This window comes from Methanosarcina sp. UBA5 (assembly GCF_002505485.1).
Lineage (GTDB): Archaea > Halobacteriota > Methanosarcinia > Methanosarcinales > Methanosarcinaceae > Methanosarcina.
This window is the reverse complement of sequence record NZ_DAVG01000112.1, coordinates 63,658-121,328: the sequence shown is the minus strand read 5'-3', so window position 1 is coordinate 121,328 and position 57,671 is coordinate 63,658. Positions and strand designations below refer to the sequence as shown.

Here is a 57,671-nt window from a genome sequence, read left to right as displayed (position 1 = left end):
TTAATAGGCACAGCTGTGGTTGGCGCCACAACGATGATCTTCTCCTTGATTCTTGTTATTAAAAATGTTCTTGGAGTACAACCTGAAGAAATCCTGACCCTGCTCAATCCCTATACTATCTTCGGATTATTAGCAGGCGGCTGTGTAATTTACTGGTTTACCGGGGCATCAATCCAGGCCGTAACTACCGGAGCCTACAGGGCGGTTGAATACATCAAGGAAAACATCCAGCTGGATGAAAACGCCAGCCAGAAGGCATCCACGGAGAAATCAAAAGAAGTGGTAAAGATATGCACCCAGTATGCACAACAGGGCATGTTCAATATATTTATCGCCATATTTTCCTTTACCCTGGCATTTTCCTGTCTCTCTGCTCCAATAGCTGGGAAAGACTCAGTAGCGCTTTTTGTCTCCTATCTGATTTCCATTGCAGTATTCGGACTGTTCCAGGCCGTATTTATGGCAAATGCCGGTGGGTGCTGGGACAATTCCAAAAAAGTAGTGGAAGTAGACCTTCAGGAGAAAGGCACCGATTTACATGAAGCCACTGTGGTAGGCGATACTGTAGGCGATCCTTTTAAAGATACCTCTTCAGTTGCCCTGAACCCAATCATCAAGTTCACCACGCTGTTTGGCCTGTTAGCCATGGAAATCGCGATTTCCGAATCATTCCGAAACATGGCTCCCTATGCAGGTGCAATATTTCTTTTGATTGGTTTGGTCTTTGTCTGGCGTTCATTCTACAAAATGAGAATTCCGACAAAAGAGTAAAAAGGAACCATTAGCTGCTAACCAGGAATGTCGGATCAAGCCTTACAACATCAGATGTTGTGAGGCTTCTCCTGCATAGTGATTTCATGAAATAGTAATCTTATTTTCAAACTTTTTTTGCAATACGATAAATTCAATTTCCGGGAGAGTACTTTTAGTTACTCCTTATGATGTTTACAGTTTAATCCTGAAATAAAATTTCATTGAGTCCTTATTTTGATTTCGTTTTCCTAAAATCTTAGTCGTCCTCTATTGATTGGTTGATGTTATTTCCAAAAAGCCCTTAATACCGTCTCCATCTTTTCCTCCGTGCTTCCGTGGAGGTTATAGAAAACCTGCTCCGATGCATGAAAACGCAAGCATTCGCAGCGCTGGGAACTGAATCCTCAGAACGTCAACCATGTAATGATGGACGACCAAAATCTTATACCTCCGATAAATCTAATTCATTCAGAACATTTTATTTTCCGGAGATCAGGAAGATGATATAAAGCTCATAAAGCAAAGCTCATAAAGCCTCAACAGTTGGATAAATGCGTTTCAATGAAAATACGTTTCAGTAAAGATAGGTTTCTAGAGAAGTTTTTCTTATTTTTCTTTCATATCAACAGTGAGGCAAAAAAGAACTGGGAGGGTTGAAAGGCTAAAGAAATTAAATTGAAATTCCAAACACAGAATTGAAATTCTAAGGAAATATAACTGAAATTCTAAGGAAATATAACTGAAATTCTAAAGAAGCAGTGTGCTGAAAAGCTAAAAAATTACAAAAAAAATTCGATTGATATCTACCAGATTGATAAGTAGAAGTAGTGTGAGCGGGTTGGGGAGTGGGGGGTCATATGGGGAGTGGGGGGTATGGTATGTGAAAAAAGTTTCCCGCTCACATTACTCACATTACCCCTATTCAAACTAATTATATAAATAGCTATGCATTTTATCTCTTTTATTATAATATATATGTCATGTTCTATTGTCCACTAGGGCTTAGCATCCATATTTGATCTTTTTCTACGTGTTACAACTGTACAATGGATATAAATCCTGCGAAGGGCTGAAGGAACCTTGATAAATTGGCTCCAGGCATTTTGGCTTCTTGAAGGCGGATTTCAAAAGCTGCTGCTGACAGGAAACTACGGACAAGAAACTATATACTTGGTTAAGGGTTTTTAGTGCTATGAACCTTCACAGGCTTTTGATTTACATAGCAGCTTTTACTATAATGGGGCTCTCTAATGCTGTTATCCCTATCCTTCCGGAGCTTGCGAACCTGAGTACTAATTCCTCTGGAGGATTCGCCTTAAGCCTGCTGTTTTCCGCCTACTTCCTCGGAGCCCTGGGAACAATGCTCCCATTTGGGATTCTTGCGGACAGGTTCGGCAATTTTAAGTTCATAGCACTGGGTATCATTCTTACAGTGATTTCAGGGTTAATAATTCTATTTTCCGAAAACCTCTGGATTCTTTTGATTGCAAGGTTTATAGAAGGTTCTGCCTGTGGAGCCTTTTTCCCGGCTGCCTTTGCCATATTATCCAAGCTCAGCAATCCAGGGCGCTATCTAGGAGAACTTACTTTTCTTTTCAATGCTGGCCTGGCGACCGGAGCTCTTCTCTCAGGGTTGCTGGCAGACACCTACCTGAAAGGAGCAATCCTGGTCTTTACGGTCCTTACTTTCCTTTTGACCACGTATCTGTTTTCCAGGTGTGGAGGACTGGCTTATCCTGAGAGCTCAGAAAAAACAGGTGTATTGAAAGGCTCCTACTTTTTTAGAAAGCCTTACAGAGAAATTAAGGAGCTCCTGAGCCGTAGCAATTTTGGGCTCTGGCTCAGCTCTTTCCTGCTTAACGGAGCCATCGGGGTGCTTGTAGCCTACTATCCTGACTACAGTCTGGGTACTATTACAAAAGCTCAGCTTGGGATCTCGATTTCTAGCCTTTATGTCTGTGCAATGATTACCTCTCTGCTTGGAGGGCATTTCAAAGTAAAGGAAAAAAACTTAATTCGAATTGGACTGGGGTTTTCGGCCCTGGGTGTTCTTTCTGCAATAAAATATCCCTTGCTGGGATTCTCAAGCCTTGGTGGAGGGTCCGGAGTCGCAACTGTAGGTTTTGCCCTCGCTGTTGCCAAAATGAATGCTGACAGAGGTCTTGCAATGGGGCTTTTCAACACGACTATCTATGCAGGGCTTTCTCTTGCCCCGATTATTGCAGGGCTTTTTGCAGAATTTATGAGTTTTGAAAAACTGTTTATAGTAAACGGGTGTATCCTTGCAGTTGCTCTTATATTGAAAAATTAAAGATTCTTATAGGGGTTTTTAACCCGGTATTTCAATAAGTTTCCTTTGATAGAATAGCAGAGGATATTGCGCAAGATATTTATTCCACTGAATTTCCTGATATTCAGGAAGAATTTTTAGAAATAAGAGTACTTTTAGAAATAGTAGCAGTCCTTGAAATAAAAGCAGTTTTTAGAAATAGTAGTCCTTGAAATAAAAGTAGGTTTATAAATGGTAGCAGTCCTTGAAATAAAAAGTAGTTTTTAGAAGTTTAAATGGTTCTAGAAACCAGGGAAAAATAAGCACTGAATAGAAAGTCAGCATAGGGTTGAGCACATAATATCGAAAAGCCTATGAACCTCAAAAAACTAACACTTTATTCTTCAGTTTTTGCTCTACAGGGGCTCTCAAACGCAGTAATACCTGTTCTTCCAGAACTTGCTGGAGGAAATAGCGGAGGTGTTGCAGTTTCCAGCCTTCTGTTTTCCGGATATTTTATGGGAGCCCTGTTTGCTCTTGTGCCCCTCGGTATTCTCGCAGACAGAGTCGGGAATCTGAAGGTGATTAGATTTGGAATGCTTCTTACTGCTTTATCGGGTTTTGTTATTACATTTTCGGACATCCCATTGATTCTTGGAATTTTCAGGTTCTTAGAAGGAGTAGGCTGCGGGGCTTTTTTTCCTGCAGCTTTTTCCATACTTGCAGAATGGGAAGACAGCCAGCAAAGCCTTGGGGAATTTAACTTCTTGCTAAACGGCGGGCTGGCGGCAGGCGTTTTCTTCTCAGGGGTGCTTGCAGGATTTGGAATTAAAACCGCAATAGCCAGCTTTACTTTCCTTGCAGGGCTTTCCTGCCTTCTCCTTCTCTCAAAAGCCGGAAAACTGCTTTCTCCGAACAGAAACGGGAAAAAGTTTAAGCATTCAGAAAGTAAAAATCTTATAACAAGTCAGCAGAATACCTATTTACTTCCCGAATTAAAAAATTACCTGGAACAGGCCAGGAAAATTTTGTTTCAAACCAATTTCGGAAAGATCTGGGGAATTTCGGTACTTCTTTATGGGACCACAGGCCTACTAAATGCGAACTATGCGGATTACAGTGCTGGCTTTCTGACAAAACCCGAACTTGGGCTGGCAATTTCAGCGTCTTATCTGGCTGCAATGCTGAGTTCCCTGATTGCAGGCAGGGCAGATGTCAATTATAAAAATATAGTAAGGACAGGAATAATCCTTGCAGCCGCAGGTGTCTTTCTTTCGGTGAAACTGCCTTTACTGGCTTTTTTCCTGATAGGAGCAGGAGGAGGAATCGCAGTCGTAGGACTGATTACGGCCGTTTCTAGAATCAGCTCAAGCGGCTTTGCAATGGGGCTTTTTAATACCGGAATTTACGCAGGGCTCGGGATGGGTCCGGTGCTTGGGAGCTTTTTCTTGGGGCCCCTGGGTTACGAGACCGTATTTTTCGGAAGTGCCATTGCGCTGCTTTCAGGGTTCTTTGTAAAACTTGAGTAAAAATACCTGAGGAAGTTCCTGAGCAAACTATCTGGGTATAAATGCGAAAATATGGCAGTAATCTGATTTAGGGAACCCAAGAGATCCACATAAGTTTTAAAAGGCACAAAAACCCTATGCTATAAATAAATATAACATTTAAAATCCGGTGATTGATTGAAAGTAAAGTCAAGAGTTCAGCTAAGGAAGAATGCCAAGAACAAAATGTTGAAAGAACTTGTATCCACTTTCGGCGAAGAGATGTCAGAGCTGGAAGACAAAACCCTGGAAAAAATTACCCTTGAGGAATACTCCATTATTCTGGTGGACGGCAAGCCTTTGCTTTTTGAAATAGAAGGACATCTTTTTCCTACCGTTCGCGGAGCTCTTGAGATGAAACTTCAAAAGCGTGTTGTAACCGTGGATAAAGGAGCTATCCGTTTTGTTTCAAACGGTGCGGATATAATGGCTCCTGGAGTTGTGGCGGTTGATCCCGAAATAAAAGAAGGAGACCTCGTAATCATAGCGGAAGAGACTCATCAAAAACCTCTTGCAATTGGAAAAGCTCTTATGGAAGGTTCGGAAATGGTCGAAGCTACTTCAGGTAAAGCCATAAAGTCTATAACTCATGTAGGAGACAAACTCTGGAACACGGAATTCTGAAAATCCCTATAAAATATATTTCCATTAAACAAAACATGCGGGCAGGGAACGTAAACTCCCTGAAATCGAACGAAAATCAGGATCAGCTTTATAATAGCAAAATTAATTAATATAGATTTCAATATAGGACAGTGCGATTCTAATTTTTAAAAAATATAATAGGTGCGCATAAATGGCAAAACTCATCGACAAGCTCCTTGGCAGTAATGTAAAAAGTTCAACCAGTCCTGAAGATTACACTGAAATTGATCTCAGCAAATATGAAGAAGTTCTCGAGGACGAGCCTGCAGAAACTTATGTAAAGATCGCAGAAGTCTCGAGTATTAACCAGGTATCCCAGCTTAAGCAGGAAATTTATAACGGAAATATCCTGATGGTAGATATTTCAAACATCAGGGGCGATGACCTGCTCAGAGATAGGGTCTTAAAAGAGTTAAAAGACGTTATTATCGATGTCCATGGGGATATCGCAGGAGTCAAAGGGAATACTGTAATTGTAACCCCTACAGGCATTAAAATCGACAGATCCAAGATTACTGGTGGAAAATATTGAATCCGGATTTCTTAAAACAGGAAAGGTTTGAAACAAAAATCTGCTGCCCTCTGTGCCAGGCAGATCTGGTGATGAACTGGCAGAGAGATAACATTCCCTATTTCGGGGAGATCATGCATATCAGTGCAAGATGCCAGTGCAGTTTCCGTTTTGCAGATACCATGATTCTCTCGAGTAAGGAGCCCATGCGCTATGAGATGCCAGTTGAAACCAGTGAAGATCTGGATGCAAGGGTCATCCGTTCAACCTCAGGAACAATCCGCATCCCGGAAATGGGAGTTACAATCGAGCCTGGATCGGTTTCGGAGTCATATGTAACAAATATCGAAGGTGTACTGCACCGGGTCCGGGATGTCCTTGCGACCGCGAGCAGGTGGGTGCAGGGAGACGAAGAGAAATCCTCTCGCAGTGAAGAACTCCTGTGCATGATCGAAGAAGTTATCCAGGGAAAGAGAAAAATCACAGTCATAGTCGAAGATCCGCTTGGAAATAGCGCGATCATTTCAAAGAAGGCAAAAGCTACCAGACTCTCCGAAGAAGAAGCCGAAAAGCTAAATACTGGCATGATCGTTTTCGATGTTGACAAATCCAAGCTCGTACACGATGTCTCAGACAATGTTCAGCCCCTCGGAGATTAATTCTTTTTTCCGGTTTTTCACAGCCTGACAAGTTCCGGGGGCATACTTCCAATATAGTTATTAACTTCTATTCCATAAAGGCAGGCATATTGCGGGCTATGAAGGCAATTTCACGTCAGGATGCTGCATTCTCAATGTTCCATCTCTCAAAATGTCGCCTCCTCAAAATGTGACTGCTCGGAAGATATTTATATAGAATTTCCGGAAAAAAAGCATGCTGCAAGGATTATTATGTCTCTGCTGAAGCAAGCCCTTTAAATTGCCCAAAAGAACTGTATATTTAACTCAAGAAATCCTGATCGGAGCTGAGGCATAAGGATAGAATTCACTTGTGTTTCTCAATATTAGGTCAACTTATTAATTTATTTAGTAAATTCAAAAATTTATTGATTAATTTGACCTTTATTTGATCAATTTAACTATTTATTTAGTTAGCTTATGAATCCATTTGATAACTTTGAAAGTTTATTTAATTGATTTCAGAATTTAAAAGTTATTTCAGATTGCTATAATACGGTGAAGGTATGGCAGAAAGCGAAAAAGAAGCAGCACTCCCCCCAAAAGAGGAATTCAGCGAATGGTATAACGAACTCCTGTGGATGGCCGAAATAATGGACGTCCGCTATCCTGTAAAAGGATTATACGTCTGGTACCCCTTCGGCTTTGCAATCCGGAGAAATACCTATACTATTATAAGAGAGATCCTTGACAACAGCGGGCACCAAGAAGCTCTCTTCCCTCTTCTTATTCCCGAAAACGAGTTCATGAAAGAAGCCGAGCATATTAAAGGCTTTGAAGACGAGGTGTACTGGGTAACCCATGGCGGAAGAGATCCGCTTGATATCCCTCTGGCCCTTCGTCCAACAAGTGAGACTGCCATTTACCCGATGTACAAAATGTGGGTTAGGTCCCATGCTGATTTACCTGTTAAAATTTATCAAATAGTCAATACTTTCCGCTATGAAACAAAACATACCCGTCCCTTGATAAGGCTTAGAGAGATTACTTCCTTTAAAGAGGCCCATACAGTCCATGCTACCTGGGAAGATGCAGAAGCTCAGGTTAAGGAAGCTATCAGGCTCTATATTGAAATATACCGCAGGCTTGCAGTCCCTGTGCTCCGCTCAAGGAGACCTGATTGGGATAAATTCCCGGGCGCAGATTATACCGATGCTCTTGATGCAATTATGCCTGACGGAAAGACCCTTCAGATTGGTACAGTTCATCATTTGGGGGATAACTTTGCAAAGACCTTTGACATTAAATACGAAGCTCCTGATGGAGAGCAGCGTTATGCCTATCAGACCTGTTACGGGATTTCCGAGAGGTCGATCGCAGCTACGATTTCCATCCACGGAGACGACAAAGGGCTGGTTTTGCCCCCAGAGATCGCGCCTGTACAGGTTGTAATTATCCCGATTATCTTCAAGAAAGGAGCTGAAGAGGTACTTGCAGCCTGCCAGGATGTCAAGGAACGCCTGACTAAAGCTGGGGTCAGAGTTGAAATCGATGCAAGTGATCTTCGTCCCGGAGCAAAGTATTACAAATGGGAAATGAAAGGCGTACCCCTTAGGCTTGAAATCGGGCCCAGAGACCTTCTGAATAATGTCGCTGTAGCTGTCAGGAGAGATACCGGAGAAAAAGAACAGGTTTCGCTCCCTGAGATAGAAGCTGGCGTGAGCTCAAAGTTTGAGGCGATCCATGAGAGCCTGTATCAAAAAGCAAAAAGCGAACTTGAAAACCGCATATTTGACTGTAGTGAACTTGAAGAAGTAAAAGAAAAAATCCAGGACGGAGTTGCAACAATCCCCTGGTGCGGAAAGAGAGAATGCGGACTTGCTATGGAAGATGTAATAGGCGCAGGAATCCTTGGAATTCCTCTGGAACAAGAAAGAGATCGAAAAGAAAAATGCCCTATATGCGGGGAAGAAGCCGAAACCCGTGTGTATGTGGCAAGAACATATTAAAACAAGAAAGCTACTCTGGCACAAACTGGAAAGCCGATTATTACTTGTTCAGGCTTTCGTTTTTTTATTTTTGTTCTATGCAGTTTATATGCAGTCTTTAAAGCCTGAGTCTGAACCTGAAAACAAAGCTATCAGGAATTAGTTATATACAAAAACTTACTCAATTGATTTTTAATAAAAACTCTATCCTGATCAAGTGTCTGAGTCTGAAAATAACGAAAAATAAAGTAAACTTAATTTGAGCAATATTAAATTATATTTGCTTATGGATAAATATTAAATAGTAAGTTGAAGAATTCTCATTGGATTTCAGAAAGAATCAACATTTTTCAAAAATGCTTGCCCGCAAACCTTTTGAGAAAAGGTTTGATCGAAAACCTCAGCAACGGCGTGGCCGGCGTGATAAACCGGCACAACGGTTTCCGCGAACCTTTTCAAAAAAGGCTTAAGTGAAAAAGCGTGGTCAAGCAACGCTTGAATGAAGGAGATACGATATGGTCTGGATCGAACCGGAAGTAACCAGAAAACCCAGAAGACCGATGTTTTTATGCGTGCTTTCCAATACCAAAACTGCACATATTCCCAAGCTTTCAGCTGCAGGAAAAACGGCTGAACTTACGGACTATACACCTGCAGGAGATGCGGAACTTATGGAAACAGGAAATATTATCAGCGTACCCGTTCTTCCCATGACTCCTCCTTATGATACTCCTACTCCTGCAATTATGACCCGTTCGGCGTTGAAACTTACGGACGCTCCCTATAATTTTATTAATTCCGGTCTTATTGTAACTCCGGAAGTTCCGTGCATCGACCTCAAGGCAAAGCCCGGAGAAGATATCCGGGAACCGATTGCAGTCAGTGACGTACAGGGGGTCTGCATGCGAGCAAAGTTCCTGGCCAAGAGGCTCAGAAACCAGGTAGATCATGTAGTAATCGGAGAAAGCATTCCAGGTGGCACAACAACCGCAATGGGAGTTTTAATGGCGCTGGGATACAACGGAAATGTCAGTAGCAGTGCCGATGAAAATCCTCTTGAACTGAAGAAAAAGGTTATTGAAGAAGGCTTGAAAGCTTCAGGCTTGACCTTTGGCTGCCTGAAAGATGATCCCATGAAAGCTATTGCCTGTATGGGAGATCCGATGATGCCTGCTGTTGTAGGTCTCGTTGAAGGTTTTCAGGGCACTGATGTTAGTGTTGTACTTGCTGGAGGGACTCAGATGTTGGCAGTGTATGCCCTGATAAAACACCTGGGTTTCAATACAGAAAAGCTGGCAATTGCCACTACCCGGTATGTTGTGGAAGATAAATCCGCAAACTTTAACGAACTTACCAGAATCCTTGGTGTACCTGTAGTCTACGTTGCAGACCCTGGGTTTGGAAAGTCTGAACTCAAAGGGCTTCACAGGTATGAGACTGGTACGATCAAGGAGGGCGCAGGGGCTGGTGGTGCAATGTATCTTGCAGGCCTTTACGGAATCTCTCAGGACGATTTCAGGTTCGAAGTGGAAAACGTTTGCAAACTGCTCAAAGCAGGGCATTGAGAAAGCTGCTTTCGGATTGGTTTTACCGAAATTAATTTCCTTAAATAATTTTCTTAACCCAAATTTCTTCCTATTTTGTAATTGTTTCTTCTAGTAAGAAATGCTGAAAAAGGATATGGAATTTTCAATCAAGGAAGATCGATAATCCCTCTTCTGAAAATAAAAGGTATAAAAACTCTTCGAAAAACAATAAGTGTAATCATATAATATTAAACAAAAATAATTAAAAATTACTAAAAATTAAAAACGAGAATTCGAGAGCCTTTAAGGCTCTTAAGAAGCTAATTTTTCCAGCTTTTCTAAAACTAGACTCCTTTTTTCGGTTCAGGTCTCTATTACAGCGGTTCAGACGTCTTCATAAGGTTTGAAGGAGAATATGTCATGCCTACGGATGTCGGTTTCTGGTTGTGTGAGACGTTTGCCCCCCCTGATAAATATGCTTCCGAACTCACACTTCCACAGTTCCGGCAGTAGTAGAAGACATTAGAACCCAGGACTTGGCGTTTCAATGTTGTCTGGCATACGCTGCAAAACATAGAAACACTTGCATTTCTCATGCAGGATCCTCATCCGTAAATCATAATCGAATCAAGCCTTGCAGTACCTACTTGTGTCCAGTACTTGCAATTACTACAGTACTCCATCTTTCCATCTGAGCTCACTTTTAGTCTAGCATGACATTTTGGACATATTTTTAGCCGTTTCGTAACAAATCCCCCTTGGATTTCCATTTTTAAACTGCAAGATCAGGCGGTCAAAAGCCCGAAGACCGAAAAGATATCCTGACAGAGTACACAAGGGACCTGAAAGAATTATCCATCAGTACGGAAAAACTACTGACCCTAACCTTGAAGTTACATTTAAAAAACGTTTTTGACCTTTAACTGACACACATAATTCCCCCGGACAGGACCTCAGATAAAGGCATTTTAAGCTAAATAGATGTATTGCTTAAAAATCAGACCTATCCGATCTCGCTGCAAAATACTACAACAAGCTATCAAATATATTATTCCTGATAGGATATAAGTTTTGGCTCAAAATGAATCATTTTTTATATGATCAAGGGGCAAAAGGCTGCCTTCTGGTTAGATCGTACTCCCCTAAAGGGATATTTTACTATGGAGATAAAATTAAATCCGAAAGCAGCGGCAGGCCTTATCTCAGTCGAATACCCCGCTAGCTTGCTGCGGGAATGGAAAACTTCCCCGATAACCGTTGATGATAATATAATTTATCAATTCCATTTTTCGGTTACTAACTTCTGCTCAAACTTAATTGTTTAGGGTTAGTATTTCCTTTAAAGGAATTTAGAGCGGTGGCGCGAACATACCCCGCTGCAAGCAACGGGGTACGCCAGCGCAACTTTGATAGGTACTCAGGCAGGTATTAGACAGGTATTAGCCAGGCGTTTCAGTCTTATTCTATCGGTTAACTTATGCCATATGTCAATTAACGGACATCAATTTTACAGGCGTCGGTTATTAAATAGCACTTTGAATAATATTAATCAAATAATATATTGAACAGGAATTAAATAAAGATATTTGTTTATGGTTGTAAGTTAAAAGAATAGATTAAAAGGGTAAAAACATAAAACCAAAAAGTGAAAATAATGCAAATAAATAAACTGAAAGATAATAGGTTCTGATCATGCCTATACTATTCTGAGTTAGCGGATACCCAGGTCATCAGATTTCTCAGTGCATAAATAATTGTGAAACGCCCAAAGCGAAATATATAAATAATATCATCGCTTTAGGAATGTTCGTGACAGGGTGAGCAAAACGTGCACACCCGATAACGTAAGCCGCTTTAACTCAGTTGGTAGAGTGTCTGGCTGTTAACCAGAATGTCGTAGGTTCGAGCCCTGCAAGCGGCGTAAGATTTTTGCATTTCTTATTTCTTACACTATTCTTCCCAGAATAGATGGAACATATGCAAAAACTTTATTATTAAAGTCATACTATAAGCTACTAATAACATCATAAAATCAATAGGGGCCTGTAGCTCAGTCAGGTTAGAGCGCTCGGCTCATAACCGAGCGGTCACCGGTTCAAATCCGGTCAGGCCCATAAACTTTATATCCAAAGGATCTCTTGTATAAGAAGGTTCGAGGGTAAAATATAATACTCTCCTATCAGAAAGCCGCTTTAACTCAGTTGGTAGAGTGTCTGGCTGTTAACCAGAATGTCGTAGGTTCGAGCCCTGCAAGCGGCGTAAAATTCTTACATTTTTAATTCTCTTCACTATTTTATTTTCTGGTTATTTTTACTTTTTATCTTTTGAATATGGAGTTCTTAGAATTTATTTTGCCTGGCCCTGCTTTTGGTTCTACTGCTTTTGGTTCTACTTAGCCTACTCCCTTTTGTCTATATCATCTAACTCGCTTTAGAGTTCATCTTATCTTAACCTGCCTATTAATTAAATTTTTAAATTTTCTGAATATACAGTTTATTGTCAAATTCACTTTTATAAATCACCTAGCGAGTCAGATGTTTCAGGAAAATGTTAACAAATTTGACTCCTTAATAGATCTGCCAACACTCAGTGGAAAAAATTATAAATTTCCAGAAAGGGATAAGGTAGTAAGAAGAATTATAGATAATACATAAATACACTTTAACAGTATTACTACCATCCAACTAATTACGATTCAATAAAACTGAGGTTTATACATATGGTTTCTATTAATAAAGAGGATGTAATCGTACCTCTGGATGTCCCAAAAGCAATGCGTGAAACGTACGTGAACAATTATATGGAAATGACCCGGGGAACCGGCAGGCTAATGCTTTTTGCAGGCGACCAGAAGGTAGAGCATCTAAATGATGATTTTTACGGAGAAGGAGTTCCTGAGGACGATGCGGATCCTGAGCACCTTTTCAGAATAGCATCCCAGGCGAAAATCGGAATTTTTGCAACCCAGCTTGGGCTTATTTCCCGTTACGGCATGGATTACAGAGATGTGCCATATCTTGTAAAGGTAAACTCCAAAACCAACCTTGTTGAGACCGCACAGGCTGATCCTTTTAGCAACCTCTGGTATGACGTTGACCAGGTCGTTGAGTTTAAGGAAAACAGCGGGCTCAATGTCCTTGGCGTAGGGTATACAATCTATCTTGGCAGCGAATTCGAAGCTGAAATGCTTGTTCAGGCCGCTCAAGTAATTTACGATGCTCACCAGCATGGCATGTTGTCCGTGCTCTGGATTTACCCACGCGGTGAAGCTGTAAAAGACGAAAAGGATCCGCATTTGATTGCAGGAGCAACAGGAGTCGGAGCTTGCCTTGGTACGGACTTTGTAAAGGTCAATTACCCGAAAAAAGAAGGGGCAAAGTCTGCAGAGATCTTTAAGGAAGCTATTAGAGCCGCAGGGCGTACGAGAGTAGTTTGCGCAGGTGGTTCGAGCGACGAAGCTGAAGCTTTCCTGAAAAAGCTCTATGACCAGATTCATGTTTCTGGAGCGCAGGGAAATGCAACCGGAAGAAATATTCACCAGAAGCCTCTTGATGAGGCTGTCCGCATGTGCAATGCTGTCTATGCAATAACGGTTGAAGACGCAAGCGTTGAAGATGCCCTTAAGATCTATAAGGGCAAATAACAAAGCTGCAGAAAAGCCTGCAAAAGTCCAATACAAATTAAAAGGCGGCATTGATAAAAGGTTGGGCATTAAAGGCAGTGTAAATATGCAAATTCCGGATCATAAAACAAAGATCGTCTGTACCATAGGCCCGGCTTCCTCTTCCGAGGAAGTGATCAGGGAACTTGTGCTTGCTGGCATGAACGTGGCAAGGATCAACTTTTCCCACGGGAGCTTCAAAAGCCATAGTGAAGTAATCCATAGAGTCCGCAAGGTTGCAGAAGAGCTTGACAGGACAGTTGCGATCCTTGCCGACCTGCCAGGCCCGAAGATCCGTATAGGCAAACTGGAAAAAGAGCCTATCATGCTCCAGAAAGGATACTCTGTGACACTTACGGTTGACGAGACTACAGGAAATGAGACACGCATTCCTGTAAGCTACAAGCAGCTTCCGGAAAGTGTGGTTCCAGGGAGTCTTATTTACCTGAGTGACGGATTTATCCAGCTTCGCTGCCTGGAAATCTCTGGAAAAGATGTAATTTGTGAGGTTCTTATTGGAGGACAGCTCTATTCTCACAAAGGGCTGAACCTGCCAGGGGCAAAGATTTTCCTTGACCCTGTAACGGAAAAGGACTTCAAGATTCTGGATTTTGCCTTGAGTGAGGAGATTGACACTTTCAGTATTTCCTTCATAGAAAGTGCAGAAGATATTCGTAAGGTCCGGAGTTTTGCTGCAGACAGAGGAAAATCTGTATATATTGTTGCTAAAATCGAACGCAGGCAGGCTGTAGAGAATATCCAGGAAATTCTAAAAGAAACCGATGCTCTCATGGTTGCCAGAGGAGACCTGGGGGTCGAAATTCCTATCCAGGAAGTTCCCTCAGTTCAGAAGGAACTTATCCAGAGTGCAAAACTTCTTGGAATTCCGGTAATTACAGCCACTCAAATGCTGGCTTCAATGACTGACAATATAAGGCCTACTCGCGCAGAGGCAACCGATGTTGCCAATGCAATCCTTGATGGTACGGATGCGGTCATGCTTTCGGAAGAAACCGCGGTTGGTAATTATCCTGTGGAAGCCGTTGAAATGATGGCGAAAATTGCAAAAACTACAGAAGACTGGCGTTCCAAGACAAAATGGGGCCTTGATACTATAATTAAAGGCATCACGGCAAGAGAGATGTCAGTGGACGAGGTAATAACCCTCCAGGTACATGAAGCCCTGCAAAAATTGCCAGTTGCAGCCGTACTGACCCCCACCAGAAGCGGGGCAACTCCCCGCAGGATTTCACGCTTCAAGCCTGAGACCTGGATACTTGCTTTCAGCCGCGTCCCGAAAACCTGTAGCTTCCTCTCTTTATCCTATGGTGTTTATCCTGTTGTTGTAAATGACAAAATTGAAAGCTGGGAAAAAGAGACTACTGAAAAAGCCAAAGAACTGGGATTTGTAAAAAGCGGAGACATTGTTGTTTTCACTCAGGGTCCGTCTTCAGGAAAACCCGGAGGCACAAATATGCTTAAAATTCTCACCCTTGAGTGAAAATGGCTGTATATCCGTTTCAGGACAAACGATTCCAGTTTAAATCTCTACTACACGTCTGAGATCCAGTATTCAGTTTTATGAGGCAAATATTTGGATAAATTAGGAAAACTTCTTATCTCAATAAATTTCAAACCAGTATGTTTAAGCCGATATGTTTAGATATCAAGTGCATGATTTCTACTGTCAGAAAAATTAACTTTATATTATGAGGTTTCATTGATGAAACGAAAGGACCCAGCAACAAAAAACCAGAGGTACCTGGCTATTTTTTTGGCATTAACAATGCTTCTGTCAGCCGGCGCGATCTTCTTTTCAAATAACTCAAATAAAGAGAATAAGAGTGATGCTGTTTCCTCTTCTGGGAATGTGGAGGAAAATAATACGATCGCTTTTTCTCAAATTCCTGGCAGGCAGGTCCACCATGAATTCAACTCCATTGCCGACGGGTTAAATATGTCTCCTAAAGGAGTAGTAAGTGCCTCATATGTAGACCTACAGAAGACAACAGGAACTCCATTTGAACAGGTCTTTGGGAATAAAACAATGATGCACTCTCTATATGGGGCAGATGTATCCAAACGTTATGGGGCACGTTATGCTGATGGTAATGGGTTCGAACTCCACCAGATTCCGGAGCAGAAAATCTTAATGCCCTGGGGAGCAGTCGAGTACGATAACTACAGTCTTCTTGCAAGGACAAACAATACCTATGACATTTGGAATGTAGTCGGAAGCCCTGTGATCCTTGGCTCTCGCCAGAGCGTGCAAGGTGTAATTGACGTGCTGGAAGGAAATGCAACTGTTTCAACCGAATATAATAGCCTCCTGAGCCAGGCGACTCCTGAAGGAAGCCTTTACCAGGAATTGGCCACAAAGACGAATAACTCTACTCTTCCGGCCGATCAACTCTACATGGATCTTAAAAAACTGGATGACGGCAGTTACAGGCAGACGTCCCTTTACCTCGATCCCGAATCCAACTTCACTGAAAAGATTAAGGCTCTGCAGGCAAACTCCACTGAACGCGGAGTAACCTACAATGTAACTACCTCAGGAAACATTACCAAAATGGTGATTACATCCGACTTTGGAAGCTTACTTAATGAAACGCAGATGCTTTCACAGTAAGCTCCTAATTTTTTTCTTTTTTAAATGTTCTTAATTTAAATATTCTGCATTCTCAATGCTATTTCAGATGTCTGACCCCGTTTATATTTCGATTTTACATCCTTATTTCATTACTGCCATAATATTTTTATTCAAAATTTTGATTTCATTTCTTTTGCTATTCTGACTAAAAGGAGAATCATCTATTTCTACCTGCCAGACCAATCTTCTAAATGGGAGTGATACTATTGGGATTTCTAGATAGCTTATTCAAAAAGAAAATTGAGGGCAAGACCGCAGAGGAGTGGTATAGGCTTGCTACCAGCGAAATCGATCCCGAGAAAAAGATTGAGTATTTCGATAAGGTTCTGAAGCTGAAACCTGATTTTGCAGGAGTCTGGAATCTAAGAGGGCTTGAATATGTAATTCTCAGACGGTACGAAGAAGCTATTGCCTCGTTTGATAAAGCCCTTGAGATCCGGCCTGTCTACCCAGAAGCAAGGTACAATAAAGAGGATGCAGAAACCGAACTAAGAAAAATGAAGGCATCCGAATCAAAAGCCGGAGAGAAAGGAGGAGAAACAATTATGGAAAAGGAAGAAACGTAAAGGACGGGACTTAAATTTTAGGTATTTCTTTTCCTCACTTGCCATTTATTAAATAAATCTAATTTTTAAGTTTTTTCCTCCTAAAGATTAATTTTTTCCTTTATTTATTTAAAAGGTATTCATTTCTACTTATTTTGCGCACCTATTCTTCCTTTCCCTTTATTTTGTGCACCCATTCTTCTTTTCTCTGTTTTTCGTACAGCTATTTCTTTTCTCCATATTTCCATACCAGTTACTTCTTTCCCCGGTTCAGAGCCTGGAGTCCAAGTTTTACGGGGCCTGGGAGTTTCCCGCATTGCATGACTTTCATCTGTTCAGGGGAGATAAGTTTGAAAGCTGCATTCATGAGAGTATCGGATTTCATAATCCCATCCATGAGCTGCCTTGCCTGCACTGAAGTTTCAAGTGCAGATCCGAATTGAGCTCGCCAGCGGCGATCGTATTCTTCAAGTTTGCATTTCCCGGCTGCAAATTCAGCTGCAGTTTCTCCTGCTACTTTTCCGGCAATCATTGCAGGAGGAATTCCACCTCCATTTGTTGCGAAAATCTGACCGGCTGCGTCCCCTATAATCATCGTGTTTTCAGTTGTGGTTCTTTCCGGAGCACCATTTACAGGGATAATACCTGCAATTACGTTCATGATTATGCCGTTTTTCAGTTTTGGTCCTGCAAGCGGGTGATCCCGCATAAAACGGTGCAGGTATTCTTTTGCTGAGATCCCTTTTTCAGCCATACCGCTTCGGATTCCGATTCCGACATTTGCTCGGTCCTGGCCTTCGGGAAAAACCCAGGCATAGCCACCGGGCACAAAATTCTTTCCGAAATACATTTCCAAGGAAGAGGGATCAATATCAACATTTCTTACTTGATATTCGAGAGCAACCGAAGTTTCCCTTGATTCGGGCTTATGGGCAAACTCTTTTAATTTTGCTACTAGGGAATTAGGGCCATCAGCTCCGATAATCGCTTTTGCTTTAATTCTGTTTTTCCCAAAGACTCCTGACGTTTCAACAGTCGTTCCCTCAATTTTCGTCACGCGGGTTTTGATCATCAGTTCAGCTCCTGCCCTTGCTGCCTGCTCGGCAAGAAACTGGTCATACCTGCGCCGGTCAAGGACTGCTCCCCTGACAGCAAATTCTTTTATACTGCAGTTTGGAGTGATAATGCGCTGAGTGTCAATTCGCTGCAGCACACAGGAATCAGGGTAGTTTTTCAGCGTATCCGGAAGCCTGGCCTCACGCAGCAGAGCCTGAACTTCCGGAGCATCGGGAAGAAAGCCAGCACACTGAATAGGGCTCCCGATTTCTCTCTTTTTGTCAAGAAGAAGTACCGAGGCGCCGTTCTCTGCGGCATATAGAGCGGCTGTAGAACCTGCAGGGCCTGCGCCCACAACGATTACATCATAAGAGGCTCCAGGGATCATGAAAGGATCTTCCTGTTATTCATTTTAGCTTTGAAATTTATAGGGGACTATTTATTAAATCCTTTCCCGAAGTTCGCAAATAAAAGCAATTAATGGTAACAGACTTTTTAATGATTCAAAAGTTATATATACTATTAAATAGTACAACGGTTACCGGCTTCCTAATGCCGACAGAGAGCAAACAAGAACCAAGGTAAAAAGATGAGACAGATAGCAATCTATGGAAAAGGTGGAATTGGAAAATCCACTACTACGCAGAATCTGACCGCGGCACTTTCGACCATGGGCAACAAAATTTTGCTTGTAGGATGTGACCCGAAAGCAGACTCTACCAGAATGTTGCTTGGCGGCCTGAACCAGAAGACTGTGCTTGATACTCTGAGAAGCGAAGGAGATGAAGGAGTTGATCTTGAGATTGTCTTGCAGCCAGGCTTTGGCAATATAAAATGTGTGGAATCCGGAGGGCCTGAACCAGGTGTAGGATGTGCAGGCCGAGGAATTATCACTTCAATCGGGCTGCTCGAAAACCTTGGAGCATATACCGAGGATCTTGACTATGTATTCTACGACGTACTTGGTGACGTTGTATGCGGCGGATTTGCAATGCCTATCCGCGAAGGAAAAGCCAAAGAGATTTACATAGTGGCCAGTGGAGAACTGATGGCTATCTATGCTGCAAATAACATCTGTAAAGGACTTGCTAAGTTTGCCAAAGGTGGAGCCCGTCTGGGAGGCATCATCTGCAACAGCAGGAAGGTGGACGGAGAGCGTGAACTCCTCGAAGCTTTCGCAAAGAAACTTGGGAGCCAGTTGATTCACTTCGTACCCAGAGATAACATTGTCCAGAGAGCAGAAATCAACAGGAAGACTGTAATTGACTTTGATCCCGAATCCAACCAGGCAAAAGAGTACCTGACCCTTGCCGAAAACGTCCAGAAAAACACCAAACTTGTTGTCCCAACTCCGCTTCCAATGGAAGAGTTAGAAGCAATGATGGTCGAATTCGGAATTGTAGAGCTATAATTCTTGAGATGCAGAGGAGCCAAAAAATTATGCAGATGATACGTGCAATCATCAGGCCAGGCATGGAAACTAAAGTTATCGAGAGCCTCGAAAAAGAGGGCTGTATTTCCCTTACAAAAATGGAAGTCTTTGGAAGAGGAAAGCAGAAAGGGATCCATATCGCAGACATTAATTATGACGAACTGCAGAAGACCATGCTCATGCTTGTGGTAGAAGACGAACATAAGGATAAGGCTATAGAAACAATAATGAAGTCTGCCAGGACCGGAAAATACGGAGATGGTAGGATCTTCGTAACCCCTGTGGAAGAAGCCTATACCATAAGGACTGGAAAACCAGGACTTTAAAGCCGGATTTTCGGAGGAAAATCCCATGAAAGAGATTACTGCGATAATCAGGATGAATAAAGTCCAGAAAACTAAAGATGTCCTGCTTGAGTGCGGCTTTCCTTCGTTTACTGTAAGAAGGGTTATGGGCCGCGGGAAACAAAGAGGGCTCTGCTTTGAATTTAACCCACCCCTGCCTGATCCAGGAAATAAGGAAGCTGAGACCTGTATTCGCTTCATTCCAAAACGCATGTTCACAATCGTTGTGGATGACGAAAACGTAAACGAAGTGGTCCAGAAAATAATAGAAGTTAACCAGACCGGAAATGCAGGAGATGGAAAGATTTTCGTGTCAAATGTTACTGAAGCAATCCGTATCCGGACTGGAGAAAGTGGAGAGGCGACCGTAAATAAGGAGTTGATGTAATGGGAGCAGAAATAGATTCGGGAATTGAAGACAAACAAAAGCTTGTCGATGAAATGTTAAAAGTGCTCCCGGAAAAGGCTGCAAGGAACAGGAGAAAACACATAGTCGTCAGGGACTGCTCCACTGAGCAGCATATCGATGCCAATGAAAAGGTAATTCCAGGCATCCTTACAAACCGAGGATGTGCTTTTGCGGGTTCGAAAGGTGTGGTCTTCGGGCCGATCAAGGATATGGTACACATCGTCCACGGTCCTATAGGCTGTGCATACTTTACCTGGGGAACCAGGCGAAACCTTGCAAAGGCAGAGGAAGGCGAAGATAACTTCAGCAACTACTGCGTATGCACGGACATGAAGGAAACTGACATCGTTTTTGGCGGTGAGAAAAAACTAAAGAAAGCCATTGACGAGGTTGTAAAGATCTTTAAACCTGAAGCAATAAGCATCTCTGCAACTTGTCCTGTAGGGCTTATCGGGGATGATATCGAAGCCGTTGCAAGGGAAGCTGAAAAACAATATGGAATCAAAATCATTCCCTCCCGCTGTGAGGGATACAAGGGAGTCAGTCAGTCAGCAGGCCATCACATTGCGAGCAATGTTCTAATGGAACACCTTATCGGAACCGAGGAACTTGAAAATCCAACTCCCTTTGACATCAACGTATTTGGAGAGTACAATATAGGAGGAGACTTCTGGGAAATAAAGCCAATCCTTGAAAAAATAGGGTACAGAATTGTCTCGACCTTCACCGGAGATGGTTCATTTCATAAAATTGCCCAGGCTCACAGGGCAAAGCTCAGTATCCTACTGTGCCATCGTTCTATCAACTACACGAACCGCATGATGGAAGAAAAATACGGACTTCCCTGGCTAAAGGTCAACTACATAGGCACGAAAGGTACTGAAAAATCCCTTCGGAAAATGGCAGAATTCTTTGACGATCCGGAAATTACCAGGAAAACTGAAGAAACCATTGCCGAGGAAAAAGCAAAGTATAAGGACGAAATCGAGACGTACAGAAAGAAACTCCAGGGCAAAACCGCCTTTATCTATTCCGGAGGCTCCAGGAGTCACCACTATGAGAACCTCTTCGAAGAACTCGGCATGAAAGTGGTTGTTGCAGGTTATCAATTCGCCCACAGGGACGACTACGAAGGCAGGAAGATCATACCCCATATCAAGGAAAATGCTCTTGGCTCCATGCTGGAGGATGTGCACTACGAAAGGGATGAAAACATCAAACCCGCAGTTAGCCCGGAAAGGATTGAAGAGCTGAAAAAGAAAATCGGGCTTATGGACTATGAGGGACTTTTCCCTGAGATGAAAGATGGGACCATTGTTATCGATGATCTTAACCATCACGAGACTGAGGTCCTTGTAAAGACCATTAAACCCGATATCTTCTGCTCCGGGATCAAGGATAAGTACTGGGCTCAGAAGCTTGGAGTTCCATCAAGGCAGATCCATTCGTATGATTACAGCGGAAGGTATACAGGCTTTTCCGGAGTTTTGAACTTCGCACGGGACATTGATATGGCTTTGCACAGCCCAACCTGGAGGTTTATACACCCACCCTGGAAAGCTACGGGAGTAGACTGAGAGGCAAAAAGTAAGAGGTGATAAAAATGTTAGACTATACTCCATGTGAAGAAGTAACCAGAGAAGCAGTAACCATCAACCCTGCAAAAATCTGTCAGCCAATAGGCGCAGTCTATGCAGCTCTTGGCGTACACAACTGCATGCCGCACAGCCACGGATCCCAGGGGTGCCTCTCCTACCTGCGTATGTGCTTAAGCAGGCACTATCGGGAAGCTGCACTGGCAACTACCAGCAGTTTTTCGGAAGGAACTGCAGTCTTCGGAGGTGCTGCAAACCTTAAGGAAGCCCTTGGAAACCTGACTGAAATCTACAAACCCGAAGTAATCGCAATCCATACCACCTGCGTAGCTGAAACAATAGGTGACGACGTAGGGGTCATCTTAGAAGACGTAAGGGATCAAGAACTTATAGACCCTTCTATTAAGGTTTGTGCAGCTTCTACCCCTAGTTACGTGGGCACCCATATTACGGGTTATGACAACATGGTAAAAGCCTTTGTAACTACCTTTGCCAAAAAGAGCAAACCAAACGGGAAACTAAACCTCATCCCCGGTTTTGTGGAACCTGCGGATATCCGGGAAATGAAACGCATACTCTCAATAATGGGAATTTCCAGCATTGTGTTTCCAGATACCACTGATGTCTTTGATGCTCCCCTAACCGGAGAACCCACGATGTATCCAAAAGGTGGGACTCCGATAGGAGACATAGAAGATTCCGCAAACTCCCTTGGGACAATCGCTCTTTGTAGGATGGCAGGAGGCTCATCTGCAAAGATCCTTGAAAAAAGGTACAAAGTCCCAGCAAAAATAGGGCCCACTCCCATAGGGATCAGGAATACCGACCGTTTCATAATGAATGCGGCAAAGCTTGCCAATGTAGCAATTCCTCCCGAACTTGAAGATGAAAGGGGAAGGCTTGTGGATATGATGACTGATGCTCACCCCCACTACCACGGGAAAAGGGTAGCTATTTACGGGGATCCGGATATCCTTGCAGGCCTGACTAGTCTTGTGATGGAGATGGGTATGGAACCTGCTGTAGTACTTACAGGAACCCAGAGTTCGGAGTTTGAAAAAGAAATAGAAGGACTCATAGGCTCGGAGTACCCTGAGGCTGATATAATTTCCGGAGGAGACTTGTTCACTCTTCACCAAATAATCAAGAGAAAGCCAGTAGATCTCCTTATCGGCAACACCTACGGGAAATTCATAGCAAGGGCAGAGGATGTGCCTCTGATCAGGGTAGGCTTCCCGATCATGGACAGGGCAAACCTGCATTACTTCCCGATCATGGGATACGCAGGGGCTGCAAGACTGGTAGAGCGTATAGGAAATACCCTGCTTGACAGGAAAGATAGGGATGCTCCAGACTGGCTGCTTGAAACCATCCAGTAAAGCACCTTTTCAAAAGATTAATCGGATAACTGGAAAACTGCCGCTGCAAACCTGAAAACTGACGCAGAGGGGAGTGAAGGAAATGAAAGAGAAAATTGGAATAGTGGATACTCTCGAAGAAAGAAAACCATATATTGCCAGAAAACAGGAAAAGGGGCAGGGAATTCCTCTGACTTGTGATAATAATTCTCTTGCTGGAGCTATCAGCCAGCGAGCCTGCGTTTATTCGGGAGCTAGGGTTGTCTTAAACCCTGTAACCGATGCAGTTCATCTGGTCCACGGCCCAATCGGCTGTGCAGGCTATACCTGGGATATAAGAGGTGCAAAATCCAGTGGGGTTGAAACAAACCGCACCAGCTTCAGCACGGATATGAAAGAGCTTGATATAGTCTTTGGAGGAGAGAAAAAACTCTCAAAAGCAATAGACGAACTGGTCGGGCTCTATCATCCTCCTGTTATTTTTGTGTATTCTACATGTATAGTTGGAATTATAGGGGACGACCTGGAGTCCGTGTGCAAAACCGCAAGCCAGAAACACAATATTTCTGTAATTCCTGTAAAATCCGAAGGCTTCAAAGGCAACAAGTCCGACGGATACAAGGCTGCCTGCGATGCCTTAAAAAAGCTGATTAAAAAACCTCCGGAAAATCCAACTGCAAAAAAAGTCCCCAGGCCCTCTGAAACCATAAAGCCGAAGATTAACATTTTAGGGGATTTCAACGTGGCTGGAGATGTCTGGCTCGTAAAGCCTCTCTTTGAACAGATGGGAATCGAGGTCATAGTCTCAATGACAGGAGACTCAACTGCAAAAGCTATATCAAGAGCAGCAGAAGCTGACCTTAACCTTGTTCAATGCAGCGGATCCATGACCTATCTTGCAAAATGGATGCAGAAAGAATATGGAATCCCGTATTTAAATGCAAGTTTCTTCGGAATTGAAGATATCTCCTTGGCTCTGAGGAGAACTGCGGATTACTTTGGCTCCGAGAAGATGAAAAAGCAGGCAGAAAAAATCTTGGAAACTGAAATAAACCGTATAATGCCTGAAATTTCCCGAGTTAGAGAGAGGGTCAAAGGAAAGAAGGCCGCCATTTACATGGGAGGACCTGCAAAAGCTCTCACGCTTATCAAAGGTTTTGCTGAACTTGGCATGGAAGTCGTTATTATCGGGACCCAGACCGGGAAAAAAGAGGATTACGAGCAGATCAGTTATTCGGTAAGGGATGGGACGGTTATTGTTGACGATGCAAACCCCCTTGAACTTGCAGAATTGCTCGTGAAACAGAAAGCCGACCTGATGGTTGCAGGCGTAAAGGAGAGATTTATTGCATACAAGCTTGGCATTGCTTTCTGCGACTTCAACCACGACAGGGTGGTGGAGTTCGAAGGTTTTGACGGCTTTGTAAACTTTGCGCGGGAAGTGGATGCTTCCATCAGCAGCCCTGTCTGGAACGCTGTCAGGCAGAGGACTCTGATACCCGAAGCAGTGGAATCAGATAAGAAATCAGGCAGAATAGAAAAAGCGGCAGTAAAGGAAAGAATTTCCGGAGAAAATTACGCAAATAAGTGTAAAAGTATACTCCTGAAACCTGAATTTTTACACCAGAAATCCGAGACTGCAGTTGAGAGTCAGGTATGAGGAGGCATTGAGATGACGAAAAGAAACTATGCAACTGTGAACCCCTGTGTTATGTGCCAGCCTATGGGAAGTGCCCTTGCTTTCAAAGGAATTGAGAATACTATGGTTCTTTACCATGGTTCCCAGGGCTGCAGCACCTATATGCGCTTGCAGCTTGCCCACCATTTCAGGGAACCTGTAGACATTGCATCAAGCTCGCTCAGTGAAAAAGGAGCAGTATACGGAGGCAGGGAAAACCTGAAAAAAGGATTGAGAAATGTGATTAACAGGTACAACCCAAAAGTAATCGGAGTTGCTACGACCTGCCTTGCCGAAACAATTGGGGACGATGTGCCTGCAATTATCCGGGAATTCAAAGAAGAGGAAGGAATCGGAGATGACCCTGAGAAATATATTATAATTATTCCGGTTTCCACTCCTAGCTACGGGGAAAGCCACGTAAGCGGATATATAAAAGCTCTAGACGCAGTTGTCAGGAAATTTGCGGAAAAACCTGGAGAAGAGAGCGCCGTAAAAGTCCAGAATGAAAAACTTAACGTCATCCCTGTTGAAAGCCTTTCTCCTGCTGATGTGCGTGAACTCAAAGAGATCTTTGAGATTATGGCTGAAGATTATATTTTCCTGCCTGACATCTCCGAAACTTTCGATGCCCCGCTGAGAGAATATCTCCCTAAAATTGCGTCGGGCGGCACCCCACTTTCTGAAATTGCTGACATGCCAAACAGTCAAGCAAGCCTGGGCCTGGGTATAGTTAGCAAGAACTTGGCAGTTAAATATCTGGAAGAATCACACGACGTACCCGGATATAGTGTTCCAATCCCAATTGGGCTTTCAAATACTGACAGTTTCTTCACTGAGCTGGTCAAAATTCTCGGCTGTCCGATTCCTGAAAAATATCTAAAAGAAAGGGGCAGGCTCCTCGATGCTATGGTTGATGTGCACAAGTACCTGTATGGGGTAAAAGCAGCGGTTTATGGAGATCCTGATCTTGTATTTAGCCTTACAACTTTCATGCTGGAACTCGGGATGAACCCAGTACTGATAGCAACCGGAAGTAAAAGCCGGGATTTTGGAACGAGGATGAGGCAAATAATTGAAAAAATAAACCCGGAACTCGAACCTGTGGTTCTGGATGGGATTGATTTTGACACTCTTAACGATGCGGTAAGGGAATGCAGCCCTGAAATCCTTATAGGAAACTCCAATGGGAGATATATTGCAAAAGCCTGTGACATTCCGCTTGTAAGAGTTGGATTGCCGATTCACGATAGAGTAGGAGCACAGCGTATTCTTACTGTAGGATACAGGGGAGCCCTTGAACTGCTGGACAGGATAACAAATGCAATCCTTGAAGCTACTGACACTTTCACCGCACCTGTACAGCCGGAGCTGGCAGCATACACCGGCAAAGGAAGCGGAAGTGAATGCGTGGAAGAATCGCAGTGAGCGACAGTAAGGCAAAAAAATCAGAATATATAACTGAAGACCCTCGGAAAGGATAGATTCAGACTTTCAACAAAACCTGAAATTGGAAAGGATTTGATAGAAACGCTTCAAGTTGTCATGAGCCCGCTTCTGCTCACTCTCAAAATTGCCGCAGTTTCAACTTTCTTTGTGGCTTTTCTGGGGGTTCTAATTGCCTATGTGCTGGCAAAAAAAGAGTTTACCGGAAAATGGCTGGCTGACGTGCTCGTGACTCTTCCCCTTGTTCTGCCCCCAACAGTAACCGGGTATATCCTGGTTATTTTGCTTGGAAAAAATGGGATTCTTGGAAGTTTTTTTACTAAAATTACGGGAAGCGGGATCCTTTTTACCTGGCAGGCAGCAGCTATTGCAGCTTTTGTCGTATCCTTACCCATGATGGTAAAGACCGCTTCGTCTTCCATAGGGGCAGTGGACAGGAGCGTGGAAGAAGCTTCCTGTATCCTCGGCAGGAATGAGTTCGAAACCGCGCTCTTCATAACCCTTCCCCTTGCAAAAAAAGGCATCGTTGCAGGCTGTATCCTGAGTTTTGCAAGGGCAGTAGGAGAATTTGGAGCAACACTGATGGTTGCTGGAAACATTCCTGGAAAGACAAGTACAATGCCCCTCTCCATCTATGGGGCGTACCAGACAGGGAACGACGAACTTGCAAATCTACTGGTAGTTATCCTGGTTATAATTTCCCTTGGTACGATTGCAATTACGAGCAGGCTAGGCGAACGATAAAATAGAGAACGGAAATGATAGCAGAAGAAACTAGAATCAAAGAGAGTTAAGAAGTGAAATCAGGGCAAAAACAGGGTGAAATCAGGAATGACTGTTGAGGTTGATATTGAAAAGAAATTCTTTGGGAGAAAATATGGGAAAAAAGCAGAAAAACCCAGCTTTTCAATGCATTGTACCTTCGATGCAAGTTCCGATTTCATGGTCCTTTTCGGCTGTTCCGGCTCGGGAAAAACCACAGCTCTCCGCTGTATTGCAGGGCTCGAGAAGCCGGATGCAGGATCTATCAGGATAAATGATACCATCTATTTTGACAGTAAGAAAAAGATAAATTTGCCTCCTCAAAAAAGAAAAATAGGGTACATGTTCCAGGAAAATGCCCTCTTCCCGCACATGAATGTTCGACAGAATATTGAGTTTGGGTTAAAAGGCCTGAGCTCCATGGAAAAGAAGGAAAGAGTAAACGAGATGCTGAATCTAGTGGGAATTGAAGAACTTGAGTTTGCCTACCCTGATGAACTTTCTGGAGGCCAGAAACAGAAAGTTGCTCTTGCCCGAGCCCTTGCACCCGATCCAGAAATCCTGCTTCTGGACGAGCCTTTCTCATCCCTGGATATAGTTGTCCGCCTGAAACTGAAAAAAGAGTTGAAGACTATCCAGAAAAGGCTTGGAATTCCTGTGATCTTCATTACGCACGACCCTGTAGAAGCCTTTACCATGGCTGACAGGATGGTGGTTTTTGATAATGGCAGGGTGCAACTTGGCTCCCCTGAAGACGTATTCTATCATCCAGAAAGCCGCTACGTTGCAGAACTTGTGGGCTTTTCAAACCTCTTTGACGATGCAGTGGTTGAAGGCCATGGACAGGAAGCCGAGTGCACTTTCCTCTGGTCTCTTGGCACCGAGATAACCGCTCCCTATATAGAACGCATGGCAGGAGATAGGGTTAGCTGGGGTATCAGACCTGAAAATATTGAACTCGTGGACAGGAGAAATATTCATACCATCCAGAAGGAAGACAGGAAGAACCTGTTCAACGGGATAATAATGAATGTGGTAAACAAAGGCACCAGCCGGATAATGTCTCTCATACTCAAAGAAAGCGAGGATGTCCTGAAGGTAGAGGTTGCAAACCATGTCTTTAACTCATTAAAAATAGAGACAGGAGACGAATGCATGGCCAGGCTCAGGACTTCGGATATGATTGTCTTTTAACCCGAGTCCCGTCTCGGGAGGATAGTGTCCTTTTCGCCCCGAGTTTCGCTTCGGCACCCGAATTTCGCTTCGGGAGCACAAGGTCCTTTTTGCTGCGCTCAAGAGGACTAATTTATGGCAGAATGAATTAAAAAATAAATTTCCCGGACAACTGGCCCGGGGCAATTTTCTGCTGGTTAAGTCTGCTGGGTGGTCTGGTTCAGGTCTTCGATGTAGGTACCCGCTCCAAGCCACCAGGTATCGTCCACTTTCTGGACGTAGCTCATTTTTGGCTCAAGGGTCATGTTATGGGCAGGGTTGTAATAGTGGTAGAAGACAAACCCTCCTCCCTGCTGTGCTAGGAAGATCTGGACCCTGATATAATTAACTCCGTAGAGATCCTGGAGTCCGGAAAGGTCCTTTCCTATCAATTCGGGCTGATAGGGGAGTGCCAGGGCCGTTCCGTTATAATCTGAGGCATAGACATAGAGATTGTCGCGAACAAACGTTCCATTCTGGTTATTGAACTCCGCGATCACAGCATCCTTTCCGTTCGTATTGGCATACGAAATCGCCTCCCCGACAAAGGATTTCAGTCCCTCTCTTACCTTTGGATCTGTTCCCACATTCACGATTGGCGAATTCTCCGGTGGATTATAAATGCCAGACCCGAGGATCCAGCTCTGGTTCACCATCATTACATAGCTCAATTTTTGTTTGACAGTGAAGTTGTCTGCAGGGTCTGTATAGAGATACCGGACAAAACCTCCTCCTGACTGTGCTGTGGAGATCAGGTCCTGGGTAACTAAGGTTCCATTCGCATCCGTGAGATTCCAACGGTTTGTTCCGACAACCTCAGGCTGGAAAGGTAGAGCCAGAGCTGTGCCATTTATGTCATATGCGAAGATATACAGGTCGCCATCGACAAATTTACCTGTCTGGTTATTGAACTCACGAAGAGCAGCTTCCTGTCCGTTCTCATGTGCATATTCGAAGGCTTTCTCAACAAATGCAACGAGTTCCTCTGGAGATGCAGTTGTATTGTTAGTAAGAGTAACTTCAGATTGGTTCTGGCAGTTCTTGTAATTGCCGCTGCACACGATATAGGACTTACCATCGCTTCCATTGGTTAACCGATAGTAAGTGGTCTTATAGTACAGATTCGTCTGGACCGGATGCATATAGACATAGTCCACCCAGCCTGTCCCATTCTTCAGTGCTCCTTCTAAAATTTCATCTCGGAATGGTTTACCGGTAACATCGGTTTTGCCCTTGAAATTTTTGCCGACAAGCTGAACATTGTCTGCATGAGCAACGATGGTCATATTTTCATCGTACACGAAAGTATAAAGGGCCGGATCCTCTGCGTCTCGATACGGCGCTTCGCCTGCATTGATGCGCTGGAATGTATCCGATGCATTCTTCTCGACTGCTGCAGCGGTTGTATTTACGAGCTTCACTACCGCATCATTCGTAAATGTCTGCTGGGCGCATCCGACTCCTAAATTCCGGTAAATTATCCGTTCATAATCGCTGACACCCTGCTCGTCCTTCTGATTCCTCGCCGTCTCGATAGCCTGCTCAAAGGCACTGACAATAGCATCCGGGACATCTTTACTAAAGATATAGTAAAAGTCGTTCTCGCTCAGAGTATAAACGATCTTATAGGCGTTGGGGTTCTCTGAGGTCTTCAACATCTGATACCTCCCGGCAAGATCCCCGGTTGCCCACAGGTCAATCTTTCCCTCTTCCAGCATCCGGAGGAGATCTTCAGGTGTCTGGCCATTGACGATCTGTGATTTATTCACACCCTGGTTGGCCAGGAGATCGTTTTCGATGGAAGCGTTTACCACTCCGATCCGGTACTTATTGAGATCCTCTGAAGAGGATATCGTAATGTTACTTCTCACAGGTGCATAGAGAACGAAGCTGGCTTTGGTAAAAGGTCCTGCCCACTTGTAAAGAGGTTCACGTTCCGGTGTGCGAACAATGGAGAAAAGCACCGTACTGGTATTGTTTTGCGCTATCTGGAAACCTTCTGCCAGAGGGACAATGCGGACATCTGCCCGTGAGCGGTTCACGCCTACATTCTTGAAAATTGACTCAAGTAATTCAACAGAGATACCGGTGACATTTCCGTCCTCCTGGTAGTTGAAAGGAGCCCACTCTTCGGTCAGGTAATTTAGCTGGGCAAGGCCAATCGATGGAATATATCGCCCAAGAATTCGATAATACGTACTGATGCCTGCGCTATCTTTCTCCTCCTTAATGGCATCAAGTGCCTGCTGGAAAGACATAACCATTGAATCAGAAACATTCTTGTTGAAGGCGTAGTAGCCCTCCAGATCCTGTAATTTAAAAACAACTTTGAAGGAGTAAGAGTTACCAGTTACCTGTTCGGTGAGATACCTGCCAGCAGCCTCCGGGTAAGCCCATAGATCAATCTCGCCGTTATTAAGTTTTTCGATAATTGCGGACGCATTTGTTTCCTGCACGAGCTGGCTTTTATTCACGCCGGCATTGAGCAACTGCTGGACTGCAATATCATCAACAATTACTCCGATGCGGTATTTCTTCAGATCTTCAGGACTCTCAATTGTGATTCCGCTGTCCGGTCGGGCAAAGAGGACGTTGGTGTATGTATAGATGGGTCCCACCCATTTGAAAGATTGCTCACGCTCAGGAATCCTGACGGTCGTGAAGAGTATGGTATTATTATGGGAAAGAACATTCTGGTATCCCTCAGTCCATGGAACAAGGTTTATCTCCTCCCTGGTCACTTTCTTCCCCATTTTCTTGGAAACTGCCTCAAGGATATCAACGGAAATCCCTTTTAGCGTACCGTTTTCCATGTAATTATATGGCGGTAGCTGTTCTGTGTAGTATGTCAGGTTTACTGACATTGTGGTCTTATTCTGATCTACGGATGCAGCTTCACTTTCCGGAATACATCCAGCTATTGGAAGCAACGCTCCGAGCAATACTGCAATAAGGATAAGATACATGTATCGTAAAGATAGTGGCATGAAAGGGGTCTAGTATTGATATATAAATACCGATACTAAATACTGTTACTCATCATCGTTTGAAAATAACGCTTGTTTGGATGGATACACGGCTAACCCGGGAGTGTGCAATATCTAACAACAAGTTGGATCTTTAGTATCCATCCTATTATATACTTCCAATCCAATACATTTTTGCATATCAATCTATGTCATCCTCGGAAAATTGACATAAAAAGTGATTGAGCAGATAAAAAGCTTTGCCGAGAGGGATGCCAGGGGAGAGGAGATCTTCCGAAAAGTGGGCGGAAAACTGCTTGCTCATTATTACACTCGGAAAGTATTACTTTGTGATCATTGTCAAGGTTCCATAGGAGAAAGCAATGGTAAAGTTCCTGCTTGAAGTAGGAAAATGGGGGACAATAAGCACAGAGACCCTTACTGAGTGCCTCCCGAGATGGTATCTCAAGCAGCAACGAAGCTGTGACAGGAGGCTGGTAAGTGTCAGAATAGATTGAAAGATGACAAGGATCAGCAAGAGCCGGATTTGTGTGCTTGATAGTCTTCCGACTTATTGTTGAAATTATTTTCTTAAAGTACCTCTTTTTAGATTATTCTCTTTTTACAGCTTTTATAATCACAGCTCCTTCCGCACTCTCAACTTCTACTGCGAAGCCGACATCTTCAAAGAGTCCTTGCCATCCGGCTTTCGAGAGTTGAGGTCCATGGTGGTGTTGATCTGCAAGCGGCTCAACTGCGATCAACAGGCCGCCGTTTTTAAGCACTCTCTTAATCTCAAACAGGGCAAATTTGATGTCTTCGAGGTGGTGAAGCATGAAAAAGCAGGTAGCTACATCCGCAGAATCGGCTTCAAAAGGTAGGGCATAGGCGCTTCCGGTCCTGAACTCAACATTCGGAACACCAAGGATATAAGCATTCATCTGTGCCTGGCCTGTAAGTGAATCATGAAGCTCGATTCCGTAAACCTTTGAATCCGGATTGTTTTTTGCAAGCTCCATTGTAAGGTTTCCGAAACCGCTGCCAATATCGAGAATTGTTTCTTCTCCTTTTATATCAGGAAGCAAAGTAGGAAGCACCTGCGCACGCACACGGGCCATATGGTCTTCAGGAAATGTTGCTCTTTTTGCGTTTTCCGCATCTATCGTTGTAAAAGGAAGAATAGCATAGATTTTTGAACCATTAACTGCCATGAGCCCTCTTACGTAAATTCTGTCAGTTTCAGCTACGATACACTCCACAACCGAAACTCCGATATCCTTGCAAAAACGCATATTCCATTCTTCTTTTTTCTCAGGGAACCTTATATTCAGGGGGGTATGGATCACAATATAATGAGAATACTCCGGCTTGAAATAATCTGACACGGATTCAGGTACATTCAGACGAATTTCACTGATGCTATCCCTGAAAAGGGCAAGAATTTGCAGGGAAACTTCATCAGCTTCGTTTTTTACACTTCCAATTTCTCCGAACATACCTCTAAATTTGCTTTCACTAAATAAAAGCTCTCTTATAGCAACAATTAGAAGAGGAAAGTGAACTTACGCCAGGTACCCCGGATTTCTCCGGTTTCAAATTTATATTAACTATAAAAAGTACCGAAAACTTCTGTTAAACTCTATAATTGCGGAGAAAATCTACTACACTTTATCACTTTTTTTGGCTACTATATAAATATATAATGCCCTAATGCATATATTTAAATATTATTAAGTCGGATACAGATTACCTATTGGTGGTCATGATGAAATACATAATCGCAATGATAAGGCCGGAAAGACTCGATGCAGTCAAAAGAGAACTGCAGAAACTTGCAGTAAATAGATTAACAGTATCATCGGTCGCCGGTTACGGTGCGCAAAAAGGGCATCTAGAGATCTACAGGGCAACTGAACATGAAGCAAATCTTCTTGAGAAAGTAAAAATCGAAATCGCAGTAGAAGACCATTTTCTGAAATCAGTTACTGAAGCAATAAAGACCGGAGCAAAAGGCAATGACGGTTATTACATCGGAAGCGGCAAGATATTTGTTCTGCCACTAGAGGATGTAATAAGGATTCGCACTAATGAAACCGGACCTAGCGCTCTATGAAAAGCTAATAGCGCTCTATGAGGGAATAATATGGCTATAGAAGGAGCAGACACGGTATGGGTATTAATCTCAGCCGCACTTGTATTGTTAATGCTTCCTGGACTTGCGCTGTTCTATGGCGGGCTGGTCCAGCGTAAAAACGTTCTGAGCAGCATGATGCATTCATTTGTTGCGATGGGCATCATGGCTCTGGAATGGGTATTGATAGGTTACTCGCTTGCTTTTGCAGACGGTAACTCGTTTGTCGGTGGCCTCGGACATGCGTTCCTGAAAGGGATTGATGCATACTCAGTAACTGGCACAATTCCAACTTATGCATTTGTTGCATTTCAGGGAATGTTTGCAATAATTACGCCTGCTCTGATTTCAGGTGCAATTGTAGGACGTGTTAAGTTTAAATCTTATATTGCGTTCATCGCACTCTGGGGACTTATTGTATATGCACCTGTCTGCCACTGGGTCTGGGGTGGAGGATTTCTAACAGGAAAAGCTCTCGACTTTGCAGGCGGCACGGTTGTTCATATCACTTCAGGTATTTCCTCGCTTGCAATTCTGACCTACATTGGCAAGAGGCGTGGTTTTGGAGTAGATCCATTAAAGCCACACAACGTTACTCTGACGCTCCTTGGAGGTGGCCTTCTCTGGTTCGGATGGTTCGGGTTCAACGCAGGTTCAGCTCTTGCTGCAAATGAGATCGCATCACTTGCATTTATTACAACACTTATAGCTCCCGCAGCTGCAGGTTTTGTCTGGATGGCACTTGAATGGCGTCACTTTGGATATCCGACTGCTCTGGGATTTGCAACCGGGGTTCTAGCAGGACTTGTTGCAATAACTCCAGGTGCAGGTTTTGTCTCTCCAATGGCAGCAATTCCTATAGGTATGATCACAAGTTTCGTGTGCTACAAAGCTGTAGGACTCAAAGAAAGGTTTGGATATGATGATTCACTGGATGCCTTTGGAGTACACGGCGTAGGAGGAATAGTAGGTGCACTTCTAACAGGTGTATTTGCAAGTGTAGGAGGGACTGGACTCCTTTATGGAAATCCCGGGCAATTGCTAATCCAGTTCCAAGGCGTTGTTGTCACAATTGTTTATGCAGCTGTCGGTACCCTCCTTATCGGATTCATACTTAACAGGACTATAGGGCTTAAAGTCAGCGAAAGTGAAGAAAACATCGGACTTGACAAAACGCAGCATGGTGAATTTGCATACAACCTTTGAGTACAGGATTTGGGTACAGGCAAAACTTTACCTGTACTTTTCTAATTTTAGGTTTTCGTAGAATTTTCCTTATCGAGAAACCCCATCTTAACCATTTCTATCCTGAAAATCTCTCGAAATATATTTCGTGTAATACGAGGGGTAGAAATGGTTATGTATTATAACATAGGAAGAAGGTAAGACTTTTGAGATTTCCTAGTTATCATATAAAAATAGATGGGATGATAAGATGTTTGATACTGGCTCGACAGGCTTTATGCTGCTTGCGACAAGTCTTGTGATGCTAATGACTCCTGGTCTGGCATTCTTTTACGGAGGACTTTCCTGTAAGCGGAATATTTTAGGAATTATGATGCAAAGCTTTGTTTCGATGGGATTGACGACTGTTTTGTGGTTCATTATTGGGTATTCTCTGTGCTTCAGTGGAGGGCAGGGTGCAATAATAGGAAACCTGGATAAAATGTTTCTGCATGGAATTACCCCACTTACAATATTCAAAAATATGGGGTTCCCAGAAATTGTATTCGTGGCTTACCAGATGATGTTTGCAATTATCACTCCGGCTTTGATTACGGGAGCATTTGCAAACCGGGTTACTTTTAAGGCTTATCTTATTTTCCTTGTTCTCTGGCAGCTTTTTGTTTACTATCCTTTTGTTCATATGGTATGGGGAGGCGGTCTGCTTGCACAAATGGGAGTCCTTGATTTTGCAGGTGGGATTGTCGTCCATGCGACAGCTGGATTTGCAGCTCTAGCTTCGGTCTTCTACGTAGGCTCAAGAAAGTACAACAAAATAACAAAACCAAATAATATTCCGTTAATGGCTGTTGGAACTGCTCTTCTATGGTTTGGATGGTATGGCTTTAATGCTGGAAGTGAACTCAATGTAGATGGGATTACCTCACTTGCATTCCTGAACAGCGACATTGCAGCTTCTTTTGCAGCAGTAACCTGGATGGTAATAGAATGGTATAAGGAAGGAAAACCAAAGTTTGTTGGGTTTATGACAGGAGCAGTTGGAGGCCTTGCAACGATTACCCCTGCAGCAGGCCTTGTTTCTTTGCCTGTGGCTGCACTAATGGGAATCCTCGGATCAGTTGTCTGTTACTTTGCCGTACATCTTAAAAACAAGATGGAATGGGACGATGCTCTTGATGTATGGGGTGTCCATGGAATTGGGGGAGTTACCGGTACAATTTTACTTGGAGTCTTTGCTTCGACTGCTATAAATCCGGCAGGAGCTGACGGACTGCTTTACGGCGGCACAGCATTCTTTATTAAAGAAGTTGTGGTTGTTGCAGCTACTTCAATCTATGCATTTGTGTTTACTTACATTATGCTGATGTTGATAAACTCAGTAACTCCGGTCAAAGTTACGGACGAAGACCAGCTTGTAGGCCTGGATATTTCTATGCACGGCGAATGTGCCTACGACACAATTCACTGAGAAAAACAGGTTTATTCAGTTGATGAATAACAGTTATGGGACTCCCTGACTTTTTTTATTTTTTCCGTTTAAGCCTTTCAGGATCGTCTTCTTTTCACAGAAAGCTGCACTGGATTTTCAAGTAGGAAAGTAACAAATAAAGGCTCTGAAGGGAGGATCTCTCTTAAAATTCGGGCATTTAGGCGGGATTTATTTTAAAACTGATATTCTCAGCGGTTTTTTTCTCAGAACAATTGTCTTCTCAGAACAGTTGTTTTCTCAGAATAATTTTCCTCAGAACAGCTGTTTTTTTACCATTGTGAGCGCCAGGATCACCGAGAAAAACATTGTCATTACGAAAATAATTGCAAATGCGTGGGGATTATTCTCGAAAGGGACGTCAACATTCATTCCAAAAAAGCTTGCAACCATTGTTGGGATTGACAGAATAATTGTGACTGAAGTCAGGAATTTCATGACAATATTTAAGTTGTTGGAAATAACCGAGGCATAAGCATCCATCGTCCCTGTCAGGATATTGCTATAAATATTTGCCATTTCAATTGCCTGCTTATTTTCTATAATAACATCTTCGAGAAGCTCTGTATCGTCAGGATACATTTTTACAGGAGTAGACCTGAGGATTTTCTCAAGGACTATTTCATTGCTTTTTAAAGATGTAGAAAAATATACAAGGCTCTTTTCCAGTTCAAGAAGCTGGATTAATTCTTCGTTTTTCAGAGATTTATGCAGTTTGGATTCGATTTTATCACTTGCTTTATCAATGCGCCTGAGATATTGAAGATATAACTTTGAGTTTTTATACAGGATTTGTAAAAGAAACCGTGTTTTTTTGAATGTATAAAAGGATTTTATTCTTCTTTCAATAAAGCTACTAATAACGTAATTTTCCTGAAGAGAGACCGTAACAATGTTTTTGCCGTTAATTATAATCCCGAGGGGGATTGTAAAATAAATTCCCCCGTCCTGCAGGTTGGCGTTCGGTACAGGTATATCTATTAATACAACAGTACAGCCTTCATCAACCTCAATTCTGGAGCGCTCCTCTTCATCAAGTGCAGCTTTAAGATGTTCAGGGGGAATATTCAGGTCTTTTGAAATTGAAAGAATTTCCTGCTCGTTAGGATTTACAAGATTAATCCATGCGCCGTCTTCAACTTGATCAAGAGTTACCAGTCCGGAATCTGTTGATTTAAATATCTGAAGCATGGATGTTTCTCTCCCTATCGGCAGTGTAAAAGTTATACTCACTTAAAATGAGGATAGGATTTACAGGTTTCAAGCAGAGCACAGATCTATAAATATATTTTCATAATAAACATTTCTGGCAGGTTTAATTACTTTACTAAACTTCTACCAATCCGTCAACGAGGTATGTAGAACATTATCATCACACCTACAAGTGCAATCAATGCCCCTATTATTTCATATTTATCGGGGTTTTTCTTATCGATGAGAGCTCCCCAGATCAGGGATGAAACAATAAAGATTCCTCCGTAAGCAGCATAAACTCTGCCGAAATGTGCATGCTGAAATGTTGGAATTATCCCGTAGACTGCCAATGTCAGTCCTCCGAGCAGCCCTAATACAGCTCCTTTATTTTCCCTTAACCACAGCCAGACTAGATAACCTCCTCCAATTTCAAAAAGAGCAGCCAGAAAAAACAGAGCAAGAGAGACGACTGAATCAATCATGTGTTATCATTTTCCCTTGGCCAGTAGTAAATGATTGACACTCCAATGAGAATAATTAGGGAGCCTATAAGATCATAAGTATCGGGAGGAATTTTGTCAAAGATCCAGCCCCATAAAAGGGACATAACGACAAAAATGCCTCCGTAAGTTGCATATATCCTGTGGAAATAAGAGCGTTGAAAGGTAGGCACGACTCCGTATAAAAACAGGATAATTGCTCCCAAAAATGCAAAAATAATTGCCTTGCCTTCACGAAGCCACAACCACATAAAATATCCTCCTCCTATTTCGAAAATACCTGCAAGGATAAACAGGAGAATAGTATGTATAAAGCACTTTTTTCTGGAGATGCATTCGGATTCTGTTTTTTCCATGTTCTCCAAACATTGTCAAAAATATATATAAATATACTGATTTTGAATTGCTCCAAATTTAATTTGAGAGCCTATCAGCCTGGATTAATGGCTGATTTATTTTTCTTTACAAGGAACAGAGCCAGAAGGGATCCGGAGGGAAAAATAGAGTGAAGAAAAGTGAAAGTAAAGTACGAGATATCTGAAGACTTATTTGCAGCAGTCGCATCCACCACACGAAGGAAGAAGATTTTTGTTGCTACTTTCCACCTCCCAGCATTCAAAACAGAGTTTTACTGTGCCAAGTTTCCTGTGCTTTACTCTAAGTAGCGAATTTTCATCCTTCCCACAAATAGAACATTTGACCATACTTGAAACTCTCAATTAGTTGTATTTACAGTTCAACTTTAATCAGATTTGAACTTTCAATCAATGTTTTTCATAAAGTAGTATTTAAGCACACTTGAATTCTCAATCAACGTTTTCGTGCCAGTATGCTCATAAAGGTTCCTTGCTGGTTTAGTAGATGTATATTAGACCTTAAATTACACTGGCTTTGAATCACCATATGATAGTATCTCACTCTAATTCAGGTATTATAAAATATTTACTTAGTGTGACAAACTTATATCGGCGACAAATTTATATTTATTAATAGGGGTGCCCCTATACTCAAACGTTATGGGTATGATCCCAATCGTGGAAAACCTTATTGGAAAAGGACTTCCAGTAGGCACTGCTCTAGCCTTCCTTATGGCAGTTACTGCGCTTTCCCTTCCCAAAATGATTATCCTGAAAAAAGTGCTTAATAATAAGCTGATAGGGGCTTTTGCCGAAAGAAATACTTATAAGTTGTAAACAGCCAATAATTCCAGGAAACTCAGTAATTAAGGAGAAAAGCGCAAATCCGGCTTTGCACCTAAAGTACCTTTTCTTTGTCCTGTCTTTCCTTGTCCACAGGAAGTAAAAAAGCATTTGTTATCAAATAGTATGCACAACTTTGAATTCTATATGCTAATTATTCAACAAATTCGCCTAATAATTATATAAAAAATAACATTTTTAACTCTAAAACACTTAATAAGCTCATCCCAAAACTCAAAATTGGTTCCTTGAATCTCAAGTTTTGAACGATCAATTGAGATTCTTGTAATGGAATATAGTTCTGAAACTTTGATTGATTTAAGAAGAAACTTGGTTTTGGGATGAGCTCAATTATTATATAAGTGGTGTATAAATAGGAATCTTTAATAACTATCTTGTCAAATTAATATTCCCACATTATAATACAGTACAATATAATAGGAAGTAAATGTAATAGAGTTCCAAAGGAGTGATATTTTATCTTATGTTATGGCTAAGATTGCCAATAATTGTGATTCTTAAAATCTTATCTGCCGTGTTCTTTATCCTGTTTATAATGGGGCTGGTTCTTTTCCTTCGTTCATTTCTATCTATAGCAACCGATGACAATGAGTTACCCTTTGGCATAGCGTTACTAATTATTGGTGGAGGTATTAGTTATGGTTTTTTTAGGATTTCAATATACTATGATCAAATTTTGGCATCACTTAACCCAACCGATGATCCATTAATACTTCTCTAAATTTTTTCAATTGCCTAAACCAGCTCGACAATAGTTCAATATACATGGCGCCATAAACATATTAAATGTTACTTGTGAATCTTCCTTGGTAGACCAACTGCAAAACACCATAAAATCATATCAAGTTGACGTTTAAAAATTTTCCTTATTGGTTTTCTGGAATAGAGAGCATAGATTATTTAGCTTTAATCTAGGTATGAGTCTAAATCTATCCCTAAGATTACATGGTGAGCTTTTCTCTAAACCTTGTCTAGGATTGGCTCAGGACTTTAGTGTAAAGTCTCAATATTCACAAGATAAGTTAAAATCACTTTCTTTAAATATCACTTTGTTATATTAATTATTGTAATAATTTAACATTATCATTTATCTTTTATTTTTACATTTTTATTTAAAGCTGTGATTTTCGCAGAAGTTGAATAAATGAATCTCAGGAGCAATACAAAATTAAATTAAAATCAGTATGTTTAAATATAGCTTTGTACATGCTAATTTATGATATTTAAGTAGTACCAGAATTCTTTGGTAGCATCTATTGGCATTCAGTAGTATTTATAGCGAGAAATGTAAACGAGAAGAAAACAATATTTGGGGGCTATTTTGTCCATTATTCTCGTTAGTAATATAAAAGTGAAAAGAAAATCACTATCTTTAAATATGCCTTTGTTATATTAAGAATTGGCAACGTGTCGAATTTATATCGACGCTATTCGCATATTATTGTTTCTTGTGATTTTGATATAAGAATACTATAATATTTGTGGAATATTAATTTATATTCTTATATACTCAGGAATTGCGCAGTTGGACTGGGAAATCAATATAATAAGCTATTTGGGAATATAAAAAATAGTTGTAAAAACGTCCTAGTATTGGATTCTATTTTTCAGTTGCGTAAATTCCAGCATTATAAGTCAGAGAATAAACAGATCGGAGGATTAATAGATCGGAGGATACGCTGTATGATAGAAAACACCGTTATGCTATTAATTATAGTACCCTTACTGTTTTCGTTATTATTTGTGGCCCTTCCCAAATCTCTATATAAGATTCTTGCTTGGGCTTTATTCATACTTGGAGCAGCTTTATCAGTTAATTTAGTATTAGATGGTACTGGAGTAGTTCAGATTGGTGAACCAAATTTCGCAATGTTAGAAAACGTTGTCCTTATACTCGAAGTACTAGTAATACTATTTATTCTTGCTGTGTCAGCAAAATATAAAAACTGGCCTACACTTGGACTAGGAATAATTTCAGCAGCTATATTTGCTTACACTTTTTCCAATGTTCCAAAGGTCGAAGGTGCTTCTTTTAATATTGATCAATTTTCTCAAGTCATGATATTAATTGTGAATATAATCGGTACTGCGATTATATTATTCGCAACAGGATACATGGACCAGTATGAGGAGCACAGACATCTGAATAGGCAAAAGACATTTTACTTTACAATGAGCTTCTTCTTGGCAGCCATGAATGGACTAGTAATGGCTGACACACTAGGATGGCTGTTTCTTTTCTGGGAACTAACAACTCTGTGTTCATTCGTGTTGATCTCATACAACATGGATGAAGAGGGAATAAATAATGGTTTCAGGGCTTTGGCTTTAAACCTTGTTGGTGGAATTGCTTTATCTATAGGCATAATTCTGCTCGCAACTAATAATGTAAGTACTCTTTCTGGAATTGGAACTTACGCTGGAACTAATGCAGCAGCGCTGGCCGCTGTAGCTCTTCCTGTTGCCCTACTCTGTGTCGGAGGTTTTGCGAAATCTGCCCAGATGCCTTTCCAGAGCTGGCTCTTAGGCGCAATGGTAGCTCCAACCCCAGTTTCTGCTTTACTGCACTCAAGCACGATGGTAAATGCCGGTGTGTTTTTAGTTGTTAAGCTTGTACCAGCCTATGCTGGCACCTCTCTTGGAACAGCCATTGCAGTTTATGGTAGCTTTACCTTCGTTATGTGTTCAGCTTTAGCCTTATCTCAAAGAAATGCTAAAAGAGTGCTTGCATATTCAACCATTGCAAACCTGGGATTAATTATCGCAAGTGCTGGAATAGGCACACCTCTTGCTGTAGCTGCTGCGATTATGCTCATCCTGTTCCACGCAATATCAAAAGCTCTTCTCTTCCTGTGCACAGGTGAAATTGAGCACACTATAGGAAGCAGAGATATCGAGGACATGTCAGGATTAATAAAGAAGGCTCCTCTTCTCACCACTCTTGCAGCTCTGGGAATGGTCTCCATGCTGTTACCTCCTTTCGGAGTACTGCTCACAAAGTGGGTGTCAATGGAAGCTGCTTCAAGCAACCCTGTTGTTATAGTCTTCCTTATCCTTGGAAGTGCACTCACTACAGTTTATTATGCTAAGTGGCTTGGAACAATCTTGTCATCCAGCATGGATAAAAATGCAGTTCCCCACAAGAAACTGGAAACATATTTCCCACTGTCGTTACTTGGATTAGCCATTGTAGTTACAAGTATTTTTGTATTCCCAATATACGATTATTTCGTCAAACCTCAGGTAGATATTTTGCTCAAAGCTGCTCCTGCGATCTCAGGATTAGCGGGAGAATTTACCACTGAAATAGGGGCATTTACTTATATAGTGATATTTGTAGTGCTTGCTCTGGCTATTCTGATCTATCTCGCTACCAAGAACATGTTTACTCCTCGTATGTCTAGCTATTACATGTGTGGGGAAAACAACCTTGAAAGGGATAGATTAATGTTCAGAAATGGACTTTGCAGTTACGAAAAAAGCAGCGTCTCCAACATCTATCTCCAGAATACTTTTGGAGAAAGTAAACTTACAACACTCGGATACGCAATCTCCATAATTCTTATTGCAATTGCATTGTTAGGAGGAATAGGATTATGAATATGAACGATATTTTAACAATTGTTCTTGTTTTAATTGGTGCTCCTATCCTCGGCTGTTTAGCTTCAGGAATTGACCGGAGAATCACTGCAAGATTGCAGGGTAGGGTCGGTCCTCCTATCTTGCAGCCATACTATGATGTTAAGAAGCTCCTCAGCAAAGACAACATGATTGTAAATCCATCTCAAAACTTTTACGTAATCGTGTACCTGGTCTTTATAATTCTGAGCCTCTTGATGTTGGTTTTCAAACAAGACTTCTTGATGATAATATTCGTCTACACAGTAGCTTCGTTAGCTTTAATTGTAGGAGGAATGAGCACTGGTTCTCCATACGCTAGAGTAGGAAGTTCAAGGGAAATAATGGCTATACTATCCTATGAACCAGTTTTGATTTTATATGCTCTTGCAATCTACCTGCTTACCGGCACTTTCAAATTAACTGCGGTGTTAGACGCATCATCCCCTCTGCTGATATATACGCCTCTTATATTCATAGCAATGATAGTTGTTCTGAATATAAAATTCAAAAAATCACCCTTTGACTATTCAACCTCTCACCATGGTCACCAGGAGCTGGTTAAAGGTATGACAACCGAATATGGAGGGCCAGGGTTTGCTACCATTGAGATTGCACACTTTTATGAATACGTGTTTTTAACAGGACTCATATTCTTATTCTGGGCATCAACCCCAATAATAGGTGTGCTTATAGGTATCCTTGTTTACTTGCTTATAATTGTTATAGACAACATTACTGCAAGAGTATACTGGCAGTGGATGCTCAAACTGAGTTGGTCAGTCCTGCTAATAATTTCGATTGTGAACATAGCATACCTATACTATAGTCAAGCCAAATTAGTTTAAAAAGAGGGACACTTATGAGTTTGGCAAAATCCCCATGGATTATACATGTAAACGTGAACAGTTGTAATGGCTGTGATATTGAAGTAGTAGCTTGTCTTACTCCTCTATATGATGCTGAAAGATTCGGTGTTTTAAACATCGGTACTCCCAAGCAAGCTGATATAATGGTAGTTACAGGCTCAGTGAATTATAAGAGTGTAAATGTGCTTAAAAACATTTACAACCAGATTCCTGATCCAAAAGTTGTTTTAGCTGTAGGCGCCTGTGCATCTACAGGTGGGATATTCCATGATTGCTATAATGTGATAGGTGGAGTAGACCAGGTTATACCCGTAGATGCATATGTTCCCGGATGCTGCCCAAGGCCTGAAGCCATACTTGACGGCGTAGTAGCAGCACTTTCAATACTTGAAGAGAAGAAGAAAGGGAATATCAAGGGAAAGGAAGTAAAATTGAAAGGAAACGAGGTGCCATCGAATGCTTGATAATGTGATCCAAAATGTGACAGATATTAAAAGCATGCCAGAAGTGCTAAAAACGGTTGAGGGTTTGAAAAATGATGGCTATCGATACGTTACTATGATATGCCTGAAAGCTAACGAAGGCCACGAGTTAATATACATCTTCGAGAAAGATGACAAACTAAAGCACCTAAGGTACTTTGTAAAACCAGGTGAGAAACCAAAGAGTGTGTCAGGTATTTACCTATGTGCACTTTTAATCGAGAATGAGTACCAGGATCTTTTCGGATTGACTTTCGAAGGTTTAGCAATTGATTACAAGGGCCACCTTTACTTAACGCCAAACAGTCCAAAAACTCCCTTGGCTTAAAGCATTTTGAGAGGAGAATCACATGACAACTGTAATACCTTTTGGTCCTCAGCATCCCGTTTTACCCGAACCAGTTTCGTTAAAACTCGAGATTGACAACGATGTTGTTGTTGGAGTACTTCCCTCACTGGGCTACGTGCACAGAGGACTTGAGAAATTTATAGACACGAAAGACTATAATCAAACGATGTACATTTGCGAAAGAATCTGTGGAATCTGCAGTGGTATCCATGGTATAACTTATTCAAGGGCAGTCGAAAAACTCTTCGATGTTGAAGTCCCTGAAAGAGCTCAGTATTTAAGAGTGATAAATAGTGAACTCTGCAGAATTCACAGTCACCTTCTCTGGCTTGGCCTGTTCGCAGATGGATTCGGATTTGAAAGTCTCTTTTATGAATGCTGGAAGTACAGAGAAGACGTACTGGATTTATTAGAGAGATTCACTGGAAACAGAGTTATACACTCAATGTCCAAAGTAGGAGGAGCTTCCAGAGATTTGACTAAAGAACAAATTGATCAGATTCTGAAGACTCTTGATGACCTGGAACCCAAAGTCAAAAACATTGAAAAAGTATTCGTAAACAATTACACCGTAAAGAAAAGACTTGTGGGATTAGGTGTAATGTCAAAGCAACTCGCATATGAGGCTGGGACTGCTGGTCCTACACTTAGAGGAAGTGGAAATGCCATTGATGTGAGAAATACCGCAGATTGGGACATCTACAGGGATCTCGGTTTTAAGCCAGCCGTCGCAAAAGAAGGAGATTGTTACGGCAGAACTAAAGTAAGAATCGATGAAATATACGAGTCTATTAAGCTGGTAAGGAATGCGATCTCCAAGCTGCCGAATGGTGAAATTGAAACACGCGTAAAGGGTTTCCCTACTGGTGAAGCGGTTATGAGAGCAGAGCAGCCCAGAGGTGAAGTTGTATACTACGTGAAAGGTAAGGGTACTAAAAATCTGGAAAGACTTAAAGTAAGGACACCTACCTTTGCAAACATACCTTCACTGTTACTTATGCTGCCAGGCGTCAAACTCGCTGATGTGCCTATAGTTGTACTTACTATAGATCCCTGCATTAGCTGCACTGAAAGATAAAAAGAAGGGTGATATTAATGGGCATGTTAAACCTTGTACTAACAAATATTTCTCGTAAACCTGCTACCAGACTTTATCCCTTCGAGGTAAGGGCACCTTTTAAGGAGTTCAAAGGAAGAATCGTTTTCAATCCTGATAACTGTATTCTCTGCGGACTATGTCAAAAGAAATGTCCACCTGATGCAATAACAGTTACTAAGGCCGATAAAACATGGGAACTCAATGTATTTAGATGCATTATGTGCACTGAATGCGTTAATGGCTGCCCAAAAGATTGTATATCAATCTCTAATGAAAGAGCAAAGACTGGTGCTAAGGAATTTATTAAAATAGTGGTTCCAATAGTAGACAAGCCAAAAGCAGCACCATCAAAATAAGAAGTTAATTTTTAAATTAATTCTTTTTTGATACTGCTTTTCAATTTTTTTAAATTTTATGCCTGAAAAACAATACTGAATGTTCTCCGGTCTAAATTTGGCAGTTAAGGGAATCCTTTAGTGGGATTCCCTTAAAAGCCGTTCAGGTAAAAGGTATTTTTTACCGATTCTGTTTTCTACTGATTCTGTTTTCTACTGATTCTGTTTTCTACTGATTCTGTTTTCTACTGATTCCTTACTTCGTTTCTACTTTCGGCAGGTAGTTTATTTTTTTCGTAGTATTCCTAATGATAGTGGTTTTGCTGGAAAACACATCGTCCCCTGATACTAAAATTATTGCAAAAACGGATCATTGTTTATATATAGTGAGATTTGGGTCATATGTTCGCCAGTTTTCAATCAAATAGTATTCACACAATGTTTAAGAAACTTCATCATATAAAATACTCAAAATCTAATGTCGACCTGCCGATATATATTATAAAATTCGAAAGACAAAATAAAAGAAAATCAATATTCAAATTAATCTTAATATGAACAAAGCTGATATCCTGATTCTTTTTGAAATAGACAAAGCCGATATAAAAACTCTTAATTAGAAAGCTTAGCTTTGTTTGTTTTCCTCAAAACGGCGGTCCTTGTTCCTGCCGGACCCAAGCCATAGGAATGTCTGCTTCCAGTTCTCCAGTTTTGCCGGAAATTCGTTTTTCAAGCCTGCCTTCAGCCCTAAAACCAAATTTCTTGTAAAATCTTATGGCTTTTTGATTGCTTTCTTTTGCAACGAGTTCAACCCTGATGATCTCGGGATGCTTTGATTCTATTTCCTGCAAAAGGGTTCGAAAGAGCAATGATCCTATTCCTTTACCCTGATAGTCCGGGTGCACAGCTATTGTAAGGTCGCTGAAAAGATGCGAAAAAACCCTTATACCCGGGCTGCAGGTATGAACTTCCGCGATCAGAGTTTCAGGATTTGAAGGGTCTTCAATTACCAGAATAATCCCTTTTTCATGGCATCTCTCGATGAAGTTCCGGACATGAGCTTCAGTGATCTCATCGGCTTGTCTTGCAATCCCGCCTGAGCGGGCTGCAATAGCCCTATAAAGCACCATGATTTTATACAAATCCGAAAGTTCGGCTCCTCTAACACTGTATTTCAATTGCATTTTACCCATCCCCTTTTTAAGGAAAATCAACATGACAATATTAAAAGATAACCCTATAAGTGCCAGGATTGAAATTGTGGAGATTGCAGGCAATCCCGAACTTGTTGAAACTTTACGAGAAAGCAAGAAGGAGGGCTTTTTCTGGAAAAAGGAGTGAGAGTAATAAAGTAGTGGAGAAGTTAAGTGAAGAAAGGAATCCTAAGTTTACTGAGGAAAAACTCTGAAAAAACATATTATCTGCGTTTTACTCCCAAAGAAAATTCCAGAAAACACATTACAGAGCCAGAGAATTTAGTTAAGCTTTTATTCTTTCCTCTAGCATGTTAATATTGAAAAGGAAAGATGAACAGGAGATGAACTGGCTGATGAGTAGAATTCCTTTTTCCAACACAGGCCCGGAAACTAACTTTGATAAGCAGTGGGCTTTTGAGATTGCTTATTTTACTCAGCATATAGGGACTGATCTCAGGAACCTAGGGGATCTTCTGAATGCAAGGGATTATGTTGAGTCACGTTTCCTGGTCTCAGAAATGAAGCAGAGGGCAGAGTACGAAAAAACCGTTCAGCCCGACTTCAGGACTTCTGACGGCCTTGTAAAGGCCCGCAAGCTGTTCAACAGCTTTCTGGATGAGTGCGTTAATTTTGCTGAGCTTCTGAGAATCACAACAATACAGGAAGAAACCGGATGTGAAGAAGTATTGGATAAGCCCGAACAGATCAGGAATTCGATCGAGAGGCTGAACCTTCTTAAAGATATGTTAACCGATGAGCTTTGTTTTTACGGCTGGTATTACTGAATAAACAGTATCTGAATATTTCCCAGTTCTATCTGAAAAATCCTATCTGAAGCTTTATCTGTAATCTCTAAGCACTGATTGCAAATTCTAAGCACCTTATTAAACCTGTAACTGCTGTCTATATTGCAATAGCTGCTTATACCTGTATTGTAATTGCTGCCTATAAACGGGGTTTCCTGAAAATCGATGGCATCTGGCTTAGGGCCTTTCCGGATGATAGAAAGCTTTATTATTAAAGACCTCGTTAGAGGAGTTGCAAAGGGTTATATACAGGAATGTGTAACAGGGTAACTATCCAAGTTAAAGGTTATTTAATCTAACATTATTTAATCTAATAATTCCGTCTGCCTGTATCACAGGGAATAACTCAAAAAAGCGTCCGGAACTTATCCAAGAAAATCGAATTTTTGCTGTATAAGTTTTATGTATCTCGGTTGTGAATTTCCCTGGTCCTTAGGCATCTTCTCGCATTCCCGGGGAATATCAACCATTTATACGGCGTGTTTACCTGTTTTTAGCTGGTATCATGTACTGGTTTCAATAAATGGCCTCTTCCGCAAAGGATACTGCCGGGTATGTGGCAGAGAATATAAGCAGCAGGTCTGCAAACTGCACGACCTGTAAAAAATTGTCAATATTAGAGTGAGTACATGGAAAAACTAGCAAAATTTAAGGCATTGGGACTTTCAGACAGTACTTTAAAAGCCCTTAAAAAGAAAGGGTTTGAAGAACCAACCCCAATTCAGGAAAAGGTCATCCCGCTTTTTATGAAAGGAGAATGTGATATTATAGGGCAGGCTCAAACCGGAACCGGCAAAACAATGGCTTTCGGAGCCCCCATTATAGAAAAAATCCCTGAAAAATCAGGAAAAGTACAGGCAATAATCCTGACCCCAACCCGAGAACTGGCAATTCAGATCTCAGAAGAACTCAACTCCCTGAAGGGAGACAAAAAAGTGCATATCGTCCCTATTTATGGGGGACAATCCATGACCCAGCAGCTCAGGGTGCTGAAAAGCGGAGTTGACATTGTTGTGGGAACTCCAGGAAGGGTCATCGACCACCTTGAGCGGAAGAGCTTGAACCTTGAGCATATCGCATATTTCGTGCTGGACGAAGCCGACGAAATGCTCAATATGGGCTTTATTGATGATATTAAGGAAATCTTAAAGGCAACCGGGCCTGAAAAAAGAATGCTTTTCTTTTCAGCTACAATGCCAAAAGCAATCCTTGGAATCGTCAAGAAGTATATGAAAAACTATGAGCACATTGCCATAAAAAAAGAAGAACTTGTCGCAGAACTGACCGAGCAGATCTACTTCGAGGTGAAGGAAAACGACAAATTCGAAGCTCTGTGCAGGATTATAGACATTGAAGACGAGTTCTACGGGCTTATTTTCTGCAGGACAAAAACCGATACTAGCCAGCTTGCCCAGAAGCTTGGAGACAGAGGTTATTCAGCCGATGCTCTGCACGGAGACCTCTCCCAGAACGAAAGGGAAAAAATCCTGAATAAGTTCAGGAAACAGAAGATAAATATCCTCGTAGCAACCGACGTTGCAGCCCGAGGTATTGATATCATGGACCTTACCCATGTTATTAACTATACTCTTCCCCAGGACCCTGAATCCTACGTGCACAGGATCGGAAGGACAGGAAGAGCAGGAAAGCAGGGGACTGCGATCACCTTTGTTACATCCAATGAGTACAGGCGACTCACTTACATAAAAAAGACTTCAAAGTCAGAAATGAAGAAAGGAAAGCTGCCTGAAATAAAAGATGTGATCAAAGCCAAAAGGGCTAGAGTAAAAGCCGAACTTGACTCTACTATAAAGATGGAAGAATACGGCGACTGCCTTGAGATGAGCGAAAAGCTCCTCAATGAATATCCGGCAGAAAAAATTCTGGCTGCGCTTCTTAAGTACGCTTTCAAAGAACAGTTCGACGAAAGCATGTACGCAGAGATTTCCGGCAGTTCTTATGTCGATAGAAAAGGCAAAACCAGGTTGTTCATTGCTATGGGAAAAGTCGACGGCATGACTCCTGACAAGTTGTGCGAGTTCATCCAGGAGGAAACAGGAGACAGCGAACTGAAAATAATGGACGCAGAGATTTTCCCCCACTTCTCCTTCGTAACCGTACCTTTTGCCCAGGCTGAAGCTCTGCTTGAAATCTTCAAAAACAAAATGAGAGGGCGAAAACCCTTTGTGGAACTTGCCCAGAAATCAAAGGGAAGAAGTTCAAAGAGTACTGGTGACTCTCGCGGTGGCACTCGAAGTGACTCTCGCAGCAACTCTCGCAGCGGCTCTCGCAATACGAACAGTACAGGTTATTCGAGAAATTCAAGAAGTACGAAAAGAAAAGATTCTTCGTACTAATTTTATTTCTTTTTTCAGGATTCCCAACTGTAAAGCTTCAGGGATTTCGACAACTGAAAGCATAATTTTATCTGGGTTTTTATTAGGCCTTTTACTCCCTATTTGAATTTACGTTGAAATCAATATCAATAGACCTGCTTTACACAGAATGAATAGTTACTGGCATTCTCTGATATTTTCATTAGACAGCAAAGTACTTACTTTCCCAAATAAGTTTTTATTCCTACTAATATAACAAATATACCAAAAGCCTTCCTCAATATATCCATTGGAAGCATATTTGCGAATTGCGCTCCGAATTTTGCACCGATAACCATAGCGATACAAATGATTATACCCGCATATAAATCGGTATTTCCTCTTTTATAGTATTCAAGAAATGCAAGTATGCCAACAGGCGGAAGCAGTGCGACTAGAGAAGTCCCCTGGGCTTTTATTTGAGAAAATCCCTGTAAAAAAATTAATGCCGGGATAATAATAATCCCACCGCCAATTCCAAATAATCCACTTAAAATACCTGCTGCAGCACCAATCAGTAAATAAATTATTATATCTTCCATATAATTTTGCCACCCAAATATGTTTTAAAATAAATATTCCATTTATTCTGTTTTTTGTGATGAAAAACAAATGAAGAATCAATATTAATATCATTTCATTAATAAAAAAATTATACTGTATCTCCATAAGATGAAATTCGTCAGCTAATTGATAATTTTAAATCCTTTAATAGAATAATAAGAAAGAGAATTAGGAGAATAAGAACCAGATAAACAATTATTTGATGCAATAAAAGCCAGCCTGCATATAAGAGTACCAGAATAACTCCACGGTCCTGAACCCTGTTCCTCTTAGGAGTTTCAGGTGTTCTTCAACAGTTATTGGAAAATATTCAGTATCAAAACGCTCCAAATGCTTCTTTACTTCTTCCTCAGTCCTGCCGTGGGTTAACTGAAAATTGCGCCAGTATCTTTTCCCTGCGAGGATTCCCTCCTCGGTTAGAGGCCTGATATTCTCAAAGGTGATATAAATTCCACTTTCTTTTAAAAGATTATAACATACGTCAGTAGCTCTGGCTCTGCCTTCACGGGTTAGGTAGTGATGACACTGTATCGCAGTTATAATGTCCGGGTTTTCCTCCAATTCTTGAGAGAATTCCTGTGTAGGGGAAGCTTTCAGGAATTTCAGCCTGTCAGCAGGGTGGGGTGATAGTTTTTTCCTTGCCTGATTCAGCATACCTTCTGAGGGATCAAGTAAAAGAAACTTTGTAGCCTGAAATTCCTCTATTGCCTTATTAACCAGAGATCCTGTTCCGCATCCGGTATCCAGCCAGATTTTTGGGCTGGATGGCAGGGATTTGACGAAATTGATAGTTTCCTGATGAAAACAGGAGTAGTAAGGGAGAACTCCGGAAATTCGGAAATCAAAATCTTCGGGAAGATGGGGGGTGGCATTTTGGGTAGTTTTTGCAGGAGTCATATTACTAGGATCCTTTTTACTTGTTATCTAGTTAAAAAGTTATCATCTTTTCTTGGAAATGAGGATAATTAATTGTTTTCCTTAAAAGTACACTATTTCTTGTCTAAATCTCATTAAAGACTAAAAGTAGAAATTAAGCGTGAAAAGCTGAAGGTCTTACAAAGTAAATATAAAGCGACTTCTGAATCATATACTGGAGCTTTCATTTTATCTTCATAATTTCAGTTGAGAATAAGACAATTTCACCTGATAGCTGGAATCATCCATCTATGGAGGCAAATCTTGCTGGTAATGGGAATAGGAGTACGTGGGTTACATGTTTGAGAGATAAAATGGGAGAGATCTAAGGTAAAAACAAAGAAAAAATAATAAGAAATAAAAAGAAAAAAGCCAAAAATAGAGCGAATAAAGGGAAAAAGGGGAACATATGAGAATACTGCTGATTGCCGACATCCATGCAAATTATGAAGCTTTAGAGACTGTTCTGGAAATTCCTTATGATAGAGTCATTTGTCTCGGAGATATTGTTGATTATGGGCCTGAGCCGGACAAATGTATTGACCTTCTGCGTATGCAAGGAATTCCTGTAATCAGAGGAAACCACGATAATGCAGTTGCTTTCAAGGTGGACTGCCAGTGCGGGTACAAATATAAGCATCTCTCAATTGCAACCAGGGAATATACCTGGGAAATCCTTGACAGATCAGGGATTGAATATCTTCAGAAACTTCCCCTCCTGATAAGAGAAGAAATTGATGGAAAAAGGCTCTATCTGATCCATGCCAGCCCCCGTTCCATGTTCGAATACATAAAACCTGAAACTCCAGATGAAGAAATCCAGAACATGATAAACGAAGCAATAGAACCTGTGGAAGCAGAGTTTCTTGTTGTAGGGCACTCTCATATCCCCATGAACAGGAAACTTGGAAACCTGACAATAATAAATCCGGGTTCAGTTGGACAGCCTAGGGACGGAGATTCCAGGGCAAGCTGTGCCGTTTTTGATACAGTAAACGGAGAAATAGAGCACCTGCGCCTCGATTACGATGTCGACTCGGTCTGCGCAAAGATCAAAGAGAGAATGCCTCATGCTGATGAACTTATAGCTATTCTCAGGCGAGGATATTGATATTGAAAATAAGGAATTAAAAGTAATGCTGGGAGGTTAAATTCAGGCTTCTTTTATAGCCCTGACAATTTTTTCCACATATTCGGGCTTCACATCCGAAGGCCTTGTTTTTTCAATTCCGAGTTCCGTAACCATCAGATATACGTCGGCTTTGAGCTCGGCTTCATCGAGCTTTTTTGTGGCACAGCGGTCCGTGCAGCCGTCCAGGGCAAGAATCTTAAAGCCTTCTGATACTGCATCTTCAACCTCATCAACTCCTTTGTGAGCAGCTGCAGCCCTGTACAGATCAGGCCTTCGGAAAGCAAGAGTCGACGCTGCCTGCATTGTAAGTTTTCCTGTGTTAGAAAGGCCAGAGCAGGCAAAAATGAGAGTGTTTTTCCTTTTTCTGAAAGCCTTTTTTGTTTCATCTGCCTTGCCGGGTAAATAGTTTGTAGGGTCCTTTCCTGTTGCTTCCATGGCTGTTACATCCTTAATGAGAAATTTAAACATTAGTGAGAGATAGAATCGTTATGAGTAATACAGCCTTTAATGAGATATTATTTCACAACCTTTGATGAGATATTGTTTCAAAAACGATTGAAATGTAAACTGCAAGAAAGCTGAAATAATTTCCGGTATTACCGCCAGCCAATCTGGCTCAGTTTCCCTCCTCCAAATGCGCCAAAAAACGCCAAAAAATGCCAATAAAACTTAGCACGCTGAAAAATAAGAGAGAAATAAAATCAGTCAAGTTCAAGCTGCATTATCTCAACGTTAAGGTTTGCAATATCAAGAATGGCAACCGTTGATTTCCCGGAAAGCACACCTGAAGATTCCCCTGGATTTATAACCGGAACCCCTTCAACTATTTTGACACCTGGATCGTGGGTATGGCCCCGAATTACCACGTCAAATTCCCCTGATTTGGCAAGTGCTTTGACCAACGCCTCATTTGTTCCGTGGAGAAGGGCAATATGCAGCCCGTCAATTGTCAGATCTCCAAAGTTCCCGCAGGAGGTAGCTCCAATTTCTTCAAACCGTTTCGTAAGTGTCACTTTATCTCCGTCGTTGTTTCCGAATACAAAGTAAAGTTTTGGCTCTAATTCCTTAAAGGCTCTCGCGGTAAAAGGAGAAACGAGATCTCCGGCGTGCAGCACGGCTTTTACCCTTTTTTCATTAAAAAATTCCACCGCTTTTCGGATAGCATTCATGTTATCGTGTGAGTCCGAAATAATTCCAATCAAGTATTCCCACCTCTTCGATTAGCTTTCCCTATTCAATATATAGTGCGGTTTGCTAAAAAGAATTTGGTAAAACAGATTTTTTAGAGCCTTTTTCAAGAAGTATAAATTTTATAATTACGGTTTATAGTTAGGCTTTTAGAAATTAGGCTTTTAGAATCGAGGTCTAGAGTAGGAACTTTAGGCTTAAACCTTAACAGGAGCTGCTTTTCCACTTGCATTCGGAATTAATCTGGAGCAATACAAATCCACGAGCTGAGCCCGAACTCCCATCAAGAAGACAGCTACTTTTAAATATGAGTTACTGGTATTATTGAGATAATCCCTGAAGAGTATTCCGAGAATCCTGAAAGAATATATATGAGTAATCCTGAGTCAATAAACCCGGAAAATCTTGAAACCACAAATTCAAGGAAATTCCCACTGAGTTTTAACGATGAATTTAGTTCGATTAAATAATCAGTTAAATTTTCTGTTGAGTTTAAATAATCAGTTAGATTTCCTGCTGAGTTTAAATAATCAGTTAAATTCCCTTTTGAGTTTAAATAGTGAGTTTGATTATAAAGTTAAAATCTTGAGTTAATAAAGTTTAACTGGTGAGTAAAAATGAGAGCTATAACCCTCCTGAGCAGCGGGCTTGATTCAGTTGCAGCGCTCGCAATCGCAGCAGAAGATTTTGATATTGATATGGCTATTACCTTTGATTATGGGCAGAGGGCCAGAGAGAGGGAAATTGAGTACTCACGAAAGGTATGCGAATACTTCGGAATTGAGCACAGGGTTATAAAGCTGGATTGGCTTTCGGAAATAACTTCCACCTCTCTCGTTAACAGGGATGTTGAGGTCCCATCCTTATCTTTTGAGGACATTGATGAAGCGGCCCCTGCAGAAATTACAGATGCTTCAGCAAGGGCCGTCTGGGTTCCTAATAGAAACGGGGTAATGCTTAATATTACAGCAAGTTTTGCCGAAAGCAAAGAATGTAAATATCTTGTCGTTGGCTTTAATGGAGAAGAGGCAGGCACTTTCCCTGACAATTCTCTTACTTATGTGCAGGCAATGGACAGGGCTTTTTCTTACTCCACCCAAAACGGGGTGAAGATACTGGCTCCTCTAATTGAACTTGGAAAAACCGAAATCGTCAGAAGAGCTCTAGAAGCAAAAGCTCCTCTTGAGTACAGCTGGAGCTGCTATCACGGAGGAGAAATTCCCTGTGGAAAATGCGAGAGCTGCATGCGCAGGGCACGTGCATTTAAAAATGCAGGTGTAAAAGACCCTCTTCTGGAGAGACTTGGAATCTGAACCGAAAGGAGACGCCTGGAACCTGAACCAAAGGAATCGGGCAGGATACCGACAAAGTACATTAAGAAAGAATTAGAGAAAAAGCTTGCAGAAAAACTTGCAGAGAGAATTTTATGAAATGTATTGTTTTACCTAAAAAATTTGATTATGACGGGAGCCAGATTTCCTCTCTCTGGGCCTACAACAGTTTTGGAGTTCAGGAAGACTCGGTTGTAGTTTTCAGAGGAGCATGCGACGTAAAAATCGAGCACATGATCGACCTCGAAGACCGGCGTGCAAACGAATCAATCTGGTCCGAAGATATGGTAAGTTTCATTATAGAACATTTTGATTCTACAGACCTGAAACTTATCTATGCACGGCAGCGTTTTTTCACAGCTCTTGTAAGAGAATACCTTGCAGATCTCGGGGTGGAGACAACACGGGAAGGAGATGACCTTTTCCTTAAAGGAAAGAAACTTACAGTCTCGATTGCAAGTACCTCTGCAGTTTCCCAGAAAATCCACTTCGGCATCAACGTCTCTCACGATGTATACGGAAATCTGAAAGATGCAGGGATGGGAGAAGACAAACAGGTTGCAAGCTTTATGCAGGCAATAGGAGAAGCCTATGTCCGCGAGTTTAAAGATATAGAAAAGGATCTGAGAAAGTCCAGGTCTCTGGGGGTTGTATAATGGCAGCCTCTGACTTTATTTCTGCTCCGATAAGGGAGGTTTTCTGTTCTGTGCAGGGCGAGGGCCCGTATGTTGGAACAAGGCAGGCTTTTGTCCGCTTTTCTGGCTGCAATCTCAATTGCAATTACTGTGATACCGACTTTGCAAACCCCGGAACCTGCGATTATGAACAGGCGGAAGGGAGCGGAAATTTTGAGAAAATCAAAAACCCTGTAAGTGTTGATCAGCTGGAAGCTATACTACAGCCTTTCAAAAGGCTCCATTCTGTCTCCCTTACAGGAGGAGAACCTCTCTTGCATGCGGATTTCATAGAAAAGCTAAACCTGACTTCGCCGCTTTACCTTGAATCCAATATGACCCTCCCTGAACAGGCCAGAAAGCTGACTGAAAAGGTTGTTTATGTGTCAGGAGATTTCAAACTTCCCGAATCACTCCGGGGTATAGGGCCTGAATCCCGAGAAGCACATATGGAGAATACAATAGAGTGCTTCAGGCTTTTGAGAAAAAACAATTCAAGGGATTGCTTTTGCAAGATTGTTGTAGATAGCAACACGGAATTAGAAACTGTAACTCCAGCCGTAGAGGCTATAGCTCCTTACGTCTCCTGTGTAATCCTCCAGCCTGAAACCCCGATTGGACGTGACGTGACGAATCCGCTATCTCCGCGATCTATACAGGCATCCGTACAGAATATTATGGAACTGCAGAAAAACCTGCTTGATATTATAGACACACGAGTTATCCCCCAGACTCACAGAATGTGGGGTTGCTTATAACCGAAATTGAATATAGCAAAGAACGTACTGAGATGTGAAATTCTTGAAAAATATTTTATTGAAAACGGAGTGTACCAGATGACAAAAATGAGATTGGGAGTTATTGACTATATTGATAGTGCCCATTACCTTCCTGGGCACGGAAAATGCGGAAGAGTACACGGTCATACTTATAAAATTGAGGTCGTGGTAGAAGGGGAGGTCAGGGAAAACGGAATGGTCATCGATTTTTACGACCTGAAGAAGGGAATCAAGGAAACCCTTAAAGAATACGACCATATTCTGTTGAATGAAATCCTAGAATTTCCAAGTTCCGAGCACCTCTGCCAGCATATTCACTCCCGCCTCCTGGAGAGATTTGGTTTTCCGCTTAAGGTAAGGGTCTGGGAAGGTGAAGGCAAATGGTGCGAAATGGATAATTTCTCGGAATGATCATATCCGAGAATGTTTATCTTGAGAACGTTTATAATTAGTTCCATTTTACCCAAGACTCATTAAGGAACAAAATTCACTGAATGAGCAGTTTCAAAATTCCGACTATTCATGTTTTTGGTCAAAAACATGTATTTCATTTAGTCCTATTGATCTGGTATATCTACTCCAAAATATTGGTCAAGAAGGATTGGAGGTAGTTTTGAAACAAGCTCAATTATAAATAAATTCACTGAAAGCCCGTTATACCATGCTGAGATTTTATATATTTAAAGGGATTTTAATATCAAATTTAAATTTAAATACTGTAGGAACTCGGTGGAGGCATCTAAAATTCTCCAAATTCCAGATAAATTCACAATGTATATCAAGGGGTGCATCATAAACTGGGTTAGATATTCTGAAATCCCCCTGCACTGAGGTTCTGCTGTACTTTCAAACTCTGAACGGAGGAGAACACATTTGCCAGAAGACAATCCTATAAATGACATAAACAGCCCTGAATTTGAAGAAGGACTCCTGAGAAAGATTGCCGAACATCCCTGCTACGACAGGAAAGCCCAGCACAAGTACGGGAGAATTCACCTGGCTGTGGCTCCTTCATGTAATATCCAGTGTAACTTCTGCGTTCGGGAATTTGATTGTGTTAACGAAAGTCGCCCAGGAGTTACGAGTAAGGTTCTTACTCCACAGGAAGCTCTTGAGAAGACAAAGCAAGTCCTAAAAGATTATCCCTTTATCAAGGTTGTCGGAATTGCAGGCCCAGGCGATCCTCTGGCCAACAAAGAGACTTTTGAGACCTTTGAACTAATTAAAAAAGAGTTTCCTGAACTCACGCTCTGCATGAGTACAAATGGGC

The 57,671-nt window shown here is 41.7% G+C and carries 53 protein-coding genes and 3 tRNA genes (2 of these 56 only partly in view); 44 read left to right on the top strand and 12 right to left on the bottom strand.

Annotated elements, in window-relative coordinates; genetic code table 11:
- From BP621_RS13710 to cobT, 8 genes are all read left to right on the top strand, one after another.
- Nucleotides 1-771: the final stretch of a sodium-translocating pyrophosphatase gene (locus BP621_RS13710; RefSeq protein ID WP_292390932.1), read on the top strand. The gene continues 1,671 nt to the left of window position 1, outside the view; 771 of the gene's 2,442 nt are visible here — the last part of the coding sequence; its start codon lies beyond the left edge, outside the window; the stop codon is at nucleotides 769-771.
- A 1,174-nt stretch (nucleotides 772-1,945) separates the two neighbouring features.
- A complete protein-coding gene (locus BP621_RS13705) occupies nucleotides 1,946-3,064 on the top strand; it encodes an MFS transporter (protein WP_292390929.1) in 1,119 nt (372 codons plus the stop codon).
- A 332-nt stretch (nucleotides 3,065-3,396) separates the two neighbouring features.
- The gene (locus tag BP621_RS13700) at nucleotides 3,397-4,551 is read left to right on the top strand and encodes an MFS transporter (RefSeq protein WP_292390927.1); all 1,155 of its coding nucleotides are present in this window, start codon (nucleotides 3,397-3,399) and stop codon (nucleotides 4,549-4,551) included.
- A gap of 156 nt (nucleotides 4,552-4,707) precedes the next feature.
- Nucleotides 4,708-5,193 carry an RNA-binding protein gene (locus tag BP621_RS13695; protein ID WP_292390924.1) on the top strand — a complete coding sequence of 162 codons (486 nt, stop codon included), beginning with the start codon at nucleotides 4,708-4,710 and terminating at the stop codon, nucleotides 5,191-5,193.
- A gap of 172 nt (nucleotides 5,194-5,365) precedes the next feature.
- Complete coding sequence (locus BP621_RS13690) at nucleotides 5,366-5,746, top strand: cell division protein SepF (RefSeq protein ID WP_292390922.1); 381 nt, start codon at nucleotides 5,366-5,368, stop codon at nucleotides 5,744-5,746.
- Nucleotides 5,743-6,384, top strand: a complete 642-nt coding sequence (locus tag BP621_RS13685; RefSeq protein ID WP_292390920.1) for a ZPR1 zinc finger domain-containing protein — start codon at nucleotides 5,743-5,745, stop codon at nucleotides 6,382-6,384. Before BP621_RS13690 ends, BP621_RS13685 begins: the two co-directional genes overlap by 4 nt.
- A gap of 524 nt (nucleotides 6,385-6,908) precedes the next feature.
- On the top strand, nucleotides 6,909-8,351 hold the full coding sequence (gene proS / locus BP621_RS13680) for a proline--tRNA ligase (RefSeq protein ID WP_292390918.1): 1,443 nt from the start codon (nucleotides 6,909-6,911) through the stop codon (nucleotides 8,349-8,351).
- A 494-nt stretch (nucleotides 8,352-8,845) separates the two neighbouring features.
- A complete protein-coding gene (gene cobT, locus BP621_RS13675; protein ID WP_292390916.1) occupies nucleotides 8,846-9,895 on the top strand; it encodes a nicotinate mononucleotide-dependent phosphoribosyltransferase CobT in 1,050 nt (349 codons plus the stop codon).
- A gap of 335 nt (nucleotides 9,896-10,230) precedes the next feature.
- On the opposite strand, the gene BP621_RS13670 is transcribed toward cobT, so the two are convergent.
- Nucleotides 10,231-10,452 carry a hypothetical protein gene (locus BP621_RS13670; RefSeq protein ID WP_292390914.1) on the bottom strand — a complete coding sequence of 74 codons (222 nt, stop codon included), beginning with the start codon at nucleotides 10,450-10,452 and terminating at the stop codon, nucleotides 10,231-10,233.
- A 1,252-nt stretch (nucleotides 10,453-11,704) separates the two neighbouring features.
- Between BP621_RS13670 and BP621_RS13665 the strand changes: the two genes are divergently transcribed.
- The 7 genes from BP621_RS13665 (at nucleotide 11,705) to BP621_RS13635 (ending at nucleotide 16,736) form a co-directional block, all read left to right on the top strand.
- Nucleotides 11,705-11,777 (top strand) — tRNA-Asn (locus BP621_RS13665).
- 118 nt (nucleotides 11,778-11,895) lie between these two features.
- Nucleotides 11,896-11,970, top strand: a tRNA-Ile gene (locus BP621_RS13660).
- Between the two features lie 72 nt (nucleotides 11,971-12,042).
- Nucleotides 12,043-12,115: transfer RNA gene (locus BP621_RS13655), tRNA-Asn, on the top strand.
- Between the two features lie 460 nt (nucleotides 12,116-12,575).
- Complete coding sequence (locus BP621_RS13650; RefSeq protein ID WP_292390912.1) at nucleotides 12,576-13,499, top strand: aldolase; 924 nt, start codon at nucleotides 12,576-12,578, stop codon at nucleotides 13,497-13,499.
- A gap of 85 nt (nucleotides 13,500-13,584) precedes the next feature.
- Nucleotides 13,585-15,018 (top strand): pyruvate kinase, encoded by a 1,434-nt coding sequence (pyk, locus tag BP621_RS13645; RefSeq protein ID WP_292391062.1) that lies wholly within the window; start codon nucleotides 13,585-13,587, stop codon nucleotides 15,016-15,018.
- 222 nt (nucleotides 15,019-15,240) lie between these two features.
- Nucleotides 15,241-16,149, top strand: a complete 909-nt coding sequence (locus BP621_RS13640; RefSeq protein ID WP_292390910.1) for a hypothetical protein — start codon at nucleotides 15,241-15,243, stop codon at nucleotides 16,147-16,149.
- 227 nt (nucleotides 16,150-16,376) lie between these two features.
- On the top strand, nucleotides 16,377-16,736 hold the full coding sequence (locus tag BP621_RS13635) for a tetratricopeptide repeat protein (protein ID WP_292390907.1): 360 nt from the start codon (nucleotides 16,377-16,379) through the stop codon (nucleotides 16,734-16,736).
- Nucleotides 16,737-16,968: 232 nt separating this feature from the next.
- Here BP621_RS13635 and BP621_RS13630 read toward each other — a convergent pair whose 3' ends face one another.
- Complete coding sequence (locus BP621_RS13630; protein ID WP_292390904.1) at nucleotides 16,969-18,159, bottom strand: geranylgeranyl reductase family protein; 1,191 nt, start codon at nucleotides 18,157-18,159, stop codon at nucleotides 16,969-16,971.
- A gap of 201 nt (nucleotides 18,160-18,360) precedes the next feature.
- Here BP621_RS13630 and nifH point away from each other — a divergent pair, with 201 nt between their 5' ends.
- The 9 genes from nifH to BP621_RS13585 all read left to right on the top strand — a co-directional run bounded on the left by nifH (nucleotide 18,361) and on the right by BP621_RS13585 (nucleotide 27,989).
- Nucleotides 18,361-19,182, top strand: a complete 822-nt coding sequence (gene nifH / locus BP621_RS13625; RefSeq protein ID WP_292390901.1) for a nitrogenase iron protein — start codon at nucleotides 18,361-18,363, stop codon at nucleotides 19,180-19,182.
- A 29-nt stretch (nucleotides 19,183-19,211) separates the two neighbouring features.
- Nucleotides 19,212-19,529, top strand: coding sequence for a P-II family nitrogen regulator (locus BP621_RS13620; RefSeq protein WP_292390899.1), 318 nt, complete (start codon nucleotides 19,212-19,214; stop codon nucleotides 19,527-19,529).
- A gap of 25 nt (nucleotides 19,530-19,554) precedes the next feature.
- Nucleotides 19,555-19,935: a P-II family nitrogen regulator gene (locus BP621_RS13615; protein WP_292390896.1), complete on the top strand. Its 381-nt coding sequence runs from the start codon at nucleotides 19,555-19,557 to the stop codon at nucleotides 19,933-19,935.
- Entirely contained in the window at nucleotides 19,935-21,533 is a 1,599-nt protein-coding gene (gene nifD / locus BP621_RS13610; RefSeq protein WP_292390893.1) for a nitrogenase molybdenum-iron protein alpha chain, read from the top strand. The genes BP621_RS13615 and nifD overlap by 1 nt, the downstream gene beginning before the upstream one ends.
- 26 nt (nucleotides 21,534-21,559) lie before the next feature.
- A complete protein-coding gene (gene nifK, locus BP621_RS13605) occupies nucleotides 21,560-22,930 on the top strand; it encodes a nitrogenase molybdenum-iron protein subunit beta (RefSeq protein WP_292390891.1) in 1,371 nt (456 codons plus the stop codon).
- A gap of 82 nt (nucleotides 22,931-23,012) precedes the next feature.
- Nucleotides 23,013-24,569, top strand: a complete 1,557-nt coding sequence (nifE, locus tag BP621_RS13600) for a nitrogenase iron-molybdenum cofactor biosynthesis protein NifE (RefSeq protein ID WP_292390889.1) — start codon at nucleotides 23,013-23,015, stop codon at nucleotides 24,567-24,569.
- Nucleotides 24,570-24,581: 12 nt separating this feature from the next.
- A complete protein-coding gene (locus BP621_RS13595; RefSeq protein ID WP_292390887.1) occupies nucleotides 24,582-26,015 on the top strand; it encodes a nitrogenase component 1 in 1,434 nt (477 codons plus the stop codon).
- 117 nt (nucleotides 26,016-26,132) lie between these two features.
- Entirely contained in the window at nucleotides 26,133-26,777 is a 645-nt protein-coding gene (gene modB / locus BP621_RS13590; RefSeq protein WP_292391059.1) for a molybdate ABC transporter permease subunit, read from the top strand.
- A gap of 87 nt (nucleotides 26,778-26,864) precedes the next feature.
- Nucleotides 26,865-27,989, top strand: a complete 1,125-nt coding sequence (locus BP621_RS13585) for an ABC transporter ATP-binding protein (protein ID WP_292390884.1) — start codon at nucleotides 26,865-26,867, stop codon at nucleotides 27,987-27,989.
- Between the two features lie 176 nt (nucleotides 27,990-28,165).
- Here the strand turns inward: BP621_RS13585 and BP621_RS13580 are convergent, their stop codons facing one another.
- A complete protein-coding gene (locus BP621_RS13580; RefSeq protein ID WP_292390881.1) occupies nucleotides 28,166-30,994 on the bottom strand; it encodes a cache domain-containing protein in 2,829 nt (942 codons plus the stop codon).
- Between the two features lie 362 nt (nucleotides 30,995-31,356).
- Between BP621_RS13580 and BP621_RS13575 the strand changes: the two genes are divergently transcribed.
- On the top strand, nucleotides 31,357-31,491 hold the full coding sequence (locus BP621_RS13575; RefSeq protein ID WP_292390879.1) for a hypothetical protein: 135 nt from the start codon (nucleotides 31,357-31,359) through the stop codon (nucleotides 31,489-31,491).
- A gap of 93 nt (nucleotides 31,492-31,584) precedes the next feature.
- Here the strand turns inward: BP621_RS13575 and BP621_RS13570 are convergent, their stop codons facing one another.
- On the bottom strand, nucleotides 31,585-32,469 hold the full coding sequence (locus BP621_RS13570) for a class I SAM-dependent methyltransferase (protein WP_292390876.1): 885 nt from the start codon (nucleotides 32,467-32,469) through the stop codon (nucleotides 31,585-31,587).
- A gap of 269 nt (nucleotides 32,470-32,738) precedes the next feature.
- Here BP621_RS13570 and BP621_RS13565 point away from each other — a divergent pair, with 269 nt between their 5' ends.
- From BP621_RS13565 to BP621_RS13555, 3 genes are all read left to right on the top strand, one after another.
- Nucleotides 32,739-33,086: a P-II family nitrogen regulator gene (locus BP621_RS13565; protein WP_292390874.1), complete on the top strand. Its 348-nt coding sequence runs from the start codon at nucleotides 32,739-32,741 to the stop codon at nucleotides 33,084-33,086.
- A 30-nt stretch (nucleotides 33,087-33,116) separates the two neighbouring features.
- Complete coding sequence (locus tag BP621_RS13560; RefSeq protein WP_292390871.1) at nucleotides 33,117-34,310, top strand: ammonium transporter; 1,194 nt, start codon at nucleotides 33,117-33,119, stop codon at nucleotides 34,308-34,310.
- Nucleotides 34,311-34,539: 229 nt separating this feature from the next.
- Nucleotides 34,540-35,757, top strand: a complete 1,218-nt coding sequence (locus BP621_RS13555) for an ammonium transporter (protein ID WP_292390868.1) — start codon at nucleotides 34,540-34,542, stop codon at nucleotides 35,755-35,757.
- Between the two features lie 273 nt (nucleotides 35,758-36,030).
- On the opposite strand, the gene BP621_RS13550 is transcribed toward BP621_RS13555, so the two are convergent.
- The 3 genes from BP621_RS13550 to BP621_RS13540 all read right to left on the bottom strand — a co-directional run bounded on the left by BP621_RS13550 (nucleotide 36,031) and on the right by BP621_RS13540 (nucleotide 37,825).
- Nucleotides 36,031-36,966 (bottom strand): magnesium transporter CorA family protein, encoded by a 936-nt coding sequence (locus tag BP621_RS13550; RefSeq protein ID WP_292390865.1) that lies wholly within the window; start codon nucleotides 36,964-36,966, stop codon nucleotides 36,031-36,033.
- A gap of 155 nt (nucleotides 36,967-37,121) precedes the next feature.
- Nucleotides 37,122-37,451, bottom strand: coding sequence for a YnfA family protein (locus BP621_RS13545; protein ID WP_292390863.1), 330 nt, complete (start codon nucleotides 37,449-37,451; stop codon nucleotides 37,122-37,124).
- On the bottom strand, nucleotides 37,448-37,825 hold the full coding sequence (locus BP621_RS13540) for a YnfA family protein (protein ID WP_292390861.1): 378 nt from the start codon (nucleotides 37,823-37,825) through the stop codon (nucleotides 37,448-37,450). Before BP621_RS13540 ends, BP621_RS13545 begins: the two co-directional genes overlap by 4 nt.
- A 606-nt stretch (nucleotides 37,826-38,431) precedes the next feature.
- On the opposite strand from BP621_RS13540, the gene BP621_RS13535 reads away from it, so the two are divergent.
- The 7 genes from BP621_RS13535 (at nucleotide 38,432) to BP621_RS13505 (ending at nucleotide 45,462) form a co-directional block, all read left to right on the top strand.
- Nucleotides 38,432-38,662: a permease gene (locus BP621_RS13535; RefSeq protein WP_292391057.1), complete on the top strand. Its 231-nt coding sequence runs from the start codon at nucleotides 38,432-38,434 to the stop codon at nucleotides 38,660-38,662.
- A gap of 1,710 nt (nucleotides 38,663-40,372) precedes the next feature.
- Entirely contained in the window at nucleotides 40,373-42,289 is a 1,917-nt protein-coding gene (locus tag BP621_RS13530) for an NADH-quinone oxidoreductase subunit L (RefSeq protein ID WP_292390859.1), read from the top strand.
- Entirely contained in the window at nucleotides 42,286-43,155 is an 870-nt protein-coding gene (locus BP621_RS13525; RefSeq protein WP_292390857.1) for a respiratory chain complex I subunit 1 family protein, read from the top strand. The genes BP621_RS13530 and BP621_RS13525 overlap by 4 nt, the downstream gene beginning before the upstream one ends.
- Nucleotides 43,156-43,169: 14 nt before the next feature.
- Complete coding sequence (locus BP621_RS13520) at nucleotides 43,170-43,640, top strand: NADH-quinone oxidoreductase subunit B family protein (RefSeq protein WP_229396110.1); 471 nt, start codon at nucleotides 43,170-43,172, stop codon at nucleotides 43,638-43,640.
- Complete coding sequence (locus BP621_RS13515; RefSeq protein WP_292390855.1) at nucleotides 43,633-43,986, top strand: NADH-quinone oxidoreductase subunit C; 354 nt, start codon at nucleotides 43,633-43,635, stop codon at nucleotides 43,984-43,986. Before BP621_RS13520 ends, BP621_RS13515 begins: the two co-directional genes overlap by 8 nt.
- A 22-nt stretch (nucleotides 43,987-44,008) precedes the next feature.
- Complete coding sequence (locus tag BP621_RS13510) at nucleotides 44,009-45,085, top strand: nickel-dependent hydrogenase large subunit (RefSeq protein ID WP_292390854.1); 1,077 nt, start codon at nucleotides 44,009-44,011, stop codon at nucleotides 45,083-45,085.
- Nucleotides 45,086-45,102: 17 nt separating this feature from the next.
- On the top strand, nucleotides 45,103-45,462 hold the full coding sequence (locus BP621_RS13505; protein WP_292390852.1) for a 4Fe-4S dicluster domain-containing protein: 360 nt from the start codon (nucleotides 45,103-45,105) through the stop codon (nucleotides 45,460-45,462).
- A gap of 623 nt (nucleotides 45,463-46,085) precedes the next feature.
- On the opposite strand, the gene BP621_RS13500 is transcribed toward BP621_RS13505, so the two are convergent.
- Nucleotides 46,086-46,625 (bottom strand): GNAT family N-acetyltransferase, encoded by a 540-nt coding sequence (locus tag BP621_RS13500; protein ID WP_292390849.1) that lies wholly within the window; start codon nucleotides 46,623-46,625, stop codon nucleotides 46,086-46,088.
- A gap of 31 nt (nucleotides 46,626-46,656) precedes the next feature.
- On the opposite strand from BP621_RS13500, the gene BP621_RS13495 reads away from it, so the two are divergent.
- From BP621_RS13495 to BP621_RS13485, 3 genes are all read left to right on the top strand, one after another.
- Nucleotides 46,657-46,782 (top strand): hypothetical protein, encoded by a 126-nt coding sequence (locus tag BP621_RS13495; protein ID WP_292390846.1) that lies wholly within the window; start codon nucleotides 46,657-46,659, stop codon nucleotides 46,780-46,782.
- 163 nt (nucleotides 46,783-46,945) lie between these two features.
- Nucleotides 46,946-47,422, top strand: a complete 477-nt coding sequence (locus tag BP621_RS13490) for a hypothetical protein (RefSeq protein WP_292390844.1) — start codon at nucleotides 46,946-46,948, stop codon at nucleotides 47,420-47,422.
- A 650-nt stretch (nucleotides 47,423-48,072) separates the two neighbouring features.
- Entirely contained in the window at nucleotides 48,073-49,800 is a 1,728-nt protein-coding gene (locus BP621_RS13485) for a DEAD/DEAH box helicase (RefSeq protein ID WP_292390841.1), read from the top strand.
- 197 nt (nucleotides 49,801-49,997) lie between these two features.
- Here the strand turns inward: BP621_RS13485 and BP621_RS13480 are convergent, their stop codons facing one another.
- Entirely contained in the window at nucleotides 49,998-50,360 is a 363-nt protein-coding gene (locus BP621_RS13480; RefSeq protein ID WP_292390840.1) for a sulfite exporter TauE/SafE family protein, read from the bottom strand.
- A 217-nt stretch (nucleotides 50,361-50,577) separates the two neighbouring features.
- Nucleotides 50,578-51,279 (bottom strand): class I SAM-dependent methyltransferase, encoded by a 702-nt coding sequence (locus BP621_RS13475; protein ID WP_292390837.1) that lies wholly within the window; start codon nucleotides 51,277-51,279, stop codon nucleotides 50,578-50,580.
- 427 nt (nucleotides 51,280-51,706) lie between these two features.
- On the opposite strand from BP621_RS13475, the gene BP621_RS13470 reads away from it, so the two are divergent.
- Nucleotides 51,707-52,408 (top strand): metallophosphoesterase family protein, encoded by a 702-nt coding sequence (locus BP621_RS13470; protein ID WP_292390834.1) that lies wholly within the window; start codon nucleotides 51,707-51,709, stop codon nucleotides 52,406-52,408.
- A gap of 42 nt (nucleotides 52,409-52,450) precedes the next feature.
- Here BP621_RS13470 and BP621_RS13465 read toward each other — a convergent pair whose 3' ends face one another.
- Both BP621_RS13465 and BP621_RS13460 read right to left on the bottom strand, forming a co-directional pair.
- Nucleotides 52,451-52,897 carry a putative zinc-binding protein gene (locus BP621_RS13465; protein ID WP_292390832.1) on the bottom strand — a complete coding sequence of 149 codons (447 nt, stop codon included), beginning with the start codon at nucleotides 52,895-52,897 and terminating at the stop codon, nucleotides 52,451-52,453.
- A gap of 233 nt (nucleotides 52,898-53,130) precedes the next feature.
- Complete coding sequence (locus tag BP621_RS13460) at nucleotides 53,131-53,631, bottom strand: metallophosphoesterase (RefSeq protein ID WP_292390829.1); 501 nt, start codon at nucleotides 53,629-53,631, stop codon at nucleotides 53,131-53,133.
- A gap of 603 nt (nucleotides 53,632-54,234) precedes the next feature.
- On the opposite strand from BP621_RS13460, the gene queC reads away from it, so the two are divergent.
- From queC to nifB, 5 genes are all read left to right on the top strand, one after another.
- Nucleotides 54,235-54,930 carry a 7-cyano-7-deazaguanine synthase QueC gene (gene queC, locus BP621_RS13455; protein ID WP_292390826.1) on the top strand — a complete coding sequence of 232 codons (696 nt, stop codon included), beginning with the start codon at nucleotides 54,235-54,237 and terminating at the stop codon, nucleotides 54,928-54,930.
- A 113-nt stretch (nucleotides 54,931-55,043) separates the two neighbouring features.
- A complete protein-coding gene (locus BP621_RS13450; RefSeq protein ID WP_292390823.1) occupies nucleotides 55,044-55,604 on the top strand; it encodes a DUF366 family protein in 561 nt (186 codons plus the stop codon).
- A complete protein-coding gene (locus BP621_RS13445) occupies nucleotides 55,604-56,380 on the top strand; it encodes a 7-carboxy-7-deazaguanine synthase QueE (protein ID WP_292390821.1) in 777 nt (258 codons plus the stop codon). The genes BP621_RS13450 and BP621_RS13445 overlap by 1 nt, the downstream gene beginning before the upstream one ends.
- A gap of 78 nt (nucleotides 56,381-56,458) precedes the next feature.
- Entirely contained in the window at nucleotides 56,459-56,812 is a 354-nt protein-coding gene (gene queD, locus BP621_RS13440) for a 6-carboxytetrahydropterin synthase QueD (protein WP_292391055.1), read from the top strand.
- 462 nt (nucleotides 56,813-57,274) lie between these two features.
- Nucleotides 57,275-57,671, top strand: partial view of a nitrogenase cofactor biosynthesis protein NifB gene (gene nifB / locus BP621_RS13435; RefSeq protein ID WP_292390818.1) — the 5' portion only. Its footprint extends 569 nt past the window's final position; the window shows 397 of its 966 coding nt (coding positions 1-397); its start codon is at nucleotides 57,275-57,277; the stop codon falls past the right edge of the window.

Excerpts from the sequence above, each read along its gene's own strand:
- BP621_RS13690 (WP_292390922.1), top strand. The coding sequence starts at position 5,366 with ATGGCAAAACTCATCGACAAGCTCCTTGGCAGTAATGTAAAAAGTTCA.
- nifH (WP_292390901.1), top strand. The coding sequence starts at position 18,361 with ATGAGACAGATAGCAATCTATGGAAAAGGTGGAATTGGAAAATCCACT.
- BP621_RS13500 (WP_292390849.1), bottom strand. The coding sequence starts at position 46,625 with ATGCAATTGAAATACAGTGTTAGAGGAGCCGAACTTTCGGATTTGTAT.
- BP621_RS13520 (WP_229396110.1), top strand. The coding sequence starts at position 43,170 with ATGAGTTTGGCAAAATCCCCATGGATTATACATGTAAACGTGAACAGT.
- BP621_RS13585 (WP_292390884.1), top strand. The coding sequence starts at position 26,865 with ATGACTGTTGAGGTTGATATTGAAAAGAAATTCTTTGGGAGAAAATAT.
- BP621_RS13510 (WP_292390854.1), top strand. The coding sequence starts at position 44,009 with ATGACAACTGTAATACCTTTTGGTCCTCAGCATCCCGTTTTACCCGAA.
- nifD (WP_292390893.1), top strand. The coding sequence starts at position 19,935 with ATGGGAGCAGAAATAGATTCGGGAATTGAAGACAAACAAAAGCTTGTC.
- BP621_RS13560 (WP_292390871.1), top strand. The coding sequence starts at position 33,117 with ATGGCTATAGAAGGAGCAGACACGGTATGGGTATTAATCTCAGCCGCA.
- BP621_RS13540 (WP_292390861.1), bottom strand. The coding sequence starts at position 37,825 with ATGGAAAAAACAGAATCCGAATGCATCTCCAGAAAAAAGTGCTTTATA.
- pyk (WP_292391062.1), top strand. The coding sequence starts at position 13,585 with ATGCAAATTCCGGATCATAAAACAAAGATCGTCTGTACCATAGGCCCG.
- BP621_RS13450 (WP_292390823.1), top strand. The coding sequence starts at position 55,044 with ATGAAATGTATTGTTTTACCTAAAAAATTTGATTATGACGGGAGCCAG.
- BP621_RS13495 (WP_292390846.1), top strand. The coding sequence starts at position 46,657 with ATGACAATATTAAAAGATAACCCTATAAGTGCCAGGATTGAAATTGTG.
- BP621_RS13630 (WP_292390904.1), bottom strand. The coding sequence starts at position 18,159 with ATGATCCCTGGAGCCTCTTATGATGTAATCGTTGTGGGCGCAGGCCCT.
- queD (WP_292391055.1), top strand. The coding sequence starts at position 56,459 with ATGACAAAAATGAGATTGGGAGTTATTGACTATATTGATAGTGCCCAT.
- BP621_RS13640 (WP_292390910.1), top strand. The coding sequence starts at position 15,241 with ATGAAACGAAAGGACCCAGCAACAAAAAACCAGAGGTACCTGGCTATT.
- BP621_RS13525 (WP_292390857.1), top strand. The coding sequence starts at position 42,286 with ATGAATATGAACGATATTTTAACAATTGTTCTTGTTTTAATTGGTGCT.
- BP621_RS13555 (WP_292390868.1), top strand. The coding sequence starts at position 34,540 with ATGTTTGATACTGGCTCGACAGGCTTTATGCTGCTTGCGACAAGTCTT.
- BP621_RS13650 (WP_292390912.1), top strand. The coding sequence starts at position 12,576 with ATGGTTTCTATTAATAAAGAGGATGTAATCGTACCTCTGGATGTCCCA.
- BP621_RS13475 (WP_292390837.1), bottom strand. The coding sequence starts at position 51,279 with ATGACTCCTGCAAAAACTACCCAAAATGCCACCCCCCATCTTCCCGAA.
- BP621_RS13705 (WP_292390929.1), top strand. The coding sequence starts at position 1,946 with ATGAACCTTCACAGGCTTTTGATTTACATAGCAGCTTTTACTATAATG.
- BP621_RS13620 (WP_292390899.1), top strand. The coding sequence starts at position 19,212 with ATGCAGATGATACGTGCAATCATCAGGCCAGGCATGGAAACTAAAGTT.
- nifE (WP_292390889.1), top strand. The coding sequence starts at position 23,013 with ATGAAAGAGAAAATTGGAATAGTGGATACTCTCGAAGAAAGAAAACCA.
- nifK (WP_292390891.1), top strand. The coding sequence starts at position 21,560 with ATGTTAGACTATACTCCATGTGAAGAAGTAACCAGAGAAGCAGTAACC.
- BP621_RS13570 (WP_292390876.1), bottom strand. The coding sequence starts at position 32,469 with ATGTTCGGAGAAATTGGAAGTGTAAAAAACGAAGCTGATGAAGTTTCC.
- BP621_RS13700 (WP_292390927.1), top strand. The coding sequence starts at position 3,397 with ATGAACCTCAAAAAACTAACACTTTATTCTTCAGTTTTTGCTCTACAG.
- BP621_RS13530 (WP_292390859.1), top strand. The coding sequence starts at position 40,373 with ATGATAGAAAACACCGTTATGCTATTAATTATAGTACCCTTACTGTTT.
- BP621_RS13550 (WP_292390865.1), bottom strand. The coding sequence starts at position 36,966 with ATGCTTCAGATATTTAAATCAACAGATTCCGGACTGGTAACTCTTGAT.
- BP621_RS13465 (WP_292390832.1), bottom strand. The coding sequence starts at position 52,897 with ATGTTTAAATTTCTCATTAAGGATGTAACAGCCATGGAAGCAACAGGA.
- BP621_RS13545 (WP_292390863.1), bottom strand. The coding sequence starts at position 37,451 with ATGATTGATTCAGTCGTCTCTCTTGCTCTGTTTTTTCTGGCTGCTCTT.
- proS (WP_292390918.1), top strand. The coding sequence starts at position 6,909 with ATGGCAGAAAGCGAAAAAGAAGCAGCACTCCCCCCAAAAGAGGAATTC.
- BP621_RS13490 (WP_292390844.1), top strand. The coding sequence starts at position 46,946 with ATGTTAATATTGAAAAGGAAAGATGAACAGGAGATGAACTGGCTGATG.
- BP621_RS13615 (WP_292390896.1), top strand. The coding sequence starts at position 19,555 with ATGAAAGAGATTACTGCGATAATCAGGATGAATAAAGTCCAGAAAACT.
- BP621_RS13480 (WP_292390840.1), bottom strand. The coding sequence starts at position 50,360 with ATGGAAGATATAATAATTTATTTACTGATTGGTGCTGCAGCAGGTATT.
- BP621_RS13515 (WP_292390855.1), top strand. The coding sequence starts at position 43,633 with ATGCTTGATAATGTGATCCAAAATGTGACAGATATTAAAAGCATGCCA.
- BP621_RS13505 (WP_292390852.1), top strand. The coding sequence starts at position 45,103 with ATGGGCATGTTAAACCTTGTACTAACAAATATTTCTCGTAAACCTGCT.
- queC (WP_292390826.1), top strand. The coding sequence starts at position 54,235 with ATGAGAGCTATAACCCTCCTGAGCAGCGGGCTTGATTCAGTTGCAGCG.
- BP621_RS13565 (WP_292390874.1), top strand. The coding sequence starts at position 32,739 with ATGAAATACATAATCGCAATGATAAGGCCGGAAAGACTCGATGCAGTC.
- BP621_RS13485 (WP_292390841.1), top strand. The coding sequence starts at position 48,073 with ATGGAAAAACTAGCAAAATTTAAGGCATTGGGACTTTCAGACAGTACT.
- BP621_RS13445 (WP_292390821.1), top strand. The coding sequence starts at position 55,604 with ATGGCAGCCTCTGACTTTATTTCTGCTCCGATAAGGGAGGTTTTCTGT.
- cobT (WP_292390916.1), top strand. The coding sequence starts at position 8,846 with ATGGTCTGGATCGAACCGGAAGTAACCAGAAAACCCAGAAGACCGATG.
- BP621_RS13580 (WP_292390881.1), bottom strand. The coding sequence starts at position 30,994 with ATGCCACTATCTTTACGATACATGTATCTTATCCTTATTGCAGTATTG.
- BP621_RS13595 (WP_292390887.1), top strand. The coding sequence starts at position 24,582 with ATGACGAAAAGAAACTATGCAACTGTGAACCCCTGTGTTATGTGCCAG.
- BP621_RS13470 (WP_292390834.1), top strand. The coding sequence starts at position 51,707 with ATGAGAATACTGCTGATTGCCGACATCCATGCAAATTATGAAGCTTTA.
- modB (WP_292391059.1), top strand. The coding sequence starts at position 26,133 with ATGAGCCCGCTTCTGCTCACTCTCAAAATTGCCGCAGTTTCAACTTTC.
- BP621_RS13575 (WP_292390879.1), top strand. The coding sequence starts at position 31,357 with ATGGTAAAGTTCCTGCTTGAAGTAGGAAAATGGGGGACAATAAGCACA.
- BP621_RS13670 (WP_292390914.1), bottom strand. The coding sequence starts at position 10,452 with ATGAGAAATGCAAGTGTTTCTATGTTTTGCAGCGTATGCCAGACAACA.